Below are 57,671 nucleotides of genomic sequence, written 5' to 3'. Positions count from 1 at the left end.
TGGCCAGGGTGCCGTCGTGGAAGCGTACGGCGTCGCCGGAGTCCTTCCAGCCCTGGTTGGACAGTCCGTGTCCGGTGGTGTCGACGTACTCGACCAGGCCGTCGCCGTCCGGGTCGGCGTGCTCGCCGAGCCAGCCCAGGGCCGCCTCCAGGTGTGGCAGGAGCGGCTCGATCTGCTCGGCCGACAGACCCCAGCGCCAGGCGTCGTGCAGCAGGTTGACCCAGAGCATCGTGGCGTCGACGGTGCCGTAGTACGCGGGTGGGAGGCGCAGGCCGTTGCCGGGCACCGTGAACTCGTGCCGGCGCAGCTCGTGCAGGATCTTGCCGGGGGCCTCGCCGGTTGCCGGGTCGACCCGGGTGCCCTGCCGGCGGGCGAGCACGCGCAGGGTGCCGGCGGCGAGGTCGGTGCCGAGCGGCAGCATCATCCGGGCGGCCCAGAGGCTGTCCCGGCCGAACAGGGTGAGGAACCAGGGCACCCCGGCGGCGAGGAACACGTCGGCCGGCGCGCCGGTCTCGGCCAGCCGTAGGCCGCGCAGGTCGTCAAGGCTGCGGTTCAGCAGGCGGACCAGGCGGCGGTCGTCGGCGGTCACAGTGGGCCGGGACCACTCGGGGCCGCCGGCCGGGCTGACGACGACGGCGCGTGGGTCCTCGACGGTCAGCTTCCAGCTCAGCGTCGTCTCGCCGCCGGGGGCCAGGTCGACCGGCCAGGTCAGCCGGGGCGCGGTGGCGTGTTCGGCGGTGGCCAGCACGTCCGCGCCCGGTGCGCTGACGGTGACGGTGATCCCGGCTGCCGACCAGGTGAGAAGGCCCGGCTGACCGGTCTTGGCCTCCAACGCGGTGGTGGTGCCACCGGACTTGACGGTCTCGATGGGTGCGAGGTCGCAGCCGAGGTCGACGGTGACGGTGGCCCGTACGCCGACGGTGGCGGTGGAGACGATCCGCAGCTCCTCGGTGACACCGTTGCCGGTGGCCCGGCGGAGCCGCTCGACGCGGACGGTCGGGTCGGGCGTGGGGTCGCCGAGCCAGCGGGCCAGGCCGACGAACCGTGCGCCGTGCGGGCCGTCGTCGCCACGGGTCAGCCCTTCGAGTTCCCGCTCGTCGACGCGCACCTCGGCACGCGAGAGCACCCGGGCGTCGGCGTGGAAGACGCCCTGGACGCCGGTCGGGCGGATCTGCCCGGTCGCGTCCCCCAGCGCGCTGGTCGGGGCGTGGACCACCCCGACCAATTCGTGCAGGAGGGGTTGCAGCTGGCGTTCGATCACGGTGTGGCTCCAGATCCTCGGGGTGCGGGGCGGACGTCTTGACATCGCGACCCTGGCCGTGCAAAGTGCGAAACATTCCAGAAACTTGAACGATCTAATCCTGCCTTATCCAAATTGGATCGTTCAAGATGGCGAGAGGGATTAAGTGGCCGAAAAGGTGACCATAGCGACGGTGGCCCGGCACGCCCGAGTCAGCCGGCAGACGGTGTCCAACGTCCTCAACAGCCCGCACATCGTGCGGCAGGAGACGCGTCAGCGGGTCCAGGACGCGATCAACGCGCTCGGCTACCGGGCCAACCAGGCCGCCCGACAGATGCGCACCGGCCGGTCCCGACTCATCGCCGCGCGGATCGAACCGACCCGCGACGGCATCAACGGTTCGGTGCTCGACCGCTTCCTGCACGGTCTCACCGAGACCGCCGACGCTGCCGGCTACCGGGTGCTCCTCTACACCGCCACCGACCACGACCGGGAGATCGCCACCTACGACGACCTGCTCGGCACGTACGAGTTGGACGCATTCGTGCTGGTCGGCACCACGCACGGCGACCCGCGTACCGCCTGGCTCGCCGACCGGAACGTGCCGTTCGTGACCTTCGGCCGCCCGTGGGACGCGCTCGACGCGCACCCCTGGGTGGACGTGGACGGCGCCGCCGGCACCGCCCGGGCCACCCGGCACCTGCTGGACGCCGGCCACCGCCGGATCGCCTTCGTCGGTTGGCCGGTCGGCTCCGGCGTCGGTGACGACCGGCGTGCCGGCTGGCAGGACACACTGCGCGCGGCCGACGTCGACCCGACCGGACTGCACCGGGAGACCGAGGACGGCATCGCCGAGGGCGAACGACTGATGCGCGACCTGCTCGACGCCGTGGCACCGACAGCAGTGGTCTGCGCCAGCGACTCACTCGCCCTCGGCGCGCTCCAGGCGATCCGCGGCATCGACCCGCCGGTGTCGGTGATCGGCTTCGACGACACACCGGTCGCCGCCGCGGTCGGGCTGACCAGCGTCAGCCAACCTCTCGGCGAGGCCGCGGCCCGCTGCGTGGACCTGCTCACCGGGGTCCTCGACGACGACCACCAGACCCCCGCCCCCGTGCTGCTCCAGCCCGCGCTGGCGCTGCGGCACACCGCATAGTCCCACCCCCCACCAGGAGAAACCCATGGCACCTCGAACCATCACCCGGGCGGCGGTGGCCGGCCTCGCCGCCGTCGCGCTCCTCGGCTCCGCCGCCTGCGGCAGCGGTTTCGACGACTCGTCCGGCGACACCGCCCAGTCCAGCGGGCCGGCCAGCCTGCAGATCCTGATCGGCTCGTCCGGCGACGCCGAGACCACTGCGGTGCAGGAGGCCGCGGCGAAGTGGGCCAGCAGTTCGGGCAACACCGCGACGGTCACGCCGGCGCAGGACCTCACCCAGCAGCTCGGTCAGGCTCTGGCCGGCGGCACCCCGCCGGACGTGTTCTACGTGGACGCCGCCCAGTTCGCCGACTACGCCAGCGTCGGCGCCCTGGAACCGTACGGCGACAAGATCAGCAACTCCGGCGACTTCTACGAGAGCCTGCGCACCACCTTCACGTACGACGGCAAGCTCTACTGCGCGCCCAAGGACTTCTCCACGCTGGCCCTGCAGATCAACACCGACCTGTGGGCCAAGGCCGGGCTGACCGACGCCGACGTGCCGACGACCTGGGACCAGCTCACCGCTGTCGCCCAGAAGATCAAGGCGAAGGGGCAGGTCCCGCTGGCCATCGGCGACACCCGGGACCGGATCGGCGCCTTCATGGTGCAGAACGGTGGCTGGCTGACGAGCAAGGACGGCAAGCAGCCCACGGCCGACACCCCGGAGAACCTGGCCGCCCTCCAGTACGTCAAGACCATGCTCACCACCGGCCTGGCGAAGTACCCGAAGCAGCTCGACGCCGGCTGGTCCGGCGAGGCGTTCGGCAAGGGCAAGGCCGTGATGACCATCGAGGGCAACTGGATCAAGGGTGCCCTGCAGAACGACTTCCCGAACGTGAAGTACAAGGTGGTGGCGCTGCCGGCCGGCCCCAAGGGGCAGGGCACCCTGTCCTTCACCCAGTGCTGGGGTGTCGCCGCCAAGAGCAAGTACAAGGACCAGGCGATCACGTTCGTCGAGGCGATGACCAGCGGCGAGCAGCAGATGGCCTTCGCCAAGGCGTTCGGCGTCATGCCGTCCCGGCAGTCCGCGGGCGAGCAGTACACCAGCGCCTTCCCGGCCGACAAGCCGTTCATCGACGGCGCCGCGTACGCCCAGGGCCCGGTGAACGCCCCGAAGATGGACAGCGTCCTCAAGGACCTCGACACCGGTCTGCAGGGGTTGGCCAACGGCGACCCGAAGACCGTCCTGCAGAACTTCGACAAGAACGCCAAGGCGGCGCTCGGCGGCAGCTGAGGTGTCGGCGGGGCCCCGGCCGAACGCCGGGGCCCCGCCGCACGTCGGCCCGAGAGAGGGAGGGAGGAACGATGGCAACCGAGACACTGACCGCCGCGGCGACCACGCCCGAAGCGGGGCCGCGCCGACGCCGAGGCGGCATCCGGAGCAACGAGACAGTCGCCGGCTGGCTCTTCGTCGCGCCGGTGATCGTCATCCTGGGGCTGTTCCTGCTGCTGCCGATCCTGATGGCGCTCTGGGTCAGCCTGACCGACTGGAACGGTCAGGGCAGCCCCTTCACCGGCGACGTCCCGTTCGTCGGCACTGACAACTACACCCGTCTGTTCACCGAGGACGGCCTGGCCCGCCGCGACTTCATGACGAGCATCCGCAACAACATCTACTACGTGGCGATCGTGGTTCCGGCGCAGACCGTGCTCGCGCTCGGGCTGGCCCTGGTCGTCAACAACCGCATGCTCAAGGGCAAGAGCTTCTTCCGCAGCGCCTTCTACTTCCCCTCGGTCACCAGCTCGGTGGCGATCAGCGTGGTGTTCCTGTTCCTCTTCGCCAACTCCGGCGCGGTGAACGCGCTGCTCGGCTTCTTCGGAATCGACGGGCCGGAATGGTTCGCCGACTCCCGGGGTGTGCTGCACCTGCTGTTCGGCGCAGTCGGCGTCGACTCGCCGCCGGCGGCACTCACCGGCGGCGGCCCGTTCGGGCTGACCTGGTGGGACTGGTTGTCCGGCCCCAGCGTGGCGATGATCTCGATCATCACGCTTGTCGTCTGGACCACGTCCGGCACGTTCATGCTGATGTTCCTGGCCGGGTTGCAGAACGTTCCCGTCGCGTTGGACGAGGCCAGCACGCTCGACGGGGCGTCCCGGTGGCAGCGGTTCCGGCACGTCACACTGCCGCTGATCCGGCCCACCACCTTCCTGGTGCTCACCCTCGGCATGATCGGCTCCTGGCAGGTCTTCGACCAGGTGTACGTCATGAGCCAGGGCGACCCGGCCAAGACCACGCTCACCCCGGCCTACCTGTCGTACCGGACCGCCTTCCGGGAATTCGAGTACGGCTCCGGGGCAGCGATCTCGTTCGTCCTGTTCCTGATCATCATCGTGCTCACGCTGATCCAGCGCCGGGTGCTGGCCGAGCGGGACACCGACCGGCCGCGACGGGGCTGGCGGCGTCGGCGCGTACCGGAGAGGTCCTGAGATGGCCGTGCTCACCGACCGCCCGGCGGCGCCCGCGCGGCCCGACCACCGCGCGGCCCGCACCCTGGCCACCCGCTTCCTGGGGTACGCGACGCTGGTCTTCTTCGGGCTGGTGTTCCTCTACCCGTTCGTCATCCAGATCGGCAACGCCCTCAAGACCGAGCCCGACGCGGCGGCGAACCCCCTGTCGCCGTTCCCGGACCCGCTCACCCTCGCCGGCTTCGAACGGATCTTCGGCGGCACCAACTTCCCGCTGTGGCTGGGCAACTCGCTGCTGGTGACGGTGCTGGTCACCGTCGGGCGGGTGTTCTTCGACTCGCTCGCCGGGTACGCGCTCGCCCGGCTGCGGTTCGCCGGTCGCGGCGGGCTGTTCGCCGCCGTCATCGCGGTCATGGCGGTGCCCGGGGTGGTGCTGCTGATCCCGAAGTTCCTGGTGCTCAACCAACTCGGCATCTACAACAGCTACGCCGGTCTGGTGGTGCCGTTGCTGGCCGACGCGGCGGGTGTGTTCATCATGAAGCAGTTCTTCGAGTCGATCCCGGTCAGTGTTGAGGAGGCCGCCCGCATCGACGGGGCGAGCATCTTCCGCACCTTCTGGTCGGTGGTGCTGCCGATGGCGAAACCGGCGCTGATCACCCTGACCATCCTGTCGTTCCAGGGCTCCTGGAACGAGTTCCCGCACAGCCTCGTGTCGGTGCAGGACCCGGACCTGTTCACCCTGCCGCGCGGGTTGGCCGACCTGGTCAGCGGCTCGCTCGGCAAGGGCACCCAGTACCCGCTGAAACTGGGCGCGGCGTTGCTCGCCACCATCCCGGTGGCGATCATCTTCGTGGTGTTCCAGCGGTACTTCGTCCGCGACGCCAACGACGGCTCGGACAAGGGCTGACCCGGCCGGGTCACTCGCCGGGGCGGTCCTCGGCGAGTGGCTCGGTCGGCACCGCCACGTGCAGGCGCACCTGCGGCACCAGCATGTCGTCGACGTCCAGCGCGCGCGCCGCCCCGTCGGGCTCCCAGCCGGTGCTGGTGAGGAACTTCCGGGTCGCCTCGTCACCGTCGAACGCCCAGGCCACCGCCCGGCTCATCCCGTCCTCGCGCCACAGGTCGACGGCGGCGGCGAGCAGTCGGCTGCCGTGCCCCCGGCGACCCCAGCGCGGCTCGACGAGCAGGTCGGTCACGGCGGCCACGTCCGGACCGAACGCGTCGGCCGGCTCACCCGGGGCCAGGGCCTCGCCGTCGGCCGGGCCGGAGGCGGCGAACCCCACCAGATACGATTGCTCGGCCTGTTCGACGGCGACCAGCACCCGGTGCCTGCCGGAGGGCGGCTCCAGCACCGCAGCGCTCCACCGCCGGGCGAGGAACGCCTCGTCCAGGTTGTCGAGCACGTGCCGAGGCAGGATCCGGCGGTACGCGACCCGCCAGGTCGCGAGCTGGATGCGTGCGATCTCGCCGGCGTCCTCGGGACGCGCCGGGCGGACGTACCCGAGAGCCATGGGACGGAAGCCTACGCAGGGCGAGGGAGGCGACGGTGGCGCAGGGTGCCAAACGGACGACCGCGCAGGTCGTCGGGGTGGTGGTGCTCGCCGCGGCGGTCGCCGCGTTCCTCGCCGTCGCCGCCGTACGACACGGCTTCTTCGACCTGAAGGTCTACTACGGCGCGTTGACGTGGTGGGTGCACGACGGCGGGGAGATCTACGACTACCTCAAGCCCAACACCCAGTACGGCTTCACCTATCCGCCGTTCGCCGCCCTGGTCATGCTGCCGATGGCGTACCTGCCGTGGACGGCCGCGATCGTGGTGAGCGTGCTCGCCAGCGTGGTCACCACGACGGTGCTGATCTGGTGGCTGGTCGACCCGATTGCCCGCCGCGCCGGCTGGACCCGGTGGTTCGCGCTCGCCGTGGCGCTCTGCCTGGCCGCCGCGTTCGAACCGATGCGCGAGACGGTCAACTTCGGCCAGGTCAACACCCTGCTGCTCTTCCTGGTGGCGGTGGACCTGCTGCGGCTGTTGCTGACCGGCAACAGGTGGGCCGGGGTGGGTGTCGGGCTCGCCACCGCGATCAAACTGACCCCCGGTGTCTTCATCGTCTACCTGCTGGTGACCGGCCGCTGGCGGGCGGCTCTCACCGCTTCCGGTACCGCCGCCGGGGTGACGCTGCTGGCCGGTGCGCTCTTCCCGGACGCGTCCCGGGAGTTCTGGACCGAGGCGCTGTGGAACACCGGTCGGGTGGGTGAGCTGGCCTTCGTCTCCAACCAGTCGCTGCGCGGGGTCGTCGCCCGACTCGACCCGCAGCACCCGAGCACGGTGCTCTGGCTGCTGCTGGTGCTCGGCACCCTGGCGCTCTGGGCCTGGCGGTCCCGGGCCGCCGTCGCGGTCGGTGACGAGGCGACCGGTCTGGCGCTGACCGGTGCGGTGATGTGCCTGGTCAGCCCGGTCACCTGGGTGCACCACCTGGTTTGGCTGCTGCCCGCGCTGATCCTGCTGGTCGACAACGCGATGGCCGCGCCGGCCGGCCGCCGACGGCGGATCCTGCTGGTCGCGGTGATCATCGCGTACGCGCTGCTGATCAGCCGGACCGTCTGGTTCTGGGAGAAGGACTTCACCGGCGTCGACGGCTTCCTGGGCAGTAACGCCTACGTGTGGGTCAGTCTGGCGCTGCTGGCCTTCCTGCCGATCCGCCGTTGGTCGACAGCGGACGGGTCAGCAGTCGAGGCGTCCGGCGTACCGCAGCTCGACCAGCCCGACCGGCGGGATCCCGCCGGCCAGCGGCACCTGGTAGGTCGAGCGCTCACCGTCCGGTGACAGCCCGGCGCGCTCACAGAAGCGGCGCGCCCGCCGGTTGTCTGCCAGCACCCACGCCCGGTAGCCGGACCAACCCCGGTCGGTGAGCCCGTCCCGGGCGGCGGCCAGCAGCGCGGCGGCCGTCCCGTCACCCCAGCGCTCCGGCTCCACGTAGATCGCCACCACCTCGCCGACCGTCGGGTCCAGGTCGTCCCGGTCCTGGTTGCGGCGGTAAGGGCCGAAGGTGGTGAAGCCGACGACCAGCCCGTCCACCTCGCACAGGAGGGTGGTGAACGGGTGCTCGGGGTCGGCGGTGCCGACGTCGCGACGGCGTTGCGCCCAGGCCGCCACGTTCAGCCGCCGAAGCACCTCGTCGGGCATGAAGCCGGCGTAGCCCGCCTGCCAGCCGTGTACGTGCACCCGGGCGACCGCCTCGGCGTCGTCCGGCTCCTCCCGGCGGATGGTCAGCATTGCACCGTTCTATGCCCCGTTGGCCGTCGCGTCCAGCTTCCCGCACCGACGTCGTACCGATGAATTAGGGTCGCCGACGATGACCGCACCGGAATCGCTCTCGCTCGCCCAGGCCCGGCGGGTGGCGCTCGCCGCCCAGGGCTTCGCCGACCCGGCGCCGACCGGCGTGCCCACCCGCCGCCACCTGCGCCGGGTGCTGGGCCGGGTCGGGTTGATCCAGATGGACTCGGTGAACGTGCTGCAACGCGCGCACTACCTGCCGCTCTATAGCCGACTCGGGCCCTACCCGACGACGCTCCTCGACCAGGCCGCCTACCGCCGCCCCCGCGAGTTGTTCGAATACTGGGGCCACGAGGCGTCGCTGGTCCCGGTCGAGCTGCACCCGGCGCTGCGGTGGCGGATGGCCCGGGCGCGCAGCGAAGCGTGGGGCGGCATGCGGCGGATCGCCCAGGAGCAGCCGGAGCTGGTCGCCTGGGTGCGCGACGAGGTCGCCGCCCGGGGCCCGTTGACGGCTGCCGAGATCGAGCACGACGCCCCCCGGGAGACCGGCAACTGGGGGTGGAACTGGTCGGCGGTGAAGCAGGCCCTGGAGTTCCTCTTCTGGGCCGGCGAGGTGGCCGCCGCCGAGCGCACCACCTCCTTCGCCCGCCGCTACGACCTCCCCGAGCGGGTGCTGCCCGCGGCGGTGCTGGACGCACCCACCCCGACCGACGCCGAGGCGTACCGCACGCTGGTGGCCCTCGCCGCGCGGTCGCTCGGGGTGGCCGCCGAGCCGGAGCTGCGCGACTACTTCCGACTGCCGGTGGCCGGTGCCCGGCAGGCCGTCGCGGAGCTGGCCGAGGCCGGTGAGTTGGTGCCGGTCACCGTGGCGGGCTGGCGTCAGCCGGCCTGGCTGCACGCCTCCGCCCGCCTGCCCCGGTGGATCCGGGGCAACACCCTGGTCAGCCCGTTCGACCCGCTGATCTGGGAACGCGCCCGCACCGAGCGGCTGTTCGACTTCACCTACCGGATCGAGATCTACGTCCCGGCGCCGCAGCGGGTCTACGGCTACTACGTGCTGCCGTTCCTGCAGGGTGACCGGTTCACCGCGAGGGTCGACCTGAAGGCCGACCGCAAGGCGGGGGTGTTGCTGGTGCCGGCCGCCTGGGTCGAGCCCGGCGTCGACCCGGGGGAGACCGCTGTGGCGCTCGCCGCCGAGCTGTACCGGCTCGCCGGCTGGCTCGGCCTGGACGCGGTGGCCCCGCCGGTGGCCGGCGACCTCGCCGGCCCGCTGACCGCCGCACTGGCCGGCGTGGCCGGTGTACCGTGAGCGCGTGACGAGCCCTTCCGGACCGGTCCACGAGCCGCAGCCCGCCCCCGGGGCCGTGCACACGGTGCCGGCCGACCCGACCGACGCGGGCCCGGTCGGTTGGCCGCCGCCCCCGCCGGGTGGTTATCCGGCTCCCGAGCCGGATCGGATCACCCGGTTCGTGCTGCGGCTCTACGAACGCTCGCCGCGCTGGGTCGTGCCACTGGCCGCGGTCGGTTGTGTCGGCATCGGGATGGGCTACGCGTTGCTCAGCAACCCGACCCACGCCGCCCCCGACGCCGCGCCCACCTGCCTGCTGAAGTTGACCACCGGGCTGGACTGCCCGGGCTGCGGCGGCACCCGCGCGCTCTGGTACGTGCTGCACGCCGACCTGCCGGCCGCCGCCCGGCACCACTTCCTGTTCGTCTTCGCGCTGCCGTTCCTGGCGTACCTCTTCGTGGCCTGGGCGGGAAACCAGGCGTTCGGTTGGCGGCTGCCCGAGCTGCGGATCAGCTCGAAGGTCATCGGTGGGTTCCTGGGCGTGTGGCTGGCGTTCTCGGTGCTGCGCAACCTGCCCTGGGCGCCGTTCACCTCGCTCTACGTCTGAGCGAGCCGCCGCGCGACATCCGCCGGCACCCGGGACGGGTTCTCCACGGCGAGGTAGGACCTTGCCATGCCCCTGTAGAGCTGCCCCAGATGTGGGGCGGGGGTTGGACGCCTGCCCCACATCTGGGGCAGCTCTACAGGCAGGCGGGGAGGTCCAAGAGGCCGACGCGGGCCCGCGGGAACGGTCGAGATCTTGAACACCTACGGCCCCCGGTGATTCGAAACGAGGCCGCCGGCCACTACAGTCCCAGGAATGCCGGAGATGGTGCAGCCCCAGGTCAAGTTGATCGCGTGGACCCAGTTCGCGGCCCCGGACGATGTGCCGTGGTCGACCGACGCCGAGGGTGGTCAGGCGCTCGCCGAGTTCGCCGGTCGGGCCTGCTACCAGTCCTGGAAGAAGCCGAACCCGGCCACCGCCACGAACGCCGGCTACCTGGCGCACATCCTCGAGGTCGGGCACCTGTCGGTGCTGGAGCACGGGTCGGTCACCTTCTACTTCACCGGGGTGTCGCGTTCCTTCACCCACGAGCTGATCCGGCACCGGCACTTCTCGTACTCGCAGCTGTCGCAGCGGTACGTTCCCGAGCGCGACGCGGCCATGGTCGAGCCGGCGGTCATCGCCGACGACCCGGAGCTGCACAAGAAGTTCACCGAGGCCGCCGAGGCGAGCGTCCGGGCGTACACCGAGTTGTTGGAAGGCCTGGAACAGCGCTTCTCCGACGAGCCGAACCCGACGCTGCGCCGCAAGCAGGCCCGGCAGGCGGCTCGGGCGGTGCTACCCAACGCCACCGAGACGCGGATCGTGGTCACCGGCAACTACCGGGCGTGGCGGCACTTCGTCGCGATGCGGGCCACCGAGCACGCCGACGTGGAGATCCGTGAGCTGGCCGTCGAGTGCCTGCGCCAGCTGCAGGGTGTCGCGCCCAACGTGTTCGCCGACTTCGTGATCTCCACGCTGCCGGACGGCACCGAGGTGGCGGCCAGCCCGCACGAGGCGTCCTGAGCCCTTCCCCGGCGGGCTCCGGCTGGTCGTCCGCTAGGTTGGAGGGTATGACGCACGACCACCTCGATGCCGCGGCCCGACCGGCGTCCCGCCCCTTCGGCCGGCTGATCACAGCCATGGTGACCCCGTTCACCCCCGACGGTTCCCTCGACCTCGACGGCGTCGCCCGGGTGGCGAGCTACCTGGTCGACGAGCAGGGCAACGACGCGCTGGTGGTCAACGGCACCACCGGCGAGTCGCCGACCACCACCGACGCGGAGAAGGAGCAGCTGGTCCGGGCCGTGGTGGAGGCCGTCGGTGACCGCGCCAAGGTGATCGCGGGCGTCGGCACCAACGACACCCGGCACACCATCGAGCTGGCCGCAGCCGCCGAGAAGGCGGGTGCGCACGGCCTGCTGGTGGTCACCCCGTACTACAACAAGCCGCCGCAGGCGGGGTTGGTCCGGCACTTCACGGCCGTCGCCGACGCCACCGGCCTGCCGGTGATGCTGTACGACATCCCGCACCGCTCCGGTGTGCCGATCGAGACCGAGACGCTGGTCCGGCTCGCCGAGCACGGCCGGATCGTCGCGGTCAAGGACGCCAAGGGCGACCTGACCGCCACCAGCTGGGTGACCAGCCGGAGCGCCCTCGCCTTCTACAGTGGCGAGGACGCCCTCACCCTGCCGGCGCTGGCCGTCGGTTCGGTGGGCGTGGTCGGCACCTCCACGCACTTCACCGGGGCGCTGACCGCACAACTGATCGATGCGTACGACGCGGGGGACATGCCGACCGCGCTGGCGCTGCACCGGCGGCTGCTGCCGCTGTTCACCGGCATCTTCCGCACCCAGGGCACGATCCTGGTGAAGGCGGGCCTGGCAGCGCTGGACCTGCCGGCCGGCCCGGTGCGACCCCCGCTGGTGGACGCCACCGACGACGAGATCGCCCAGCTGCGCGCGGACTTCGCGGCAGCGGGCCTGGAGCTGCCCGAATGACCAAACGACACGACGGACGCCGAGTGACGGCGTCGCAGATTGAGGTGGACGCGTGACCGAGGCGCACATCGAGGCGGAGCTACCCCCGCCACTGCCGGAAGGCGGCCTGCGGATCATTCCGCTCGGCGGGCTCGGCGCCATCGGTCGGAACATGACCGTCTTCGAGTACGACGGCAAGTTGCTGATCGTCGACTGCGGGGTCCTGTTCCCCGACGTCGAGCAGCCGGGTGTGGACCTGATCCTGCCGGACTTCGGCCCGATCCTGGACCGGCTGGCCGACGTCCAGGCGATCGTGCTGACGCACGGCCACGAGGACCATATCGGCGCGGTGCCCTACCTGCTCGCCCACAAGCCCGACATCCCGCTGGTCGGCTCCCAGTTCACCCTCGCCCTGGTCGAGGCGAAGCTGGCCGAGCGGCGGATCCAGCCGTACACGTTGACCGTGCGGGAGGGGGGCCGCGAGCGGCTCGGCCCGTTCGAGTGCGAGTTCTTCGCCGTCAACCACTCGATCCCGGACGCCCTCGCCGTGGCGATCCGCACCCCCGCCGGCCTGGTGCTGCACACCGGCGACTTCAAGATGGACCAGCTTCCGTTGGACGGCCGGATCACCGACCTGGCCGGCTTCGCCCGGCTCGGTGCGGAGGGCGTGGACCTGCTGCTGTCCGACTCCACCAACGCGGAGATCCCCGGCTTCGTCACCCCGGAGCGGGAGATCGGGCCGGTGCTCGACTCGATCTTCGCGAAGGCGAAGGGCCGGATCATCGTGGCCTCGTTCGCCTCACACGTGCACCGGGTGCAGCAGGTCTTCGACTCCGCCGTCGAGCACGGCCGCAAGGTGGCGCTGATCGGCCGGTCCATGGTCCGCAACATGGGCATCGCCCGGGACCTCGGCCTGCTCAACATCCCGGCCGGCCTGGTCATCGGGATCGAGGAGGCAACCACCCTGCCTCCGGACCAGATCGTGCTGATGTCCACCGGTTCGCAGGGTGAGCCGATGAGTGCCCTGGGCCGGATGGCCAGCGGCGACCACCGGCACATCACCATCGCACCCGGCGACACCGTCGTGCTGGCGTCCTCGCTGGTACCCGGCAACGAGACCTCGGTCTACCGGGTGATCAACCGACTGGCTCGGGCCGGTGCGGTGGTCGTGCACAAGGACGTGGCGAAGGTGCACGTCTCCGGGCACGCCCCCGCCGGGGAGCTGCTCTACCTGCTCAACGTCGTCCGACCGAGCAACCTGATGCCCGTCCACGGCGAATGGCGTCACCTGCGGGCCCACGCCCGGCTCGGCATCGAGTCCGGGGTCGCCGCCGACCGCGTGGTGATCTGCGAAGACGGCGACGTGGTCGACCTCGTCGAGGGCCGCGCCAGCCTGGTCGGGCACGTGAAGAGCCGGTACGTCTACGTCGACGGCCTCGCCGTCGGCGACGTCAGCGAGTCACTGCTCACCGAACGGCGGATCCTCGGTGATGGCGGCTTCATCGCCACCACCGTCGTCGTCGACTCCGTCACCGGCAAGGTCGTCGCCGGTCCGACGCTCTCCGCGAAGGGCTTCTCCGAGGACCCGGAGGCGTTCAACCCGGTGATCCCGCTGGTCACCGAAGCCCTCAACCGGGCCGCGGCGGACGGCATCACCGACCCGCACCAGCTTCAGCAGATCGTCCGGCGGACGGTGGGCCGGTGGGTCAACGACGCGTACCGTCGTCGCCCCATGATCGTGCCGACAGTGGTCGAGGTCTGACAGATGTGAGCGGGCCGGTCACCGACATCCCCCGTGGATGTCGGTGACCGGCCTGCGGTCTGTTGCGGGTGCTTCGACTCAGCCCCGCGACAACCGGCGGCGCAGCACCAGCAGCCCGGCCCCGAGGGCCAGCATCACCGCGCCGACGAGGGCGTACGCGCCACCCGACGGCCCGGTTCGGGGCAGCTGCGCCGCGTCCGGGGTGGACGTGCTCGGGGTGGGGGTGGCAGCCGTGGCGCTCGGCTGGGCCGACGGGGTCGAGGTGTTGCCGGCACCGGACCCACCCGCGCCGCCCAGGCGGAGCGTCAACGTCGTGTCCCTGTTCGTGTAGCGCGTGGCGGGCGTGAGCGACAGCCGCACCGTCTTCTCGCCTCCGGTGACCGCCAGCCGTACGTCGAAGCTGTCGGTGGCGCCGTCGGCGAGGACGGCAGTACGCGGGATCTCGCAGCCCGCCCCGTTCGTCCGGCCACTGTCGGAACAGGCGGGCGCGGTCACCCGCACCCCGGTCGGGGTGGTGACGGCTAGCGAGTAACCGCCGATGTCGAAGCTGCCGGTGTTGGTCACCCGTACCCGTACCGTCGTCGTCCCGTCGACGACCGGGGCGGCGGTGGCTTGTAGCCGCAACGACGTGCGGTCCGGCCAGTTGATCCGGAACTCGGTGAACCCGTCGGTGACCCCGGCGGCGTTGCGGCCGGCGACCGAGCCCCACGCCTGCGCCCCGAAGACCGGCTCCGCAGCCGACGAGGCCACCGTCAGCCGGTACACCCGCTCACCTCCGGCGGGCAGCTCCGCGCCGCCGCAGAGCCAGTTGCGCGGGGTGCCGGTGACGGCCCGGCAGTCCCCGCCCGAGGTCAGGTCGACGTTGTCCGGGAGGCGGAGCACGAAGAAGCCCTTCGCCGCCGTGGTGCCCGAGTTCCGGACCGACACCTCCAACAGACCGGAGGGCGACCAGGGGTCCCCGCCGAGGAAGACGAGGTCGCCTCGCGCGGTGATCGTGGACACCGCTGTCTCGCTCGGCGACGCGGTCGGGCTCGCGGTCGGCGCGGCGGCGGCCGGCCCGGCGAGGACGGGCCCGAGGAGCACGGCAGCGGCGAGGAGAGCGGAGCTGAGCAGGCGGTTCATGACGACTCCCGGGGGTTCGCGGTCGGTGATGGCCGTAGCACACCTACGCCGCGCGTCCGGTTGCGTGCTGTCGGATGTCGCACAGTCGAGCCCCGGCCTGCAACCAACTGCCCCGTCCGCGACTCAGGGGAGAGCGGCGACCGCCTCGGCATAGGCGACGCCGGTGGCGACGGCGGCGTCCACCAGCACCGTGAGCTGCGCCGGAGCGACCCCGTGGGTGAGGTCGGTGGCCACGTCACCGGCCAGCACCAACTCCTCACCGAGGTCGTGCGCGTACGCCTTGGGGAGCAGCCGGTCGTGGTTCCACGCGTTGCAGAAGGCATACGCCTCGGCGCGGCGGGTCGCCGGCAGCCGCCGGGCGGCCATGGACCGGGCGTGCAGCACCTCGCCACGTTCGCCGGCCCGCCGGAACTGGATCACCACGGAACCCCAGCGGCCGACCACGGTGTCGCCCGACTCCACCAGGTACTGGTCGCCGCGCTCGTCCAGCACCCCAATGATCATGTCGAGGGTCAGCGCCATCAGCTCGTCGGGCCGGGTCTCCTCGGCGGACCCGCCGGTGTCCGGCTCGTCGTACCCGTCCGGCTCGTCGTCGGGGGGCAGCGGGACCGGTGCCGCGAGCGGACGCTCGGCGAGCCAGGCGGCCATCCGACCGGAGTGGTGGCCGGTGCCGTTGCGGGCGTCGAAGCTGCCGGCCAGGTCACTGGCCACCCCGACCAGCAGGGCGCCGAGTGTGGACACGTCCGGCGCGGTGGCGGGTCGTTCGCCGTACGCCGGGCGGGGCACGGTCCGTTCGCCCAGACCGGCCTCCTCGGCCAGCGCACAGACAAGTGCGCCGGCGGCGGCGAACTCCATCGCGGCGAGGTCGTCGGTGGGCCGGTCCAATCGGGGCAGCTGCTCGGTCAGGATGGTCAGCCCGCGTTCCAGGTGCCCGCCGAGCGCACAGAACCGCAGGTGCGCGGCGAGGTGGGGGAACGCGGCACGTTCGCGCCGGTGCCGGCGGTACGCCCGTACGTGTGCCGCCGCGGCCCGCTCCGGCTCGCCTCCGCGCAGCGCGGGTAGCAGGACGGCGACCAGGTCCCGTTCGGGTTGGTCGGTGCAGGCCGCCGGGTCACCGTCGGAATCGCGTAGCTCGTCGAGCGCGGTTCGCCACTCGCCCCAGCCGGTCAGCAGCTCCGCGCGTCGGGCGCAGGCGCAGCCCGGGCAGCCGCCGGACGGACCGGGCCGTTTGCCGGACCACCGCTCGTACCAGTGGCGGGCGGTGGGCTCGTCGCCCAGGTGGTCGGCGATCCGGCAGTGCAGCTCCGCGACGGTGGGCGTGTCCGGACCGTCCACACCGACCCGGTGGGCCAGGTCGTGCAGCAGGGACCGGGTCTGGTCCAACCCGACCCGGGGGGTGCCGAGCAGCGCCTCGACCGCGTACCGCTGGTAGCGCAGCAACAGCCCGGTCTCGACGTCGGTGAGCAGCCCGGGTCGGTGGTCGGCGGCGGCCCGACACCGTCGGACCGGCTCGACCAGGCGCCACCGTTCCCCGTCGAGCAGGTACGCCTCGATCAGCGCGAACCGGGCGTCCACACCGGAGCGGACGTCCCCGGCGGCGTCGGCCCGCTCGGCGAGCCGTTCCAGGGCCACCTGCCGGGGTGGACCGTCGGGCAGGTCCCGGGCGTCGGCGAGCGCGGCCTCCAACGCCGGTAGGCGACCCGGCGCGGGGCTGTCGTCCGCACCGGTGGGCGGTGTGCCGGGGCAATGGCCGGTGAACTCGTCCCTGCCGGTCACGACGGCACCGCACCGGGCAGTCGGCGGACCGCCACGGCGAGCTGGCAGCCGGTGGTGATGCCACAGTCGAGCAGTCGGTCGAGCTGGTGCGGGGTCACCCCGCGTTCCAGGTCGGTGATCACCTCGCCGTAGACGCGGGCCCGACCGTCGTCGTCGACGTGGGTGAACGCCTTGGGCCAGAGCCGGTCGTGGTTCCACGAGTTGCAGAAGGCGTACAGGGCGGGCACCTGCTCGATCCCGAACGTGGTGGTGACCATGGTGCGGACCTGGAGCAGCTCCCCGTCGTCGCCGAGCAGGAGGAACCAGATCAGGTTGTCGTCGAAGCGGCCCACCAGTTCGCCGTCCACGCTCAGGCCGACGGACCGGCCCCGGGCGGCGAGCACCGCGGCGACCAGTTCGCCGCTCAGTGGACGCAGCGCACCGGGGTGCCCGGCCAGCGGATCGTCCGGATCGCTCGCGATTTCCGGCGACGCCATGAGGGCATCCCTTCTGAGTCGGATATCACGACCGGCGGTGGGGCCCGTGTTGCGACGCGCGGACACGACCCGGAAAAGCGGGGATCTGCCCGGCCCCACCGTTACCGTGACTCTATGGCGGGCCGTACCTCTCAGGCGAGCCGGCGACGCGGCGCGTCGCCGCGCGGTGGCACCAACAGTCGTGCCCGTCAACCGGCCAAGAAGACCCGGGCGCCGGTCCGGCGTCGCACCACGCCGGCCCGGCCCGGGCCGGCCGTCTACGTGGGCCGCGCGGTCGGCGCACTGTGGATGGGTCTCGCGCACGGCATGGGTTGGGCGGTGCGGGCCGCCGGTCGACAGGCCGCCTCGGCCCGTGACCTCGACCCGGAGCACCGTCGCGACGGCGCCGGGCTGCTGCTGTTCGGTCTCGCCCTGCTCTCCGCCGTGGCGCTCTGGTTCTCCGGTGCCGGCCCGGTGGGCGCACGACTGGCCGACACGATCCGGCTGTTCCTGGGCGCGATCTCGGTGGTCGTGCCGGTGCTGCTGATGATCGGCGCGTGGCGGCTGATGCGTCAGCCGGCCGACCCGGAGCACCGGGGTCGCGGGCTGATCGGGTGGGGTTCGCTGCTGGTGTCGACCGCCGCGCTGCTCCAGATCGGTCAGGACCCGGTGGACACCGTGCAGCGGGACTACGCCGGAGGCCTGATCGGCGCCGGTGTGGGCGGGGTGCTGGAACGGGCGGTCACCGCCTGGGTCGCCGTACCCCTGCTGGTCCTGCTGTTGCTCTTCGGCCTGCTCGTGGTCACCGCGACGCCGATCAACAAGATCCCGGAGCGGCTGGGTCTGCTCGCCGGAGGGCTGGTCGCCGCCCCGGAGGAGGCCGAGGAGGCCGACGAGGAGGCGACGCGGCCCGCGCGCAGGCGGCCGGCGAAGCGGATGCCCCCGCCGATCGACCCGGACGACTTCGAGGACCTGGACGGCGCGGACCTCCAGGAGACCATGGTGCTGCCGCGCAAGTCGCCGGCGAAGGTGCCGGCGAGCCGCAAGCCGACGGTCGAGCCGCCGGAGCACTCGCCCGCGCCGACCCGCGCCGAGCAGCTCGCGTTGACGGGGCTGGCCGGGGACTACACCCTGCCGCCGGCCAACATGCTCAGCAGTGGCGCGGCGCCCAAGACCCGCAGCAAGGCCAACGACGAGGTGATCGCCGCACTGACCGGTGTGTTCGACCAGTTCGACGTGGACGCCGCCGTCACCGGCTTCACCCGGGGCCCGACCGTCACCCGCTACGAGGTGGAGTTGGGTCACGGCGTCAAGGTCGAACGCATCACCCAGCTGTCCCGCAACATCGCGTACGCGGTGAAGTCGCCGGACGTGCGGATCCTCAGCCCGATCCCGGGCAAGAGCGCGGTCGGCGTGGAGATCCCGAACACCGACCCGGAGAACGTCGCCCTCGGTGACGTGCTGCGCTCCCGGGCGGCGACCAGCGACCACCACCCGATGGTGGTGGCGCTCGGCAAGGACATCGAGGGCGGCTACGTGGTGGCCAACCTCGCCAAGATGCCGCACATCCTCATTGCCGGCGCCACCGGCGCGGGCAAGTCGAGCTGCCTCAACACCCTGCTGGTGTCGATCCTCACCCGGGCCACCCCGGACGAGGTGCGGCTGCTGCTGATCGACCCGAAGCGGGTCGAGATGACCGGCTACGAGGGGATCCCGCACCTGGTCACCCCGATCGTGACCAACGCGAAGAAGGCGGCCGACTCGCTGGACTGGGTGGTCCGCGAGATGGACATGCGCTACGACGACCTCGCCGCCAACGGGGTCCGGCACATCGACGACTTCAACCGGAAGGTCCGCAACGGCGAGATCAAGGCCCCGCCGGGCAGCGAACGGGAGATGCGCCCGTACCCGTACCTGCTGGTGATCGTGGACGAGTTGGCCGACCTGATGATGGTGGCCCCCCGCGACGTGGAGGACTCGGTCGTCCGGATCACCCAGCTGGCCCGGGCCGCCGGCATCCACCTGGTCCTGGCCACCCAGCGCCCCTCGGTCGACGTGGTGACCGGTCTGATCAAGGCGAACGTGCCGTCCCGGTTGGCGTTCGCCACCTCCTCGCTCGCGGACTCGCGGGTCATCCTCGACCAGCCGGGCGCGGAGAAGCTGCTCGGCCGTGGTGACGGGCTCTTCCTGCCGATGGGGGCCTCGAAGCCGGTCCGCATCCAGGGCGCCTGGGTCACCGAGCGCGAGATCACCGACGTGGTGAAGTTCTGCAAGGACCAGCGCGAGCCGGAGTTCCGCAAGGACGTGTTGGCACCGGCACAGGACAACAAGAAGAAGATCGACGAGGACATCGGCGACGACCTCGACCTGCTGGTGCAGGCGGTGGAGCTGGTGGTCACCTCGCAGTTCGGCTCGACCTCGATGCTCCAACGCAAGCTGCGGGTCGGTTTCGCGAAGGCCGGCCGCCTGATGGACCTGATGGAGACCCGCGGCGTGGTCGGGCCGTCCGAGGGGTCGAAGGCACGCGACGTGTTGGTCAAGCCGGACGAGCTGGACGAGGTCCTGGTCGGTCTCCGCGGCGACGGGGACTGACACCGGTCGACCCGGACACGCGACGGGCCCGCCGGTATCCGGCGGGCCCGTGTCGGAGCGTGTCAGTTGCTGATCAGGGCACCGATGATCACCAGGCTGATGATCGCGGCGACGACGCTGGCCGCGGCGGCGTACCAGCCCAGGGGCTTGTCGCCGAGCACCGCGCCGACGACGCCCGCGATGACGCCGAGCACGCCGAAGATGATCGGGTTGAGCAGCAGCGCGAGGACGGCGAAGACGAAGCCCACGATGGTGAGGATGCGGGCGGCGTTGCTGCGGGGGCGGGCGGTGCTCGGCATGTCGGTCATGTCGTCCTCCAAATGAGAGCCTGTCGTGACGGATCGATCACTACCCACTGTGGGTGGCCGCCACGCATGCCGACGGAATGCCTCAGTGGAAGATTTTCAACCCGATCACGCCCGCTACCACCAGCACGAGACAGAGGATCCGGGGCAGGTTCGCCGACTCACCGAGCGCCAGCATCCCGATCACTGCGGTGCCGACCGCACCGATGCCGACCCAGACCGCGTAGCCGGTGCCGACCGGGATCTCCCGGAGCGCGTACGCCAGCCCGGCCATGCTCAGGACCAGGGTCACCACGAAGATCACGGACGGGACCAACCGGCTGAGGCCGGCGCTGCGGTCCAGGGCGATCGCCCAGGCCGTCTCCAACATTCCCGAGATCACGAGTACGAGCCAGGCCATCGTTCACCTCACGGTAGGCGCCCGGGGCTGCCGGGCCGGGACGAGTCTTCATCTCACGCGGGGCGTCTTGGCCTGACCGGGTACGCCCACCACTCGTCCGGAGCGGCCCCGAGCTTCCGGGGCCACCGCTGCCGACGCTAGCACCGGCGTCCCGGGGGCGGGGTGGTGACGACCACCACCACGTGTTGACCTGTACCTGACTTCAACTTGCAGGATGGCAATCATGACCCTGCTCTACGCCGATCCTGAGGTCGCCGCCGCGCTGGACGCCGCCACCACGGTCGACGCCATGCGCGCCGCACTCCTGGCCGCGTACGAGGGACGTCTGATCGCCCCGCCCCGGACCGCCGCCCCGCTGGCCGGTGGGCGGATGGTGCTCACCGCCGGGCACCTGGTCGGCGAGTGGTACGGCTTCCGCTCGTACGACACCTTCGGCCACCCGGAGGGGGAGCAGTTGGTGGTGCTGCACGACGGCCGAAGCGGGGCGGTCCGGGCGGTGGCGGTGGGCGAGGAGCTGGGTTCTCGTCGTACCGGGGGTCTGGGAGGTGTCGCGATCGACGCGCTGGCCCGCCCGGACGCGGCGAGCCTCGGGGTGATCGGCTCCGGCCGGCAGGCCTGGACGCAGGTGTGGGCCGCCGCCGCGGTCCGCCCGTTGCGGGAGGTCGTCGTGTACAGCCGCTCCGCCGCCCGGAGGGACGCCTTCGCCGCCCGGGTCCGCGCCGAGCTGGGTGTGCCGGCCCGCGCGGTGACCACCCCGGGATCGGCAGTGGCCGGACGGGACGTCGTGGTGCTCGCGACCACCAGCCCGACCCCGGTGCTCCGCGCCGCCGACCTCAGCCCCGGCACGCACGTCAACGCGGTCGGCTTCAAGCAGCTCGACCGCAGCGAGTTCGGCACCGACCTGCTGGACGTCGCGGACGTGCTGGTCACCGACTCGCCGACCCAGGCGGCGGACTACCAGCCGCCGATGCTCGCGGCCACACCCCCGTACGCCGGGCGGTTGGGTGACCTGGGCGGCGTCCTGGCCGGCGTGTCCCCCGGCCGGACCACCGCGGACCAGGTCTCCGTCTTCTGCTCCACCGGCCTGGCCGGGACCGAGGTCTTCCTGCTCGACGCGCTGACCAGGGTGGGCGCCGCAGCCCGCTGACCGTCGACCGGCACCGCTGGCGGCGACGGCGGACCTGCCCAGTGACCGAGCACACCGACGTGGGTCGCGGCCCCGGCCGCCCGCGTGCGTGGGCCGCCCCGACTGGCCCGGTACCCTCGGATGGTGTCTGCCACCGCTCCTTCTCCTTCCGACAACGCCGAGGGCCGCCGCGTCGCCCTGCTGACCCTCGGCTGTGCCCGTAACGAGGTCGACTCGGAGGAGTTGGCCGCCCGCCTGCACGCCGACGGCTGGCAGGTGAGCACCGACGGTGAGGGCGCCGACGTGGTGGTCGTCAACACCTGCGGTTTCGTGGAGAAGGCCAAGCAGGATTCCATCCAGACCCTGCTCGCCGCCGCCGGCACCGGTGCCAAGGTCGTCGCGGCCGGCTGCATGGCCGAGCGGTACGGCCGGGAGCTCGCGGACAGCCTGCCCGAAGCCCAGGCGGTGTTGAGCTTCGACGACTACCCGGACATCGCCGCCCGGCTGAACGCCGTCGTCGCCGGTGAGCAGGTCACCGCGCACACCCCCCGGGACCGGCGTGAGCTGCTGCCGTTGACCCCGGTGAAGCGGCGCGACAGCGCGGTGTCCCTGCCCGGGCACGGCACCGTCACCCGCACCGCTGTCGACACCGACGAGCACACCCCGGCGCACCTGCGGCAGGTGCTGCGCCGCCGGCTGGACACCGGCCCGGTGGCCTCGCTGAAGCTCGCCAGCGGCTGCGACCGGCGGTGCGCCTTCTGTGCCATCCCGGCCTTCCGTGGGGCGTTCGTGTCGCGTACGCCGGACGAGCTGCTCGCCGAGGCGGAGTGGCTGGCCAAGACCGGCGTACGCGAGCTGGTGCTGGTCAGCGAGAACTCCACCTCGTACGGCAAGGACCTGGGTGACCCCCGCGCGCTGGAGAAGCTGCTGCCGCAGCTCGCCGCGGTGAGTGGCATCGTCCGGGTGCGGGCGAGTTACCTCCAGCCGGCCGAGACCCGCCCCGGGCTGGTCGAGGCGATCGCCAACACCCCGGGTGTGGCCGCGTACTTCGACCTGTCGTTCCAGCACTCCAGTGAGCCGGTGCTGCGCCGGATGCGGCGTTTCGGCTCCACCGACCGGTTCCTGGAGCTGTTGGCGGGTGCACGTGCGCTGGCCCCGGACGCGGGTGCCCGGAGCAACTTCATCGTCGGCTTCCCCGGCGAGACCCGCGCCGACGTCGACGAGCTGGTGCGGTTCCTGACCGAGGCCCGGCTCGACGCGATCGGCATGTTCGACTACAGCGACGAGGACGGCACCGAGGCCGCCGGGCTGCCCGGCAAGGTCTCCGCCGCGACGATCAAGCGCCGTTACGACCGGCTCAGCGCGCTCGCCGACGAGCTGTGCTCGCAGCGGGCCGAGGACCGGCTCGGCTCGACCGTCGAGGTGCTCGTCGACTCGATCACGGACGGCGTGGTGGAGGGGCGGGCGGCGCACCAGGCGCCGGAGGTCGACGGCTCGACCACCCTGGTCGCGCCGGCCGACGGCGGGGTCGACCTGGCCGCGCTGCGTCCCGGTGACCTGGTGCGCGCGACGGTGACCGGCACCGAAGGGGTGGACCTGCTCGCCGTGCCGGATGAGATGATCTCGGCGGCGCCCGGCGCGGCACGGTGACGGCGGGCCCGAGCGGAGCGGGGGAGCCACGTGGTGCGGTGCCGGGAACGCCGCGGCAGCCCGAGCGGAGCGCCGCGGTGACCGGGGCGACGGAGTCGACGCCCGGCCCGGCGGTGGCGGCCGTGGTGCCCGTCCTCAACGCGGCCAACGCGCTGACCGCCCTGCGGCTGGTCCTGGTGCCGGTCTTCGCCGCGTCGGTGATCGTGTCCGGGATGACCCACGCGGGCTGGCGGATGGCGGCCTGCCTGATCTTCGCGGTGGCCTCGGCGACGGACCTGGTGGACGGCTGGATCGCCCGGCGCTTCGGGTTGGTCACCTCGGTCGGCAAGGTGGCCGACCCGATCGCCGACAAGGCGCTCACCGGAGCGGCCCTGGTGCTGCTCTCCTGGTACGACCAACTGCCCTGGTGGGTGACCGCGGTGATCCTGGTCCGTGAGCTGGGCATCACCGGGCTGCGGTTCTGGGTGATCCGGCACGGCGTGATCGCCGCCAGCCGAGGCGGCAAGGTCAAGACGGCGCTCCAGATCCTCGCCATCGCGTGGTACCTCTGGCCGATGCCGGCCGCCCTCGCCGCCGTCGGCCCGTGGATCATGGGTGCCGCCGTGCTGGTCACGGTCGCCACCGGCTTCGACTACATCGCCCAGGCACTTCGCCTCCGTCGCCCTCGCTGACCCCCACCCCGTTCGCTCTGCGAGCCGGCGTTGCGTGTCGGCAGGTCAACCTCATGATCTACGCGTTCGGGCCGGCAGGGTTGGGGATCGGTCGGTGGGGAAGGATTGGTGCGTGGGAACGGACGGGTCGACGCAGCGAGACGCTGGTTTCGGACGCCACGAGGTCGGTGTCTCGGACGACGCGGTGGCGGGCACTGCGGCGGCGGCGGTGGTGCACCGGCTGGCGCAGCGACACGAGACCCTGGCCACCGTCGAGTCGCTCACCGGCGGTCTGCTGGCGGCCTCGATCGTGGACGTCGCCGGGGTGAGCGCGATCTACCGGGGTGGGCTCGTGGTCTACGCCACCGACCTGAAGGACAGCCTGGCCGGCGTACCCGCCGACCTGCTGTCCGAGCGGGGACCGGTGGACCCCGACGTGGCGGCGGCGCTGGCCGAGGGTGGGCGCGAGCGCTGCGGCGCGGACTGGGGGGTCGCCACCACCGGCGTCGCCGGCCCGGAACCCCAGGACGGCAAGCCCGTCGGTCTGGTCTACGTGGCGGTCGCCGGGACGAACGGCGCGGAGGTCCGCCAACTCGACCTCGACGGCGGCCGGGAGCACGTCCGCGTGACAGCGGTGATCGAGGCCCTCCGGCTGCTCGCCGAGCGGATCTACGACGCCGACGCCCGGGAAGCGCTCCCCGGCGCCCCGACCGCCGACCCCGACACCCCAGAAGTCGTACCCCCGACGGAAACCTCGCGGACCCCGACCGGGACCACCCCGGGCAGGGCGGGAACGGCCGGCGCCGGCCACCGCTGAGCCCCGCGCCGACGAACCGACGGGCGGGGCGGGATGTCGCCCGGGCTCGCAACGGGTACGGTTGCGGGAAGGCTCCGACGTTCGGGGTCGGCGCGGTCCCACCGCGACCGGCTGCCAGCGGCGAGCGCGAGGTATCCCTCAGGGGGAGGTGCGATGATCCTGCTACGCCGGGTGATCGGTGACGCACTGCGAGCGCGCCGTCAGGGGCAGCAGCGCACGCTGCGTGAGGTCTCCACCGCCGCCAACGTCAGCCTCGGCTACCTCTCCGAGATCGAGCGGGGGCACAAGGAGCCGTCCAGCGAGCTGCTCGCCGCGATCTGCGACGCCCTCGGCGCCCGCCTGTCCGAGCTGCTGCGCGAGGTGAGCGACACAGTGGCGCTCGCCGAGCAGATGCCGGGTGTGCTCGTCTCGATGCAGGAGGAGCCGGCCGACGCCGCAGCGGCCGCCAAGAGCACCAGCCGGGGCGTCCGTCAGGTCACCTCCGACGGCAAGGTCGCCGTGTCGGTCCGCCAGGACTCGCCGCTCAAGGCCACGCTGCGCAGCGCGCGCGTACGACCGACCGAGCGCGACCGGGACGTGGTCTGCGCGGCCTGACCCCATCCTTCCGGTTTGACCGTGGGCGGGTTGGCCCCGGCCGCGTAGGGTGGCCGGCAGGAGCTGCCGGTGCAGTCGACCAACGGTAAGGGTGCCTTCGTTGGCGTTCGACTGGGACGATGGAGACCGGCCGGTCGTGGTCGGCCTGTCCGACCCGACCGTGGTGGAGCGACGCGACTGAGGGGATACCGCGGAGATGGCGAACCCGTTCGTCAAGGGTTGGAACTATCTGATGGCGCTCTTCGGTGCCAAGATCGACGAGCACGCCGACCCCAAGGTGCAGATCCAGCAGGCCATCGAGGATGCCCAGCGGCAGCACCAGGCGCTGGTCCAGCAGGCCGCCGCCGTGATCGGCAACCAGCGTCAGCTGGAGATGAAGCTCTCCCGGCAGATGTCCGAGGTCGAGCGGTTGCAGGGCAACGCCCGGCAGGCCCTGGTGCTGTCCGACCAGGCCCGGGCCAAGGGTGACGAGGCCGAGGCGACGCGGTTCGAGCAGTCGGCGCAGACCCTGGCCACCCAGCTGGTCTCCGCCGAGCAGGCCACCGAGGACCTGAAGACCCTGCACGACCAGGCGCTGGGCGCCGCAGCCCAGGCCCGCCGGGCGGTCGAGAACAACTCGATGATCCTCCAGCAGAAGCTCGCCGAGCGCACCAAGCTGCTCAGCCAGCTGGAGCAGGCCAAGATGCAGGAGTCGGTGGCCCGTTCGCTGGAGTCGATGTCGTCGCTGACCGCGCCCACCAACACCCCGTCGCTGGACGAGGTGCGCGACCGCATCGAGCGGCGCTACGCCAACGCGATGGGTCGCGCCGAGCTGGCCGGCAACTCCGTCGAAGGCCGGATGTTGGAGATTCAGAAGGCCACCATCGACTCGGCGGGTTCCGCGAGACTGGAGCAGATCCGGTCCAGCATGGCGGGGGAGCAGCTCGGCGGCGCGTCGCAGCGACAGGCCGTGCCGCAGGCCGAGAAGGCCGGTCCGGCCAACGATCCGGCGGCCGCCGCCCGGCTGGACGAGCTGCGCGCCAGCATGGCTCGTGAGCGGGGCACCGGCGACCCGACCGCCGCCGGCTGAACGAGCGGACCGAGGGGGTCAGGGTGGCAGACGAGCGGGCGCGATACTTCCGGAGGCTGGGTCGGCTGCGCCGGTCCGCCCGACGATGGAGTGTGCTGGCCGGCGGGCTCGGCGGTGCCGCGGCGGTGCTGACCCCGTACGCCGGCCTCGGTCTACCCGACGCGGCCTGGGCCGGCGCCGCGGGCAGTGCGGTGGCGCTCGCCGCCTGGCGTTGGATCGACGTGCGTGCCCTGGCCGCCCAGCCGGCACCCCCCGCGCTCGACCCGGCCGAGGCCGCGGCCCGGTCGCGGGCCCGCTTGGTCGCCGCCGTCGAGCGGCTGCCGGTCGGCCCTGGTGTGCTGGCCGAGGTTCGCCGGGTCCGCTCCCGGATCGCCCTACGCGGCACCAGCGCGGGCGAGCAGTGGGCCCGCCTGGACCGGGCGGCCCTCACCCTGGCCGGGATGGCTCCCCGGCTCACCGGGCTGGCCGAGCCCGCGGTGCAGGAGGCTGCCGCCGCCGACGGTTCGTTGCGCGACCTGGCGTCGCGGGTGGCCAGCGTCGAACGAGCGCTGCGGCTGGCCCCGGCCGACGCGCGGGCACCGCTGGCCGAGGCGCACGCCGTGCTGACCGCCCAACTGGAGGGCGGTGTCGCCGCCTACGAACGGTTGGTGGTCGCCGCCGCCGGTTACCTGGCCGAGGATGCCCGCCCGGAGACCGCCCACCCGGCCGCCGACCGGCTCACCGAGGCGACCGACCTGCTGCACGGCGTTGCCGGGGCGCTCGCCGAGCTGCGCGCCGTCGGCACACCTCTGCGCGCGCCCACCCGCTGAGCCGGGCCGCGTCGGCCGGTCACGGTGGGGTCGTGACCACTACCGGGCCGGTGTACGGCGAGCTGCCCACGACGTTGAACGACCGGATCCGGTAGTGGTAGGTCACGCCCCGGGCCAGCCCGGTGTTGGTGAAACCTCTACCGGTCACCGTGAAGGTGGCGACCTCCCGGTCGAACGCCGGGTCAAGGGCCCGCTGCACGATGAACCCGGACCCCTGCCCGGTGGGTGTGCTCGCCGCCCAGGCCAGGATCACCGTCGCGGTGTCCGGGCCGGGCGCGTTGGCGGTGGCGCTCACCTCGGTGGGGGTGCCCGGCGCGGGCGGTGAGGTCACCGTGGCGACCGTCGACCAGGCCGAGGCGGCACCCAGGTAGGTGGTCCGCACCCGGTAGTAGTACGTGGTGTCCGGCGCGACGGTGACGTCCAGGTGGTTGTCGGCGACCCCGATGGCTGTGGTGCCGGGGCCGCTGGTGAACGTGGGGTTGGTCGCCCGCTGCACGTCGATGCCGGTGGCGAACGAGCGGTTCGACCAGCGCAGTGCCACCCGCAGCGGTGCGGCCGGCGGGAGCGCCGCGACCAGGCCGCTCGGCGCGGCCAGGTGCACCGAGGCCGGTACCCCGTTCGACCAGGACGAGTAGCCGACGGCGTTCTCCGCCCGGATCCGATAGTGGTATGTGACACCGGGGGTGACCGTCGCGTCGGTGTACCGGGTGGCGGTGGCCGCGACGGTGATCGTGGTGACCTCGCCGCCGAACGTCGCGTCGGTGGCCCGTTGCAGCAGGTGGCTGGTCGCCGGTGGGCGTCCGCCGTTGCCGGTCCAGGCCAGGGCGATAGCGGGTAGCGCGGTGGCCGAGCCGGACACCGGCGTGGCGGTCAGCCCGGTCGGTGCCTTCGGGGCCACCCGCAGCACCAGTGGCCGGGTCATCCCCGCGTCGCGGTGGCCGGCGAGCTGGCTGTGCCAGCGGTACTCCCAGCCCAGGTTGACCAGTTGGTTGACCACCATGGCGGGGCGCCCGTCCGCCGGGCTGACCGGGGCCGACCCGGTACGGGCCCCGGCCGGGCGACAGTGGTCGAGCAGTCGGACGCTGTCACCCAGCTTGAACGGCAGCGCCGGGGCGACCGGGCGCAACGCCACCACGACGTCCTCCCGGGGGTTGACCCGGACGGTGTCCTTCCAGCCCAGCTCGTTGCCGTGCGGTGGTCGCACGGTGCCGTCCCAGCCGACCCGGTTGACCACCTGCACGTCGCAGCCACCGAAGTGCAGCGGCTCGGTCTGCCGGACGTTGCCACTGATCCGCCAGAGCTGGGTGCCGTCGCCCGGCGCGCCCACCGGCACGGCGGGGTCGGTGGCGAAGAGCACCTCGGTGACCGGGTCGGTGGGGCCCAGCGGCAGCGTCGTCGGGTTGAGTGGCCCGGCGTGCGGGTGCCCGACGCCGAGCCGGCCGGCCAGCCGGCCGTGGTCCGGCTCGAACACCTGCTGGGCGGCCTTGACCGTGATCGGCAGTGTGACCGGGCCGGCGCTGCCCGTCGGGGTGAACGTCACGGTGCTGGCGTGCACCGGCACCGTCGTCGGCGACCCGGTACGCGTGCCGAACGCCGCGTCGTAGGCCGGCTGCGGCACGATCGGCGGGCGCTGGCTGGCCGCGTACGCCACTGGCAGCCGCTCGCGCAGCCGTTCCAGGTCGTACGGCTGCACCGGCTCCCCGCTCACCCGGAACTGGAGCAGGGTGCGGGTGTTCGGGCCGTACCCTGGCTCGGTGGGTGGCGGACCACCCTCGGCGGTGCGGTCCGGCGCGTCGGCGTGCTGGTCGTAGCGGGGGTCGTAGCCGGGCAGCGGCGCCGGCGCGTCGTTGTACAGGATCACTGTGCTGCCCGGCGGTACGGCGGAGAAGTCGACGAGCACGTCGGCCCGCTCGCCCGGGGCGAGCAGCAGGGTGTGCCCGTCGACGTTCAGCACTGTCGGGTCGAGCCGGTCGTAGCGGTAACCGATCGGTCGGTTCGGCAGCACCACCGGCGCGGGCAGCAGCCCGGCCTCGTTTCCGATCTGGACGAACGCGGGTCCGGCCGCGCGGGGGTCGGGCACCCCGCCGTCGCGTCCGTCGGTCGGCCAGCCCGGCGGACGGTCCGCCGCCTGCACGGCGGGCACCATCGGGACCTCACCGGCGTCCGCGTCGGCGAGCGCGCCGTCGGCGGTCCACATCGCCCCGTCGGAGCGGGCGCGGTAGAGCTGGAGGTTCAGGTTGCGGTCCAGGCAGGCGTTGAGGATCCGGAACCGGTACGCGCGCGGCTGCACCTCCAGGTACGGGTAGGCGACGCCGTTGACGAGCGGGGTGTCGCCGTACGCCTCGGGGACCGCGGACGGGTGCGGCAGGTCAGGGCTCAGCGGTGGTTCGTCCGGCGCGTCGACCGGGTCGTGGTGGGGGTTCGGGGCCCAGCCGTCGGTGTGGACGCCGTCCGGTGTGGGGTGGTGCGACCAGGGGCCGTAGTCCCACCGGCCGGTCGGGTTGCGCCCGCCGGACCGGTACGGGTTCTGTCTGGGCTGGTACACGTGTGGGTGCCAGAGGCTGCCCCGGGCACCCCAGCGTTCCCGGTCCCAGGTCGGGTCCTCGGCGGCGAGTTGGGTGTCGTCCGGCACGAACGTCTTGTCCTCGATCACCAGGGGGAGCTGGTCGGCCGGGAGCACCCCGTCGGCGACGAGCTGGTCCTCGGCCGGGTCGGTGAGCAGGTAGAGGGCGAGCTGCCCACCGTAGACGGTGAGCCGGGCCAGACCGGCGGTGTTGTCGTGCCACCACAGCAGCCGCCCGCTCTGGTCGTTCGGGTAGTAGAGCGTGGTGGCACCCGCGCCCGGCACCGGCATGTCCGGCACGGGGGTCACGCCCACCCCGGTCGGGTACGGAGTGATCTCCCCGGCCGGGGTGATCCACTGCCCGGGGTTGCCGGCGCTGGTCCAGCCGGTCTGCGCCCCGGCCAGGTGCAGCACCGCCCGGTTCTGCGGGTACGGCGCCGGTCCGTCCAGCGGGCCGAGACCGGCGCCGGCGATCGTGTCGTCCACCGGCAGGAACAGCTCGCCGGCCCGGCCGGTGGGGAGCTGGTTGATGAACTTCACCCGGACCGGTCGGCCCCGGCGGGCGAGGATCATCGGGCCGAGGTGCCACGGCCGGTCGGGGGGCGCCACCGTGTTGTGGCCCGTCGGATCGGTGCCCAGGTTGAGCTGCCGGTAGCCGCGCAGCCGGGTGGCCGGCAGGTCCCGGTGCAGCCGCTGCGCGTACTCCTGTAGGCCGATCTCGTAGTAGTCGCAGCCCGGGTAGCTGATCGTGTCCGGCGCTGCCACCGGCAGGTGGCTGCCGAGGTCGGTGCGGCAGTGCCGGCCCGGAGCGGGCAACGGGTCCACGAACTTGCGCAGCCCGGTGCCGGGCACCAGCCGCCCGTCGGGACCACGCCTCGGGCGAGGGCTGTGGGCGAAGTTGGGCACCGGGCCGAAGCATCGCGGCACCACGGCCGGGTCCAGGCTCGGGGCCGGAGCGGTCTCCTCGGCGGTACGCGCGGCGGGCACGGACGCCGTCCGTCCGCTGGCGGTGTCGCCCGTGTCGCGGGTCGTCCGCTCGAAGAAGGTGGAGCGGAGTCTGCGGAACATCGCCATGACTCTCCCCGGGGTCGGGGCACGACGTCCGCCACCCCGACGTGGCGGACCTCGGCACTCTGCTGACGGTCGGTGAGGGTTCAACCGCAGCATGCGACTCCGGCGGCCGGATAGGAATTACCCAATCGTCCGTTTCTGGGAGAACGTCGCGCTGGTCAGCCCGGTGCGGGTGGGCCGGGGCGTTCGGGCTGGCACACCGGGCACCAGTAGGTGACCCGGTCACCCAGCTCCTCCTTGCGGATCGCGGTGCCGCAGCGACGGCAGGGCTGGGCGCGGCGACCGTACACGTAGCTGGTCTGCCCCCGGTGCAGCGAGCCGGTGCTGCTCTGCGTCCACCGGCCACGGTTGGCGGCGAGCAGCCGCTGCGCCAGGGCCACCATGCCGGGCAGGTCCGGCACCGCGTCGACCGGCGTCCACGGCGACACGCCCCGCAGGAACAGCACCTCGCACTTGTAGAGGTTGCCCACCCCGGCCAGGTTGCGTTGGTCGAGCAGCGCCTCGCCGATGGTCTGCTCCGGGTGGTCGGCGAGCCGGCGGACGGCCTCGGCCGCATCCCAGTCCGGGCCGAGCAGATCGGGCCCGAGGTGACCGACCAGCCGGTCCTCCTCGGCGGTCGGCACCAGGGCCATCTCGTGCAGGTGGTAGCCGACCGCGACGGCACCGGGGCTGCGCAGCACCACCCGGATCAGGTGGGCGGGCCGTCCGTTCCAGCGTTCCCCCGGCGCGTACGCCCGCCAGGCGCCGTCCATCCTCAGGTGCGAGTGCAGGGTCCAGGGAGCCTCGTCGGGGGCGCCGAGGCGCAGCAGCAGGTGCTTGCCCCGGCTGGCCGACTCGCGCACGGTCCAGCCGCTGAGGTCGGTGGTCGCGAGCTGCGGCACGCGGAAGTCACTGCTGGTGATCCGCGCACCGGCGAGCGCGCGGTGCAGCACGCGCGCGGTGTTCCAGACGGTGTCTCCTTCGGGCACCCTGCCATCCTCCCTCTTTCGAGCAGAATTCGCATGTGTCGCTATTTGTACTCAGGTTCCTCATGATCTCCCGACATGCGAGGGTCAAGAGGTTCTGAGGAGAATGCCCATGACGCGACCTCGTTGTCGTATCCCGTCCGCCGCCCTCGTCGCCACGTCCTCCCTCCTGCTCACCGCAGCGCTCCTACCCACCGTCGGCGGCGTCGCCGACGCCGCACCCGACAGTTCGCTCGTCCTCTCCGCTGCCGCCCCGAGCGGCGAACGGTGGAATGCCGACCTCTCCGTCGTGGACCGCGACGACGTCAACGTCCGACGGACCGCAGCCGGGCTACGGCTGCGCGAGACCCGGGCCACCGGGCACCGCGCGCGAAGCCCGCACAGCGCCGTCGCCGAAGGGATGCTGCTGACCACCTCCCGCACCCTCGCCCGGCCGGCCACCCGGGTCCGCGCCGAGATAGACGCGTCGGTCCCCAGCGGCGCGACAGTGGAGGCGCAGGTCCGCGGCTGGCGGACCCTCGGCTGGACGGAGTGGCAGACCGCCACCGCCGGGGCGGTCTTCGACAGGTCGGTCAGCCAGGTGCAGACCCGAGTGGTGCTCACCGCGACCAACGGCGGTGCCACCGCGACGGTACGCGGGGTGCGGCTCACCGCCGACGCCACAGCCGCCGCGTCCGCCGCCACACCCGGCCGCACCTACCGGGTGTACGCCACCCGCGTCGGCCTGGTCGGCGAGGTGACCGCCAACGGCCGTACCGTGCAACCCCGGGACCACTTCGTGGCGCTGCCGTCGCGGCGCGGCCTGTCCCCGCTCAACACCGGCGACTACACGGTGCGGGTCTGCACGACCAACAGCGCCCGCTGCGAGTACGCGCCGGTCTGGGACGTCGGGCCGTGGAACACCCGCGACGACTACTGGAACCCGTCATCGGTACGGGAGAACTGGAAGGACCTGCCGCAGGGTCGGCCCGAGGCGCAGGCCGCGTACCAGTCCGGTTACAACGGTGGGCGGGACCAGTTCGGGCGTACCGTGCTCAACCCGGCCGGCATCGACCTCGCCGACGGCACCTTCTGGGACGGCCTCCAGCTGACCACGAACGCCTGGGTGGACGTCGCCTACCTGTGGACCGGTGGCGGACCACGGGGCGTGGTCGGTGACGGCCCGCTCAACATCCGTTCCGGGGCCGGCACCTCGTACGCCGTGCGGGGCCTCGCCGCCCGGCTGGCCCACGTGCCGATCCAGTGCTACGTCACCGGACAACGGGTGGTCGGGCCCTACCGCACCACCACCCGCTGGAACCGCCTGGCGACCGGTCAGTACGTCAGCCACGCCTACATCTCCAGCGTGTACGGCGGCAGCGTGCCGGTCTGCTGAACCGCACACCGCCCCGTCGGGCGCTGAGTCAGGGGCGCTCGTCGGGGCGGGCCTGCCGCACCATGTCCTGGTAGCGCGGGTGGCTGGCACCGTAGACGGCGTAGTTGAGTCGGGCGTGCGAAAGGCTCAGGTCGCCGTTGGGGCCACCCCGAACCGCGTCGGCGTCGGCGTCGGTCTGGCCGTCGTCGGTCCAGAAGCAGACCGGGCAGGTCCCCCCGCCGGTCCGTGAGGCGCAGCAGGGACAACCCACGGGAACCACTTGTTCACCCACCGGGGCAGCATTCCACAGTCGAATATCAGCGGGAAACCCGCAGGACGTCACCCGGGGCCACCCGGAGGAGGTCCACCGCCCGCCCGCCGTTGACCGCGACCGCCACCAGATCGGCCGAGTCGACGTAGACCACCAGACCATCGGCCGGTGCGTCGGCGAACGTCCGTCCCCGTACGGCCGGTCGGGTCGGCTCCGCACGGGGCGGCCCGACCCGCAGCGCCGCCGGAAGCGGATCGAGCAGCCGCGCCGGTGCGGCCAACTGGACGTTGCCGAAATGGTCCACTGTCGACACCTCGGCGGTGAAGCCCTCGTCGTCCACCGTCAGCGTCGGCGTCGGCAGCCGGACCAGGTCCGCCGGATCGACCGGCGGCCCCGCCTCGGCCAGCGGCACGCCGAGGGCCAGCCGGGCCGCCGCCGGTGCGAACACGTCCCGCCCGTGGAACGTGCTGGACACCTGATCGGCCAGCCAGCGCCGCTCGGTCAGCTCCACCGCGGCGGTCACCCCGCCGAGAGCGGCGGCGGCGTCCGGCAGCAGCCCGTTGTCCGGGCCGACCAGCAACCCACCGGGGGTGGCCAGCGCGACTCCCCGTCGGGCGGTACCCACCCCCGGGTCGACCACCGCCACGTGTACGCCAACGGGCAGGTGCGGCACCGTCTGCGCCAGCACCGCCGCGCCCCGACGGACGTCCGCCGGTGGCACCAGGTGGGTCACGTCGATGACCCGGACGGCCGGCGCGAGCCGGGCGATCACCCCGTGGCAGGCGGCCACGAAGCCGTCGGTGAGACCGTAGTCGGTGGTCAGGGAGATCCAGGGCGTGACGGACATGCCCGCAGGTTAACCACGTCCCACGCCCCATGCCCCACGTCCCACGCCCCACGCACCGCGCCAAGATCCGCGCAACATCCCTGATGGTGCTGTCTGGGTCGCGGTTGAGGCAGCAGCATCCCGGATCTCGTGCGGATCATCCGGCGGAGGGCGGTTGGCGGAAACGGGACAGCGCGGTGACCGACCGGCCCCTCGCGCCGTCCCGCGCGGTTGGGCAGACTGCGGTGGTGACACTTCGGAGCCTGCCCGCCGTCGGAGCCCTGCTGGTCGTCGCCGCCGTCGCCGCCGGTTGCGGCGGCGGTGACGACGACACGGACCCGTCGAGCGCGGCCCCCAGCGTCTCGTCCTTGTCGGCCCCGGCGGCCACCGGTCTCCCCGGTGCGCCGACTCCCTCGGCCGCCCCGTCCAGCACCGACGGGGTCGCGCCCCCGCCCCCGCCGGCGACAGCCGCGCCGCAGGGGCCCACGCAGCGCCGGCCGGCCAGCCCGCCGCCGGTGGTGCTGCCGCAGCGGCCGGCCGGGGCTCCGGGTGCCACGCAGGTGGTCACCGCGTTCAAGGCCGCGGGTCTGAAGGTGCCGCACCCGAAGGACCGCTCGGTCGACTGCGGACCGGACGGGCTGGGCCTGGGCTGCTCCGAGATCGTCGCCACCGACGCCGTCACCGTGTACGTGTTTCCCGACGAGAGCAGTGCCAGCGACATCGCGGAGACCTGGGGCGGCCAGTCCTACCGACGGGGCGCGGTGGTGCTCAACTACCTGGCGGCGAAGACCCCGGCCGCCGACCGCCCCCGCTACGAGAAGGTCCTCGACAGCCTCGGCTGAGCTCCAGCCGGAGCATGTGGTGCTCGTGAGCGTTATACCTGGGAGTCATATGTATGACTCCCAGGTATAACGGCTGACAAGGTGATGCCGACCGGCTGCGGATCGGATGACGCAGCGGAACCCACGCTCCCTCGACTCGGGCGGCGTCGGTCGCGCGACGACCGGGTGCGGTGGCGGGGCGGTCAGCCGCGCAGGCGCAGGCCACGCGGGGTGGCCCGGAAACCGGCGGCGGTCAGCGCGTCGCGCAGCGGTGAGGAGTGCACCGCCTCGCCGTCGGCCCGCTCCACCGACATCGCACCCAACGCGCCCGAGTGGACGGCATCGGCGAGCGCCTTGCCGGCCGCGGCGAGGGCGTCGGCGTCGTCGCTGAAGGAGAGCAGCGTCCGGCCGCCACGTTCCACGTAGAGGACGAGGTCACCGCCGACCTGCACCACCAGCGCACCGGCCTTGCGGCCGGCCCGGTGCCCGGTCGCCGGGGCGGCCCCGTCACCGGAGTCGAGCACCCGGTCCGGCCAGGGCAGCGCCGCGCCGTACGGGTTGGCGGGGTCGGTGGCGGCGAGCACGCTGGCCGGTGTGCCCCGGCCCCGCGCGCCGTCGGTGGGGTCGGCCAACGCGCGGAGCCGGTCCACCGCGCCCGGCACCGCGAACTGCGCCGCGCCCAGCCCCTCGACGAAGTAACCCCGGCGGGCCGCGCCGCGTTCCTCAAGGGCCGACAGCACCGGGTAGACCGCCGAGAAACCGCCGACCACCTGCTCGGCCATCACCGCGCCGCGGGTGACCACCCCGTGCCGTTCCAGCAGGACGTCGGCGAGCGCCGCGGCCCGTCGGGTCGGGTCGACGTCGCGCTCCGGCAGGCGCGACCACCGACCGGCGACGGTCGGCGGACCACTCCGGCTGGGCAGTGCCACCCGACCCGGACGCCGGTAACGGGTGCGCGGCGCGGACGGCCGTGAGCGGTGGGCACCGCCGGCGCCGAGCACCGCGCGCAGCGGAGCGAGGGTGTCGTTGGTGAGGTGCCCGGCCCAGACCAGGTCCCAGATCACCGTGGTCAGTGCGGCGTCGTCGGTCGACCCGACCCGGTCGGCCAACGCCCGGAAGAACAGCGCCTGCCCGTCGCCGAGCGCGTCGAGCACCGCGTCGTGCAACGGGGTACGGGTCAACGCCTCGTCCGGCGGCGGGAGTAGCAGCGGTGCGGCATCCGCGTACGCGAGGGTCACCCAGCCGTCGCCCCCGGAGATCGCGCCGGAACCCGCCCACAGCACCTCCCCGCTGGCGCACAGCTCGTCGAGCTGGGCGGGGGAGTAGTCGGCGACCCGACCGGGCAGCACCAGCCGCTCCAGGGCGGACGCCGGCACCGCCGCGCCCTGCAACTGCTCCACCGTCGCGGCGAGCGCCTCCACACCTCGGGCGGAGGAGCCGACCTGCTGCCAGCGGGGCAGGAACGTGGCGAGCGCCCGGGGCGGCACCGGCTCGATCTCCCGGCGCAGCGCCGCGAGCGAGCGGCGGCGCAGCATCCGCAGCACCTCGGCGTCGCACCACTCGGCGCCGGCCGAGTCCGGGGTGAACTCCCCGGAGACCACCCGTCCGGTCGCGCCGAGCCGGCGCAACGCCTGCTCGACGACGAACACGCCGAGCCCGAAGCGTGCCGCGCAGCTGGCTGCCGCGAAGGGCCCGCGGGTGCGGGCGTAGCGGGCCACCAGGTCACCGAGCGGATCGGCCACCGGGGCGAGGTACGCCTCGGCCACCCCGACCGGCAACGCCACGCCGAGAGCGTCGCGCAGCCGGGCGGCGTCCTCGACACCCACCCAGCGCTGCTCACCGGCGATCCGGACCCGTAGCACCCGGCGGGTGGCCTCCAGCTCGGTCAGCCAGGCTTCCGGCACCCCCCGCTCGGTCAACTCGGCGTCGCTCAGGTCACCGAGAACCCGCAGCAACTCGACGACGTCCTCGGCGTCGCGGGGGCGGCGTTGCTCGGTCAGCCACCGCAGCTGCCGATCGGTCTCGGTGAGCACCGCCGGGTCGAGCAGCTCGCGCAGGTCGACCCGGCCGAGCAGCTCACCGAGGAGCGTGGAGTCCAGGGCGAGCGCGGCGGCGCGACGCTCGGCGAGCGGCGCGTCGCCCTCGTAGAGGAACGCGCCGACGTAACCGAAGAGCAGCGACCTGGCGAACGGGGACGGCGCGCTGGTCTCGACCTCGACCAGCCGCACCTTGCGGTTGGCCAGGTCACGCATCAACCCGGCCAGCGCGGGCTGGTCGAAGACGTCCTGGAGGCACTCCCGAGCGGCCTCCAGGGTGACCGGGAAGTCGGCGTACTCGCGGGCGACGTCGAGCAACTGGGCGGCGCGTTGTCGCTGCTGCCAGAGCGGTTGGCGGCGGCGCGGGTCGCGGCGGGGCAGCAGCAACGACCGGGCGGCGCACTCCCGGAAACGGGCGGCGAAGAGCGCCGAGGTGCCGACCGACTCCTCGACGAGCTGAGCGATCTCGTCCGGCTCGAAGACCACCACGTCGGCGCCGGGTGGCTCGTCGGCGGTGTCGGGCAGGCGCACCACGATGCCGTCGTCGGAGGGCATCACCTGGGCGTCCACGCCGTACCGCTCGGCCAGCCGACGGCCGACGGCGAGCGCCCAGGGCCCGTTGACCCGGGCGCCGAGGACACTGTGCACGGCGAGCCGCCAGTCGCCCAGCTCGTCGCGGAACCGTTCGACCACGATCGTCCGGTCGTCGGGCAGCGAGCGGGTGGCCTCGCGCTGGTCGCGCAGGTAGGCCATCAGGTTGCCGGCGGCCCAGTCGTCCAGGCCGCCGTCGCGCAGCGCGGCCAGCGCCGCCTCGTCGCTCTGCCGCAGCAGGGTGCGCACCCGGGCGCCGATGGCCCGGCCCAGCTCCACCGGCCGGCCCAGCTGGTCGCCCTTCCAGAACGGCATCCGCGCCGCCTGACCGGGGGCGGGCGACACCAGCACCCGGTCCGGGGTGATCTCCTCGATGCGCCACGAGGAGGAGCCGAGCAGGAAGACGTCGCCGACCCGCGACTCGTAGACCATCTCCTCGTCCAGCTCACCGACGCGGGCGGCCCGCTCCGCGCCCGCCAGGAAGACCCCGAACAGGCCCCGGTCCGGGATGGTGCCGCCGCTGGTCACCGCGAGTCGCTGCGCGCCGGGACGGCCGGTGAGCAGGTCGGTGGCCCGGTCCCACACCAGTCGGGGACGGAGCTCGGCGAACGCGGTGGACGGGTAGCGGCCGGAGAGCATGTCCAGAACGGCGTGCAACGCGGAGTCGGGCAGCTCGGCGAAGGGCGCGGCCCGGCGGACCAGCACGGCCAGGTCGCCGAGCGGCCACGGCTCCAGCGCCACCATCGCGACGATCTGCTGGGCCAGCACGTCCAGGGGATTGCGCGGGTAGTGCAGCTCCTCGATCGCGCCGTCGGTCATCCGCTCGGCGACCACCGCGCAGGACAGCAGGTCGCCGCGGTGCTTCGGGAAGACCACCCCGCGGGAGACCGCCCCCACCTGGTGCCCGGCCCGGCCGACCCGTTGCAGACCGGCGGCCACGCTCGGTGGCGCCTCGATCTGCACCACCAGGTCGACCGCGCCCATGTCGATGCCCAGCTCCAGGCTGGAGGTGGCCACCACCGCCGGCAACTGGCCGGACTTGAGCGCCTCCTCGATGTGCTTGCGCTCCTCGCGGGAGACGCTGCCGTGGTGGGCGCGGGCGATCACCGGCGCCGCGCCGGTGGCCTCGCCGGACTGGGCCATCACCTCGGCCGGTGGCCGGTTGCGCAGCGGACCCGCGGGGCCACCCCACCGCTGCGCCCCGGACGCCGGGTCGCGGTCGCCCGCCAGGTCGTCGTCGGCCGACAACCCTTCCGGTACGCCGTTCGCGCCCTCGGCCGCCTCTTCGGCGGCCAGCTCGTTGAGCCGGGCGCAGAGGCGCTCGGCGCTGCGGCGGGAGTTGGTGAACACGATCGTCGAGCGGTGCTGCCCGATGAGGGTGAAGACCCGTTCCTCGACGGCCGGCCAGATCGAGGCGCGTCGTGGTCCGGGGCCGCCGAGGTCGTCCTCCGGTGGCTGCTCCTGCTCGTCGAGGCGGGTCATGTCCTCCACCGGGACCTGGACGCTCACCTCGATGGTCTTCGGGGTGGCCGGCTGCACCACGTCGACCGGGCGGGCACCGCCGAGGAACTGCGCGCAGGCGTCGATCGGCCGGACGGTGGCGGAGAGGCCGATGCGTTGCGCCGGGGCGGGCAGCAGCTCGTCGAGGCGTTCGAGGGAGAGGGCGAGGTGGGCGCCACGCTTGCTGCCGGCCACCGCGTGCACCTCGTCGACGATCACCGTCTGGACGCCGCGCAGCGAGTCGCGGGCCGCGGACGTGAGCAGCAGGAACAGCGACTCGGGTGTGGTGATGAGGATGTCCGGTGGGGTGCGGGCGAAGGCCCGTCGCTCGTCGGCCGGTGTGTCGCCGGTGCGCATGCCGACGGTGATGTCGGGCGGTGCGACACCCAGACGGGTGGCTGCCTGGCGGATGCCGGCCAGGGGGGCGCGCAGGTTGCGTTCCACGTCGACGGCGAGGGCCTTGAGCGGGCTGACGTAGAGCACGCGGCACCGCTGGCGGGCCTCGGCCGGCGCCGGCTCGCGGGCCAGCCGGTCCAGTGACCAGAGGAAGGCCGCGAGCGTCTTGCCCGAGCCGGTGGGCGCCACCACGAGGGCGTTACGGCCGGCCGCGACGGACCGCCAGGCGCCGGTCTGGGCGGCGGTGGGCGCGGCGAAGGCGGCGTCGAACCAGGCGCGGGTTGCCGCGCCGAACCCGGCGAGCACCGCGCCGGCGTCTGCGTCTGCCCCGGTCACCGGTCCATCGTGCCCCGCCGGTACGACATCCACGAGCGAGCCGACGCGGAATGTGCCCGACTAAAAGCAAAAAGCGTGGAACGTGCGCTTAATACGTTAAGTCTCACTTAACTGCTTGCTTCTAAGGAGCAACATAAAGTAACTTCACTCGCAACGCGAACCGGGGTGAGGGGATTTGATGGCCGGCGAGCAGCGCACCGTCGAACCGGGCACCGACGTGCTGATTCGCAAGGTTGACAGCCATCTTGCCGCCCTCCGTGGCGGTCTGCACGGCCCCGAGCTCGAGCTCGCCGAACGCCTCGCCCGCTGCCTGCGGGAGCTGGTCCGCTGCACCGCCCAGGCGAGCGCTGCCGATCGCGGCCAGGTTCGCGTCGCCGTCCACTACTTCGTGCTGCGTCGCGAGAGCCGTGGCCGCTTGCTCTCGGTGCGGTCGTTGGCAGCCGCCGAGAGGGTCGTCGACCGGGTCGCCCGCCAACTCGGCCGGCTGGATCTCCTGGCCGAGCTCCACCGCGACCGCCCCGCCCCGGACGACACCAACCCGCTCAACAACGCCCTCCTGCGCTAACCCCACCCAGCCCCCGCTCCTCCCTCGGTCCCACCCCCTCCGTTGGGTCGATCATGGAGTTGTGGTGGGTGACAAAGGCGCTCTTTCGTGATCGAAACGGTCACCACAACTCCATGATCGACGCGGCCGGACCGCGCCGCAGGACGCCTTCCAGCGTGGCCTCGGACGCGGAGCCGGGCGGGTGGACTGCGGACGAATTCCGGCAAAACCGCCCGGAGGGCGATGAACTGTCGTCTGATCGCTGCTAGGCGCCACCGCTGCACGGGCGTCGGCCACCTCGATCGGGAGCGCAGGTGCTGGTACTGCTCGTCCTCCACCTCGCGGCGGCTCTCGCCGCACCGCTGCTCGTCCGGTGGTGGGGTTCCAGCGCGTGCTACCCGCTGGCGCTGGCGCCGGCCGCCGCGTTCTGCTGGGCGGTTGCCCGCACCCCGGACGTCGCCGACGGCGGGGCGGTGGTCGAGACGTACCCGTGGATCCAGCAGTTGGGTCTGGACATCGCGCTACGGCTCACCACGCTGTCCTGGCTGATGACACTGCTGATCGGCGGCGTCGGCGCGCTGGTTTTGGTCTACAGCGCTCGCTACTTCAGCACCGGCTCCACCGGGATGGCGCAGTTCGCCGGGGTCCTGGTGGCCTTCGCCGGCGCGATGCTCGTCCTGGTCTTCGCCGACGACCTGCTGCTGCTCTACGTCGGTTGGGAGCTGACCACGATCTTCTCGTACCTGCTGATCGGGCACAGCACCGAACGGCGGTCCAGCCGGTGGGCGGCGGCGCAGGCGTTGACGGTCACCACGCTGGGCGGGCTCGCCATGCTGGTCGGGTTCATCATGCTGGGCGAGCACGCCGGCACCTACCGGTGGTCGGAGATCACCTCTCACGCACTGCCCGGCGGCGGATACCTGGTCGGGGCCGTGCTGCTGATCCTGGCCGGCGCGCTGTCCAAGTCGGCGGTGCTCCCGTTCAACTCCTGGCTACCGGTCGCGATGGCGGCCCCCACGCCGGTCAGCGCGTACCTGCACGCCGCCGCGATGGTCAAGGGCGGCGTCTATCTGGTAGGGCTGCTCGCACCGGTGCTCGCCACGGTCGGCCCGTGGCGGCCGGTGGTGCAGGTCGCCGGCGTGGCGACGATGCTCGTCGGCGGTTGGGCGGCGCTGCGGCAGACCGATCTGAAGCTGCTGCTGGCGTACGGGACGGTCAGCCAGCTCGGTCTGCTGATCGCGGTCACCGGGTCGGGTACCCCGGACGCGGCCCTGGCCGGCGTGGCGATGCTGCTGGCGCACGCGTTGTTCAAGGCGGCGCTGTTCCTGGTCGTCGGGATCATCGACCACGGTGCGGGCACCCGTGACCTGCGCGAGCTGACCGGGCTGCGGCACTGGTCCCGGCCGCTGTTCGTGGTGGCGGTGCTGGCTGCGGCGTCGATGGCCGGTGTGCCGCCGCTGGTCGGCTTCGTGTCCAAGGAGGCGGTGTTCGCCGCGTTCACCGATCAGCCGGTGCTCCTCACCGGCCTGGTCGCCGGGACGGTGCTCACCGTCGCGTACAGCGCACGCTTCCTCTGGGGCGCGTTCGCCGACCGGCCAGGTGTGGAGCCGGTCCGACCGGGACCGGTCGCCGCGTCGATGCTGGTCCCGCCGGCGGTGCTCGCCGGGGTGGGTCTGCTCGCCGGTCCGGCCGCGAGCGTGCTGGACCACCTGCTGCGTCCGTACGCCGATCTGCTCGGTCGGGTGGACGCGCACCTGGCGCTCTGGTCCGGGCCGACGCCGGCGCTCGGTCTGTCGGTGGTGGCGCTCGTCGGTGGTGGCCTGCTCTTCGCCCTGCGCGGGCCGTTCGCCCCCGTGCTGGCCCGGCTACGCGCGCCGGTGGGCGGCAACCAGGGGTACGAGTGGATCGTGGGCCGGTTCGACCGGCTGGCCATCGAGGTCACCGGCGCGACCCAACGTGGTTCCCTGCCGCAGTATCTGGGCGTCATCCTGGTCTCCCTGGTGCTGGTGCCCGGCACGGCGATGCTCTCCGCCGGCCCGTGGCGGGCGCGGCTCCCGCTCTGGGACAGCGCGCTGCAACCGGTGGTCGTCGTGGTGATCGCGGTCGCCGCGGTGCTGGCGGTCGGCGCCCGTCGCCGCCTGACCGCGATGCTGCTGGTGGGGATGACCGGCTACGGCACGGCGATGCTGTTCGTCCTGCACGGGGCACCCGACCTGGCGCTCACCCAGTTCCTGGTGGAGACCGCGACGATAGCGGTCTTCGTGCTGGTGCTGCGTCGGCTGCCGGAGCGGTTCTCGGCCCGCCCGCTGCGCCGTACCCGTTGGGTTCGTCGGGTCATCGGGGTGGCGGTGGGTGTGGTGGCCGCCGGGCTGGCCCTCACGGCCGCCGGTGCCCGCCGGGCACCAGACATCTCCGCCGCCTTCCCGGACCTGGCGGTGGTCCAGGGGTACGGCCGCAACGTGGTCAACGTGACCCTCGTCGACATCCGGGCCTGGGACACCATGGGGGAGTTGGCGGTGCTGGTGGTGGCCGCGACCGGGGTGGCCAGCCTGATCTTCGAGCGGTCCCGCACCGGGCCGCGTCCGCGACGGCCGGAGTCGGACCAGCGGCTGAGCGAGTCCGGCCGGTCGGTGTGGCTGCGCGGTGGCCCCACTCTCTACACGGAGCGCCGCTCGATCGTGTTGGAGGTGGTCACCCGGCTGATCTTCCACACCGTTGTGCTGTTCTCCCTCTTCCTGCTCTTCTCCGGACACAACGCTCCGGGCGGTGGTTTCGCGGGCGGCCTGGTGGCGGGTCTCGCCCTGGTGGTGCGTTATCTGGCGGGTGGCCGGTACGAGTTGACCGAGGCTGCTCCGATCGGCGCCGGCCCGATCCTCGGTGCCGGGCTGGCCGTGTCGGCGGGCACTGGGGTGGTGGCGTTGCTGGCCGGTGGCGCGGTGCTGGAGAGCGCCAAGCTCGACCAGACCCTGCCGCTGGTCGGCGACCTCCACCTGGTGACGTCTCTCTTCTTCGACATCGGCGTGTACCTGGTCGTGATCGGGTTGGTGCTGGACATCCTGCGCAGCCTCGGCGCGGAGGTGGACCGGCACATCGAGGCCACCGGTGAGGCAACCGGTGGCCTGGCCGTCGACAAGGGGGAACGGCCGTGAGCGCGAGGAGTGAGCCGGTTTTGCGAGCCCCGCAGTCGCGAACAGGAGTGGCACCGTGAGCGCGAGGAGTGAGCCGGTTTTGCGAGCCCCGCAGTCGCGAACAGGAGTGGCACCGTGAGCGCGAGGAGTGAGCCGGTTTTGCGAGCCCCGCAGTCGCGAACAGGAGTGGCACCGTGAGCGCGAGGAGTGAGCCGGTTTTGCGAGCCCCGCAGTCGCGAACAGGAGTGGCACCGTGAGCGCGAGGAGTGAGCCGGTTTTGCGAGCCCCGCAGTCGCGAACAGGAGTGGCACCGTGAGCGCGAGGAGTGAGCCGGTTTTGCGAGCCCCGCAGTCGCGAACAGGAGTGGCACCGTGAGCGCGAGGAGTGAGCCGGTTTTGCGAGCCCCGCAGTCGCGAACAGGAGTGGCACCGTGAGCGCGAGGAGTGAGCCGGTTTTGCGAGCCCCGCAGTCGCGAACAGGAGTGGCACCGTGAGCGCGAGGAGTGAGCCGGTTTTGCGAGCCCCGCAGTCGCGAACAGGAGTGGCACCGTGAGCGCGAGGAGTGAGCCGGTTTTGCGAGCCCCGCAGTCGCGAACAGGAGTGGCACCGTGAGCGCGAGGAGTGAGCCGGTTTTGCGAGCCCCGCAGTCGCGAACAGGAGTGGCACCGTGAGCGCGAGGAGTGAGCCGGTTTTGCGAGCCCCGCAGTCGCGAACAGGAGTGGCACCGTGACCGCGAGCGACGCTGGGCCGACGTTGGTGCTGGTGCTGGCCGTCGCGGTGCTGTTCGGGTGCGGGGTGATCCTGCTGTTGGAGCGCAGCCTGACCCGGATCCTGCTGGGTGTGATCCTGCTCGGCAACGGGGTGAACCTGTTGATCCTGCTGGGTGGGCGGTCGGGCGGGGCGCCGATCGTCGGCACCGGTCCGGTGGATCGGATGAGCGACCCGCTGCCGCAGGCGATGGTGTTGACCTCCATCGTGATCACCTTCGGGTTCACCGCTTTCCTGCTCGCCGTGGCGTACCGCAGCTGGTATCTCTCCGGTGACGACGAGGTGCCCGACGACCTGGAGGACCGGCAGATCATCCGCCGGGCCGGGCGCAACGAGGTGGGTGCCGTCGACCACGGTGGTGAGGGGCCGAACGGTGACCCGGAGCAGGTCGATCCGGAGCCTGCCCGTCGTCGGCTGCGGCGCGGGGACGAGGCGTGATGGGCGCGCTGGTGCCGCTGCCGGTGGTGGTGCCGCTGTTCGGTGCGGCGTTGACCCTCCTGTTGGCCGGGTGGCCCCGACTTCAGCGGGCGATCAGTGTGCTCTGCCTGGGCGGCACGCTCGTGGTGGCGTTGGTGCTGCTGGTGCAGGCGTACCGGCACGGGCCGGTGGTGGTGGCGGTCGGCGGTTGGCCGGCGCCGGTCGGCATCGTGTTGGTCGCCGACCAGTTGGCCGCGTTGATGGTGGTGGTGTCGTCGGCGGTGACCCTCTGCGTGCTGCTGTACTCGATCGGTCAGGGTCGCAGTGAGACGAGCGAGTCCACGCCGGTGTCGATCTTCCACCCGACGTATCTGGTGCTCACCGCGGGCGTGACCAACGCGTTCCTGGCCGGTGACCTGTTCAACCTCTTCGTCGGTTTCGAGATCCTGCTGGCCGCGAGCTTCGTGTTGATCACGTTGGGCGGCACCGAGACCCGGATCCGGACCGGGTCGACGTACGTGGTGGTCAGCATCCTCTCCTCGATGATGTTCCTGACGGCAGTGGGCCTGGTGTACGCGGCCACCGGCACACTCAACCTCGCCCAGCTCGCCCAACGCCTCGACGACCTGCCGGACGGGGTCCGGCTGGCCCTGGAGTTGACGTTGCTGCTGGCCTTCGCGATCAAGGCAGCGGTCTTCCCGTTGTCGGCGTGGCTACCGGACAGCTACCCCACCGCACCGGCCCCGGTCACCGCCGTCTTCGCGGGTCTGCTCACCAAGGTGGGCGTGTACGCGATCATCCGCACCGAGACGTTGCTGTTCCCCGGTGGGCAGGCGGACACGCTGCTGATGGTGGTCGCCGGGCTGACCATGGTGGTCGGCATCCTCGGTGCGGTGGCCCAGTCCGACCTGAAGCGGCTCTTCTCGTTCACCCTGGTCAGCCACATCGGTTACATGATCTTCGGGGTGGCGTTGAGCACCGCCGCCGGGCTCTCCGGCGCGATCTTCTACGTGGTGCACCACATCACCATCCAGACCACGCTGTTCCTGGTCGCCGGTCTGGTCGAGGAGCGCGCCGGCAGCACCGACCTGCGTCGGATCGGCGGGTTGGCCCGGGTGGCTCCGCTGCTCGGTGTGCTGTTCTTCGTCCCGGCCATGAACCTGGCCGGGGTGCCGCCGTTCTCCGGGTTCCTCGGCAAGCTCGGTCTGCTCCAGGCCGGGGTGGAGGCCGGCGGGCCGCTGCCCGGGGTGCTGGTGGCCGCCGGCACGGTGACCAGCCTGCTCACCCTCTACGTGGCGTCCCGGGTGTGGAACATCGCCTTCTGGCGCGCGCCCCGGCTGGCCACCGGTGAGCCCGTCGTCCAGTTGCCGAAGCTCATGGTCGGGGCCACCGTGGCCCTGGTCGCCCTCGGGCTGGCGTTGACGGTGCTGGCCGGTCCGCTCTTCGACGTCACCGCCGACGCGGCGGCCGACCTGCGCCTGCGTACCCCGTACGTGCGTGCCGTGTTTCCGGGCGGTGAGCCGTGACCGGCGCGTCCGGTGCCGGCCCGGACGCCTCCGGTCCCGCGGTGTCCGGACGCGGCCGGCTCGGGCGCTGGCGGGACCAGGTGGTGGCGCTCGGGTGGCTGGTGCTGGTCTGGAACCTGCTCTGGGGGGACGTCAACTGGGCGAACCTGGCTGGCGGCCTGCTGGTGGGCGGCGCGGTGCTGGTCTTCTACCCGCTGCCGGCGGTGAGTTTCGGCGGACGGCTGCGGCCGGCGGCGTTGCTGGTGTTCGCCGCCCGGTTCGTCGTCGAGCTGGTCACCGCGAGCCTGCACGTCGCCCGGATCGCCGTGCAGCCCGGCTACCGGCCGCGTGGTGCGATCATCGGAGTCCGGTTGCGGGTGTCCAGCGACCTGAACCTGGCGCTCACCGCGGAGGCGGTCTCACTGGTGCCGGGCACGTTGATCCTCGAAGTGGACCGGGACGCCGGCACGCTCTACCTGCACGTGCTGGACACCCACCGGCCGGCGGATCTGGACGTGGCCCGGGAACGCACCCTCACCGTCGAACGACGGATCATCCGCGCGGTGGGTTCCGCCGCCGAACTGCGCCTCGTCGAGACCGGCTCGTCCGAGAAGGGAACCCGCCCGTGACCACGTTCCTGGCCGTCGTCCTCACCGCTCTGTTGTCGGTGACAGCGGTGCTCGCGCTGCTTCGCCTCTACCGCGGCCCGTCCCTGGTGGACCGGGTGATCGCCGCGGACATGCTGCTGGCCACGATGGTCGCCGCGGTGGGCGCCGAGGCGGCGGTCAACCGGCACGCCACCACACTGCCGGTGCTCGTCGTGCTCTCCCTGCTCGGCTTCGTGGGCTCGGTGTCGCTGGTCCGCTTCGCGGTCCGGGAGCAGCGGTGATCGCGACGATCGCTGACTGGCTCGGTGCGTTCTGCCTGGTGGCCGGCGCGTTGCTCGGCCTGGCCGCAGCGATCGGTGTGCTGCGCTTCCCGGACGCGCTGTCCCGGATGCACGCGGCCACCAAGCCGCAGGTGCTCGGGGTGCTCCTGTTGCTGCTGGGCATCGGGTTGCGGCTGCGGTCCCCGGCGGATCTGGGCATGATCCTGCTGGTGGCGGTCTTCCAGTTGGCGACCGCGCCGGTGGCGGCCCAGATGATCGGGCGGGCCGCGTACCGGTCGGGGCGGCTCGACCGGAGCCTGCTCGACGCCGATGAGCTGGCCGACCGGTGACCCGACCCGGCTGCCCGGACCCAGCCCGGGGGTGCGGTCACCGCGCCGAACTAGCACACACACCTGTTTGATCTCTAGATGTAAACGTATCTATGGCAACGCCTGAACGCCTCTTGCTGCCTCGAATCGACCGCTGTGACGATGTGCGCCTCACAACGGGAGACACAAATGAAGAGACATGCGCGGGCCCGGGCCCGTGTCGCTGGCGCACTCGTCGGTGCGGTGACCCTCGGCCTGTTGGTCGGCGTGCCCCCCGGGCCTGCCGCCGCCGCCCTGCCCGAGGGCGGGATGACGGCCGCCGCACTCAACACCGAGTTCAACTCGTACGGCGACACCGCCGGCAAGTGGACGAGTGGAGACAGCACCGTCTCGATCCCGCTGCCGGACGGCCGTAACGCCTGGCTCTTCTCGGACAGCCTGATCGGCACCGTCAACGCGGACCACACTCTGCCGAGGAACACACCGATGGTGAACAACTCCATCGTGGTGCAGGACGGCTCCGACCTGGTCCAGACACTGCACGGCGGCTCGGCCGCCGCACCCACCTCGCTCGTGCGTCCGACCGACGGCAGCGCCGACAAGTACTGGGTCGGCGACGGCACGGTCGAGAGTGGCGTGCTACGGGTGGTCTACCAGCGGATGAAGACGACGGGCACCGGGCCGCTGGACTTCGCCCAACTGGACAGCGCCGTGGTCACCTTCGACCTGCCGGCGCTCACCGTGCGAAGCATCGTGGACCGGGGCTACGGCAACAGGGTCGCCTGGGGTTCAGCAGTGCTCGAGGACGGCGCGTTCACCTACATCTACGGGGCCGAGTCCGTCGGCCAGATGCGCTTCGCCCACGTCGCCCGGGTACCGGCCGGCGGACTCTCCGGTGCCTGGCAGTTCTGGACCGGCAGCGGCTGGTCCACGGCCCAGGGCGATTCCGCGCGGGTGCTGTCCGGCGTCGGCGCCGGTTTCGGCATGCAGAAGGTCGGCGGCACCTACGTCCTGGTCACCCAGGAGAACAACCTGACCTTCTCGGCCGACTTCGTGGCCTACACCGCCAGCTCGCCCACCGGGCCCTTCGCCGGTCCGTTGCCGCTGTTCACCGCCCCGGAACCGGCCACCGTCCCGGGCAGCATCGTGTACGACTCCCGTGTGCACCCGGAGTTGGCACGTGCCGGGAAGCTGTTGGTGTCGTACAACGTCAACAGTCTCGTCGCGGACGCCGTCTACGGCGACGTGAGCACCTACCGGCCCCGGTTCGTCGAGGTCGACTGGCCCCGGCCCACTCCCGATCCGACCGCGGTGCCCGCCGCGCCCACCGCCCTGACGGCGCAGGCGGACAGTAGCGGCGCCGTCAGCCTGCGCTGGCAGGCGCCCGCCGGCACCGCTCTGACGTACGAGGTCCACCAGCGGGACGTGACGGCGGGGCAGACCCACTTCGCGCGGGTCTCCACCGGGATCACCGGGAACTCCACAGCGCTGAGTGTGTTCTACGAGACCGGCCACGCCTACGAGTTCCGGGTCGCTGCCCGCAACACCGCCGGTGCCGGACCGCTCTCCGCCCCCGCCACGGTGACCGTCACCATCGGAGTGCCCGCGACGCCGACCGGTCTGGTGGCCGCCGCCGCCGACGGCGGTGCCATCACGCTCAACTGGAACACCGTTCCGAACGTCTGGCGGTACGAGGTGTACCGGCGTGACGTCACCGCCGGCGAGACCGAGGCCAGCCGGCAGTGGGACTCCTCCCCGCAGGACACCACTCTCACGATGAACGGCCTGGAGAACGGCCATCAGTACGCGTTCCAGGTGGTGGCCGTGCACGGCGGCGGCGAGTCGCCACGGTCGGTCGAGGTGACCGCGACGGCGTTCTACAGCAGACCGCCGACGCCGACCGGGCTGACCGCCACCACCCAGACCACCGGCGACATCAAACTCCAGTGGACGCACGCCAACAGCACCGACTGGTTCTACGTCTACCAACGCGACGTGACCGCCGGCGAGACGGACTTCACCAGGTTGGAGTGGCCGGTCGACACCTGCTGCACGATGACCGCTGGCGGCCTGGCGAACGGGCACACCTACGAATACAAGGTCACCGCCCTCGGCAAGGGCGGCGAGTCGGCGCAGTCCGGCGCGGCCACGGCGACCGCGCAGCGACCCCTTCCGGCCACCCCCACCGCCCTGGCCGCGACCGCGCAGCCGGACGGCAGCATCAAGCTCACCTGGCAGCAGTCGCAGCCCGAGGTCTGGTTCCAGGTGTACCAGCGCGACGTCACGGCCGGTGAGACGGACTTCACCAGGCTGGAGTGGCCGGTGGACACCTGCTGCACGATGACCGCCGGCGGTCTGGTCGACGGGCACACCTACGAGTACAAGGTCAGCGCGCTCGGTGCCGCCGGTGAGTCACCGACGTCCGCCGTCGCCTCCGCGACCGCGGACGTCGCGGCACCCGCCGCCCCGACCAACCTGCGGGCCACGGCCGGGAACGGCCAGGCGGTCCTGACCTGGGACGGTGTCGCCGACAACTGGCACCTGGTGTACGTGCGGGACGTGACCGCCGGCGAGACGGTGTTCACCCAGCTCGAATTCCCGGTCACCACCTGCTGCACGATGACTGCCGGTTATCTCACCAACGGCCATCGCTACGAGTTCAAGGTGACCGCCAGCGGGTCGGGCGGGGAGAGCACGGCGAGCAACGTCGTCGCGGTGACGCCGACGGCCCCGCTGCCCGCGGCCCCCAGCGCACTGACCGCGACGGCCCAGGCCGACGGCACCATCAAGCTGGCCTGGACGGCTCCCGGCCCGGATCTCTGGTACCAGGTCTACCAGCGGGACGTCACCGCCGGGGACGCCGCCTTCACCAAGCTCGCCACCCCGGTCACCAGCTGCTGCACGATGACCGCTGGCTACCTCACCAACGGCCACTCGTACGAGTTCAAGATCGCCGCGATCAACTCCGGTGGTGAGGGCCCCACCGGAAACGTGGTGTCCGCGACGAGTAGCCAGCCCCGCCCGGCCGCACCGACCAACCTGCGCGGTCAACCGGCCGGGTCCGGCACCATCGAACTGAACTGGGACGCGCCGGCGCCCGGCCTTCTCTACTGGGTCTACCAGCGCGATGTCACAGCGGGGCAGGCGACGTTCACCAAGTCCTCGCTGCCCAGCAGCACGAACTCGGCGACCCGGGGCTATCTGGCCGACGGCCATGTCTACGAGTTCAAGGTGACCGGTGAGAGCCAGGGCGGGGAGGGTGTCGCCTCGGCGACCGTCCGGGTCACCGCCGTGGGCGGGGCGCCTCAGGCGCCGAGCGGGCTGACGGCCACCGCCGGCGACGGCAAGGTGATCCTCGACTGGACGGCCAGCCCGACCGGCGGTTCCTGGTACCAGGTCTATCTGCGCAACGCGAGCGCCGGCCAGTCGTGGCAGAAGGTGGGCACCCCGGTCACCACCTGCTGCACCATGACCGCCGGTTACCTCACCAACGGCGATGTCTACGAGTTCAAGGTCACCACCATCAACGGCGCCGGGGAGTCCACGCCGACGTCGGTGGCCAGCGCCAGGCCCTTGCCACCGGTGCCGGCCGCACCGTCCGGCCTGACCGCCACGTCGGGGGACGGGAAGGTCGTCCTGAACTGGACGGCGAGCCCGAGCGGCGGCGTCTACTACGACGTCTACCTCCGCGACACGACAGCGGGACAGTCCTGGCAGAAGGTCGCGCTGCCGGCGACCTGCTGCACGATGACCGCGGGCTACCTCGCCAACGGCCACCGCTACGAGTTCCGGGTGGCGGCCAGCAACATGGCCGGTCAGTCGGCGACCAGCAACGTCGCGGCGGCGACCCCTCTCCCGCCGTTTCCCCAGGCGCCGTCCGGCCTGACCGCCAGTGCCGGCGACGGCAAGGTGACGCTGCGGTGGACGGCCAGCTCCACCGCGAAGGTGTACTACCTCGTGGAGTACCGGGCCTCCGGCGCGGCGAACTGGACCCGGCTCAAGTTGCCGGTCACCCAGTGCTGCACCTTCGTGGCCGGCTACCTGGGCAACGGCACGACCTACGACTTCCGGGTACGTGCCACCAACCAGGCGGGGGACAGTTCTCCGAGCAACACCGCGTCGGCCCGGCCGATGCCGCCGGTCCCGCAGGCGCCGTCCGGGCTGAGTGCGGCGGCCGGGAACGGCAAGGTGACGTTGACGTGGAGCAGGAGTTCGACGCCGAACGTCTACTACCTGGTCGAATACAAGACGAGCACCGCGTCGACCTGGACCAGGGTCAAGATGCCGATCACGTCGTGCTGCACCTTCGTGGCCGGCTACCTGGGCAACGGCACCACGTACAACTTCCGGGTGCGGGCGACGAACATGTCCGGTGACAGCACGCCGAGCAACGTCGCCTCGGCCAAGCCCATGCCGCCCGTGCCCACGCGCGTGTCGTCGCTCTCCGCCAGCTCCAACGGGGTCAGCCAGGTGAACCTGAGCTGGACCAGGAGCAGCACCGCCGGGGTGTACTACTGGATGGAGTACCGGACTGCCGGGGATTGGCACTGGATTCGTCTGCCACTGCCTGCCACGGGCACCTCCGCCTCCCTGAAGTACGGATTCTCGGACGGCGAGTTGCACGAGTTCCGGGTGGTCGCCTTCAACATGTCCGGGGAGAGCGCCGACTCCCCGATCGCCGAGACGGTCGTCCAACGGTCCGAGTACGCGAGGACCCGCGGCGGAAACGACCTCAACGGCAGTAATCTCGTCGCCACCCGGGTGCTGGGGGGCGGAAGCTGGTGTGACCCGGGCTTCGGCTCGCGGGTGTGCTACGGCACCTCCCCGGCAGGAGATCAACCGGCAACCGTCGGAGACTACTTCTTCTACGGTGGGAGCGAGAGTTCGTACCGGTCCCGCCTGCGGTGTGAGGCGTACAAGCGGGCGAACATCCGCTTCGGCTACGGACGGGTCTCCGCCGACATCAGGGGCCCGGATCTCCCCCGGCACGAGGTGATCCACTCCGACGCGTACGCGCGATACCCGTCCGCGGCGAACTTCCTGGCGGACTACGGAATCCAGTCGGCCTACTCGAGAGTGACGACTGGGAACGCCTACGAGGGGAACAGGTTCGAGAAGGAGGCCAATCTCTACTGGGGCGGATACTTCGTCTTCGATTCGGGGCGTCGCTACGGCGGTACCTCCGAGTGCAACTGGTTGTACTGACGCCGCACCGACCAGGCAGCCGGCCCCGGACTGGAGTCCGGGGCCGGCTGCCGGCATCGCGACCATCTCTCAGCGGCCCTTCAGTGGGGACGGATAAAATGGCGGCATGATCGACTCTTCTGCCCAGGAGGGCAGCAGTAGCCAGCCGGGTCGTGCCCGGCATATTCCCGTACCGACGACCCCGGGAGCCCTGAGCGACCCGTGTTGATCGTCGTTGGTCTCCTCTTGATCGTTGTTCTCACTGCCGCCACGGGTTACTTCGTGGCGCAGGAGTTCGGCTACGTCGCCGTGGACCGGGGCAAGCTGCGTCAGCTCGCCGACGACGGCGACCAGGCCGCTGCCCGGGCCCTGACCGTCACCAGCCGGCTCTCCTTCATGCTCTCCGGCGCCCAACTCGGCATCACCGTCACCGCCCTGCTGGTCGGTTACGTCGCCGAGCCGTACCTGGGTGGTGGCCTCGCCGACCTGCTCGGCGTGGCCGGCGTCAGCGAGGCGGTCAGCCTGCCGCTCTCGGTGGCGTTGGCCCTGGTCATCGCCACCATCGTGCAGATGGTCCTCGGTGAGTTGGCGCCAAAGAACCTGGCCATCGCGCGTGCCGAGCAGTTGGCCCGCGCGCTGAGCCGGTCCACCCTCATCTACCTGGCCATCGCCGGGCCGCTGATCCGGCTCTTCGACCGGGCGTCGATCCGGCTGCTCCGCCGGGTCGGTATCGAACCCATCGAGGAGCTGCCCAGCGGCGCCACCCCTGCCGACCTGGAGCAGATCATCGCCGAGTCCCGCGAGGAGGGCAGCCTGGACGCGGAGATGTCCACGCTGCTCGACCGAGGTCTGGACTTCCGCGAGCTGAGCGCCGGGGAGGCCATGGTGCCCCGGGTCGACGTGCACACCGTACGGGCGCACGAGCCGGTCAGCCGGGTGGTCGAACTGCTGGACACCGGCCACTCCCGCTTCCCGGTGCGCGGTGCGGAGGGTGTCGACGACCTGATCGGCGTCGTCGGCATCGCCGACGTGCTCGGCGTACCCCCGGGGGAGCGGGCGACCACCCCGGTGAGCGCGGTGGCGGGGCCGCCGTTGCTCGTACCCGAGACGTTGCCCCTGCCCACGGTGCTGGACCGCCTGCGGTCCGGTCACCGGCAGATGGCCTGCGTGGTCGACGAGTACGGCGGCTTCGCCGGCGTCATCACACTGGAGGACATCGCCGAGGAGCTGGTCGGCCCGATCCGGGACGAGGACGACCCACCGGAGCGGGCACCCGCCCGACAGGACGACGGGTCCTGGGTGGTGCCGGCGCGCTGGCGGATCGACGAGGTCGCCGACAGCACTGGCATCGCCCTGCCCGAGGCGCCGGAGTACGACACCCTGTCCGGTTTGGTGATGCGGGAGCTGGGCCGGGTGCCGGAGGTCGGTGACCGGCTGGAGATCAGCCTGCTGCCGGAGGGCGCGGACGGCGAGGTCAACGACGCGGAACCCCGCGCGCTGGTCGAGGTGCTGGCCGTGGACCGGCACGTGGCCGACTCGGTGCGGTTGCAGCTGACCAAACCCGAGGTGACCGCATGAGCCCCGGAATCGCGTTGTTCAGTTCGGTGATCCTGCTGGCACTGAACGGGTTCTTCGTGGCCGCCGAGTTCGCCCTGGTGGCCAGCAAGCGGTACCGCCTGGAGCAGGCGGCGGCGAACGGCGGCCGGGCGGCACGCGCCGCGCTGGACGGCGTCCGCGAGCTCTCGCTGATGCTGGCCGGCGCGCAGCTCGGCATCACGCTGTGCACCCTGGGTCTCGGCGCGCTGGCCGAGCCGGCGATCGAGCACCTGCTCAGCCCACTGCTGCACGCTGTGGGCCTGCCGGACGCGGCCAGCCACCTGGTCGCCCTGGTCTTCGCCCTCGGAGTGGTGACCTTCCTGCACCTGGTGGTGGGGGAGATGGCCCCGAAGTCGTGGGCGATCACCGACGCGGAGCGCTCGGCGACGCTGCTCGCGTTGCCGTTCCGGGCCTTCGCCCGGGTGTCGCGGCCGGTGCTGTCCGCGCTCAACGCCCTGGCCAACGCGATCCTGCGGCTGTTCGGGGTCAACCAGCAGGATCAGCTCGCCCAGGTGCACGGCCCGGACGAGTTGCGGATCCTGCTGGAGCAGTCCCGCGAGCACGGGCTGCTCGGCGCGGAGCAGCACCAGTTGCTGACCAGCATGCTGGAGTTGCAGGGCACGTCGGTGGCGCAGGTGATGGAACCGTTCGCCACCATGGTCACCGTCCGCCGGAACGATCCGGCCGGCCGGATCGAGGAGGTCAGCCGGGACAGCGGCCGATCCCGCCTGGCGGTGCTGGACGAGCAGGGCGACGTCTGTGGCCTGGTGCACGTCCGGGAGGCGGTACGGGTGGTCACCACCGGTCGTGCCGCGACCGCCGGGGAGTTGATGACTCCCGCGTTCACCCTGCCCGCGACGTCCTCGGTCACCGAGGCGGTGGCGGCGATGCGGGCCCGGCAGTCGCAGCTCGCGTTGGTGCGCAACGGCGGCGGCCCGGCTCGACCGATCGGGTTCGTCGCCCTGGAGGACCTCCTGGAGGAGGTCATCGGGGAGTTCGACGACGAGACCGACACGGTCCCGCGCGGACGCCGCCTGCGCTGACCCGCCGACCCGGCCGCGCCGATGTGCGCGGCCGGGTCGGCGCTGCCGCGCTTGACGTCCCGCCGACCGGGTAGGCGCGCCGGGTGGGGCCGACGGGGCCCTGCCGGGAGGGGGCGCGCGGTGCGGCTGACGGGAGTGTCCCGGGAGTCCGGTTGGACCGGCCTGTCCGTGCAGACCACGCTCCCCAACCCGAGCACCCGGCCGGGCCTGCGCCTGCCGGGGCGGGTGACAGTCGCCGCCGGGCCGGAGGACGTGCTGGTGCGGCACATCCGGCTCGGTCTGGTCACCACTGTCGAACCGGACGACCCGTCCGCCGCCCGACGACTCGTGCAGTTCCACCAGGTGCCCATCGCCGGTCGGTTCGTCGTACCGGCCGGGCGGCGCAGGGCCGTCGACTTCGCCATGCCGTTGCCCTGGGAGACCCCGGTGACGACCTTCGGTGGGGTGCCGTTGCTGAGCCTGCGGATGGGTCTGCGGACCGAGGTGTCCGTCGACCCCGACCTCGACCAGGGGGCGATGGTGCCCGTCTTCGTGCACCCGCTCCCCACCCAGCAGCACGTGTTCGCGGCGTTGGACACGCTCGGGTTCGCGATCCGCCAGGCGGGCTTGCAGCAGGGTGAGCTGCCCGGGGTGGAGCAGACACTGCCGCTGCACCAACGCTGGGGTTTCTGGGTGGGGCCGCTCTACGCCGGCCCGATCACCGAGCTTGAGGTGATCTTCGTGACCAACTCGGCGGGCCTGGAGGCGATCCTCTGGATGGATCGCCGGCTGGCGCTGGCCGGCATCACCCACCAGAGCATCAGCAGGTTCCGGATCTGGCACGAGGACGCCGACCGGCGGGACTGGGTCGCCACCGTGGACGGCTGGCTCCGCCAGGCGATCAACCGGCACGCCGCCGCTGCCGCCCACGCCGACTGGTCCGCGCAGATCGGCGGGTCCGCCCACGTCAGCCGCCACCCCGACGAGCCGATCCGCCCGGGCTTCGGGCTGGGCGGCACCGCTGGCGGCGCAGGCGTCGGCGGCGGAGGATCCGGAGGTGGCGACGGCACCTGACCGGGTCAGCCGGCGGTCGCGGTGGCCAGCTTGAGGCTGAAGGCCAGGAACAGGGCGGCCACGGCGGTGGTGCCGCCGGCGGCCAGGCGGCGACGTTGCCGGAACTGGGCGGCCAGGAAGGTGCCCGCGAAGATCAACGCGGTCAGGTAGAGCGCGCTGGTCACCTGGGCGATCAGGCCGAGGAGCAGGAACGAGAGCGCCGGCCAGGCATAGTCGGGGTCGACGAACTGGATGAAGAACGAGATGAAGAACAGGATCGCCTTCGGGTTCAGCAGGCTGATCACCAGCGCCTTGCGGAACGGGCTGCGCATCGCCGCTGGCTCCGCGGCGTCGATGAGCCGCGGCGTGCTCGGGTCGTTGCGGTCGCGCCAGCGCCGCACCGCGCCGAGCAGCATGGTCACCCCGACATAACCGAGGTACGCGGCGCCGGCGTACTTGATCACCAGGAACAGCGGCGGGTACGCCTTGAGCAACGACGCCACCCCGGCGGCGGAGAGGAACATCAGCACCCCGTCGCCGACGAACACGCCCCCGGCGGCCCGGTAGCCGACCGCCACGCCTCGTTTGGCCGCGGTGGAGAGCACGAAGAGTGAGTTCGGCCCGGGCAGCAGGATGATGGCCACGGTGCCCAGCACGTACGTCCATATGTCGGTGATCCCCAGCACGCCCGCCATCATCACGCCACCGGTGCCGTACGGCGAAGTCTTTCTTGCAGCCTGGCCTGTGCGTTCGGCCACTCGTCGACGGTCATCGCGTACTGGACGGTGTCCCGCCAGGAGCCGTCCGGGCGTTGCCGGTGCATCCGCAGGACCCCTTCCCGGGTCGCGCCGAGCCGTTCGATGGCCGCCTGGGAGCGGACGTTGCGGATGTCGGTGTGCCAGGCCACCCGCACCGCGCCCAGGTCGTCGAAGGCGCGGCCGAGCAGCAGCAGCTTCGCCTCGGTGTTGATGCCGGTACGCCACCAGGGCCGGCCGAGGAAGGTGTGCCCGATCGCCACCGCCCTCCGTTCCGGGTCGATGTCGTAGTAGGACGTGCCGCCGACCACCGCCCCGGTGGCCGCGCACCGCTGCACCCAGGCCACCCGCTCACCACGGTGCTGGGCGGCCAGGGCGGTGCCGATCACCGCGGCGGTCCCGTCGGGGGCGGTGGGCGGCGCCACGCTGAGGTGCCGCCACACCTCCGCGTCGTCGGTGGCGGCGTGCAGTTCCTCGGTGTGGGCCAGGTCCAGCGGCTCCAGCCGGACGTGTTCGCCGCGCAGTGACACCGGGTCGTGCCACCGCGTGCGGGCCGTACGCAGGAACGCCGGCAGCGGTGCGGTGACCCCGGCGTCCGGCTCGGGTTGTCCGGGGGTCAACCGCAGCGGCAGCACACCGGCCCAGTGCGGCAGGTGCAGGTCGGCCTCGTCCTCGCGGACC

Annotated in this window: 45 protein-coding genes, 1 pseudogene and 1 riboswitch (2 of these 47 cut by a window edge); of the genes and pseudogenes, 31 read left to right on the top strand and 15 right to left on the bottom strand. The window is 72.3% G+C overall.

Features of this window, described 5'->3' with window-relative positions; all coding sequences use genetic code 11:
- Positions 1 to 1,261, bottom strand: partial view of an amylo-alpha-1,6-glucosidase gene (locus O3438_RS15080; protein WP_269680565.1) — the 5' portion only. Its footprint begins 851 nt before the window's first position; only the first 1,261 of its 2,112 coding nucleotides appear in the window; it begins with the start codon at positions 1,259 to 1,261; its stop codon lies beyond the left edge, outside the window.
- 157 nt (positions 1,262 to 1,418) lie between these two features.
- On the opposite strand from O3438_RS15080, the gene O3438_RS15075 reads away from it, so the two are divergent.
- The 4 genes from O3438_RS15075 to O3438_RS15060 all read left to right on the top strand — a co-directional run bounded on the left by O3438_RS15075 (position 1,419) and on the right by O3438_RS15060 (position 5,751).
- A complete protein-coding gene (locus tag O3438_RS15075; RefSeq protein ID WP_269680564.1) occupies positions 1,419 to 2,396 on the top strand; it encodes a LacI family DNA-binding transcriptional regulator in 978 nt (325 codons plus the stop codon).
- A 25-nt stretch (positions 2,397 to 2,421) separates the two neighbouring features.
- Entirely contained in the window at positions 2,422 to 3,672 is a 1,251-nt protein-coding gene (locus O3438_RS15070) for a sugar ABC transporter substrate-binding protein (protein WP_269680563.1), read from the top strand.
- A 71-nt stretch (positions 3,673 to 3,743) separates the two neighbouring features.
- Positions 3,744 to 4,865, top strand: coding sequence for a carbohydrate ABC transporter permease (locus O3438_RS15065; RefSeq protein WP_269680562.1), 1,122 nt, complete (start codon positions 3,744 to 3,746; stop codon positions 4,863 to 4,865).
- Between the two features lies 1 nt (position 4,866).
- On the top strand, positions 4,867 to 5,751 hold the full coding sequence (locus tag O3438_RS15060) for a carbohydrate ABC transporter permease (protein WP_269680561.1): 885 nt from the start codon (positions 4,867 to 4,869) through the stop codon (positions 5,749 to 5,751).
- Between the two features lie 10 nt (positions 5,752 to 5,761).
- On the opposite strand, the gene O3438_RS15055 is transcribed toward O3438_RS15060, so the two are convergent.
- Complete coding sequence (locus O3438_RS15055) at positions 5,762 to 6,355, bottom strand: GNAT family N-acetyltransferase (protein WP_269680560.1); 594 nt, start codon at positions 6,353 to 6,355, stop codon at positions 5,762 to 5,764.
- 35 nt (positions 6,356 to 6,390) lie between these two features.
- Between O3438_RS15055 and O3438_RS15050 the strand changes: the two genes are divergently transcribed.
- Positions 6,391 to 7,665 (top strand): glycosyltransferase 87 family protein, encoded by a 1,275-nt coding sequence (locus O3438_RS15050; RefSeq protein ID WP_269680559.1) that lies wholly within the window; start codon positions 6,391 to 6,393, stop codon positions 7,663 to 7,665.
- On the opposite strand, the gene O3438_RS15045 is transcribed toward O3438_RS15050, so the two are convergent.
- Complete coding sequence (locus O3438_RS15045; RefSeq protein ID WP_269680558.1) at positions 7,564 to 8,115, bottom strand: GNAT family N-acetyltransferase; 552 nt, start codon at positions 8,113 to 8,115, stop codon at positions 7,564 to 7,566. The two genes, O3438_RS15050 and O3438_RS15045, sit on opposite strands and share 102 nt — an antisense overlap.
- 79 nt (positions 8,116 to 8,194) lie before the next feature.
- On the opposite strand from O3438_RS15045, the gene O3438_RS15040 reads away from it, so the two are divergent.
- The 5 genes from O3438_RS15040 to O3438_RS15020 all read left to right on the top strand — a co-directional run bounded on the left by O3438_RS15040 (position 8,195) and on the right by O3438_RS15020 (position 13,727).
- Entirely contained in the window at positions 8,195 to 9,424 is a 1,230-nt protein-coding gene (locus tag O3438_RS15040; RefSeq protein WP_269680557.1) for a winged helix-turn-helix domain-containing protein, read from the top strand.
- Positions 9,414 to 10,010 (top strand): DUF2752 domain-containing protein, encoded by a 597-nt coding sequence (locus O3438_RS15035; protein WP_442929607.1) that lies wholly within the window; start codon positions 9,414 to 9,416, stop codon positions 10,008 to 10,010. Before O3438_RS15040 ends, O3438_RS15035 begins: the two co-directional genes overlap by 11 nt.
- A 261-nt stretch (positions 10,011 to 10,271) precedes the next feature.
- On the top strand, positions 10,272 to 11,012 hold the full coding sequence (gene thyX, locus O3438_RS15030) for an FAD-dependent thymidylate synthase (RefSeq protein ID WP_145785820.1): 741 nt from the start codon (positions 10,272 to 10,274) through the stop codon (positions 11,010 to 11,012).
- Positions 11,013 to 11,059: 47 nt separating this feature from the next.
- Positions 11,060 to 11,986, top strand: coding sequence for a 4-hydroxy-tetrahydrodipicolinate synthase (gene dapA / locus O3438_RS15025; RefSeq protein ID WP_269680556.1), 927 nt, complete (start codon positions 11,060 to 11,062; stop codon positions 11,984 to 11,986).
- A 52-nt stretch (positions 11,987 to 12,038) separates the two neighbouring features.
- Positions 12,039 to 13,727 (top strand): ribonuclease J, encoded by a 1,689-nt coding sequence (locus O3438_RS15020; protein ID WP_269680555.1) that lies wholly within the window; start codon positions 12,039 to 12,041, stop codon positions 13,725 to 13,727.
- A 78-nt stretch (positions 13,728 to 13,805) separates the two neighbouring features.
- Here the strand turns inward: O3438_RS15020 and O3438_RS15015 are convergent, their stop codons facing one another.
- The 3 genes from O3438_RS15015 to O3438_RS15005 all read right to left on the bottom strand — a co-directional run bounded on the left by O3438_RS15015 (position 13,806) and on the right by O3438_RS15005 (position 17,101).
- Positions 13,806 to 14,849: an LPXTG cell wall anchor domain-containing protein gene (locus O3438_RS15015; RefSeq protein ID WP_269680554.1), complete on the bottom strand. Its 1,044-nt coding sequence runs from the start codon at positions 14,847 to 14,849 to the stop codon at positions 13,806 to 13,808.
- Positions 14,850 to 14,972: 123 nt separating this feature from the next.
- On the bottom strand, positions 14,973 to 16,625 hold the full coding sequence (locus O3438_RS15010; protein WP_442929606.1) for a YbjN domain-containing protein: 1,653 nt from the start codon (positions 16,623 to 16,625) through the stop codon (positions 14,973 to 14,975).
- Positions 16,622 to 17,101: a YbjN domain-containing protein gene (locus tag O3438_RS15005; RefSeq protein ID WP_269680553.1), complete on the bottom strand. Its 480-nt coding sequence runs from the start codon at positions 17,099 to 17,101 to the stop codon at positions 16,622 to 16,624. The genes O3438_RS15010 and O3438_RS15005 overlap by 4 nt, the downstream gene beginning before the upstream one ends.
- A gap of 114 nt (positions 17,102 to 17,215) precedes the next feature.
- Here O3438_RS15005 and O3438_RS15000 point away from each other — a divergent pair, with 114 nt between their 5' ends.
- Entirely contained in the window at positions 17,216 to 19,672 is a 2,457-nt protein-coding gene (locus O3438_RS15000) for a DNA translocase FtsK (RefSeq protein WP_269680552.1), read from the top strand.
- 62 nt (positions 19,673 to 19,734) lie between these two features.
- Here O3438_RS15000 and O3438_RS14995 read toward each other — a convergent pair whose 3' ends face one another.
- Entirely contained in the window at positions 19,735 to 19,980 is a 246-nt protein-coding gene (locus O3438_RS14995; RefSeq protein ID WP_269680551.1) for a hypothetical protein, read from the bottom strand.
- Positions 19,981 to 20,062: 82 nt separating this feature from the next.
- A complete protein-coding gene (sugE, locus tag O3438_RS14990) occupies positions 20,063 to 20,377 on the bottom strand; it encodes a quaternary ammonium compound efflux SMR transporter SugE (RefSeq protein ID WP_269680550.1) in 315 nt (104 codons plus the stop codon).
- A 57-nt stretch (positions 20,378 to 20,434) separates the two neighbouring features.
- Positions 20,435 to 20,504, bottom strand: a riboswitch (guanidine-III (ykkC-III) riboswitch).
- Positions 20,505 to 20,600: 96 nt separating this feature from the next.
- Between sugE and O3438_RS14985 the strand changes: the two genes are divergently transcribed.
- From O3438_RS14985 to pspM, 7 genes and pseudogenes are all read left to right on the top strand, one after another.
- Positions 20,601 to 21,524, top strand: coding sequence for an ornithine cyclodeaminase family protein (locus O3438_RS14985; protein ID WP_269683650.1), 924 nt, complete (start codon positions 20,601 to 20,603; stop codon positions 21,522 to 21,524).
- Positions 21,525 to 21,644: 120 nt separating this feature from the next.
- Positions 21,645 to 23,153: a 30S ribosomal protein S12 methylthiotransferase RimO gene (gene rimO / locus O3438_RS14980; RefSeq protein WP_145784980.1), complete on the top strand. Its 1,509-nt coding sequence runs from the start codon at positions 21,645 to 21,647 to the stop codon at positions 23,151 to 23,153.
- Positions 23,154 to 23,230: 77 nt separating this feature from the next.
- Entirely contained in the window at positions 23,231 to 23,824 is a 594-nt protein-coding gene (gene pgsA / locus O3438_RS14975; RefSeq protein WP_269680549.1) for a CDP-diacylglycerol--glycerol-3-phosphate 3-phosphatidyltransferase, read from the top strand.
- 184 nt (positions 23,825 to 24,008) lie between these two features.
- A pseudogene (locus O3438_RS14970) lies at positions 24,009 to 24,506 on the top strand (CinA family protein); the annotation flags it as partial.
- 267 nt (positions 24,507 to 24,773) lie between these two features.
- Positions 24,774 to 25,214 carry a helix-turn-helix domain-containing protein gene (locus O3438_RS14965; protein WP_269680548.1) on the top strand — a complete coding sequence of 147 codons (441 nt, stop codon included), beginning with the start codon at positions 24,774 to 24,776 and terminating at the stop codon, positions 25,212 to 25,214.
- A 196-nt stretch (positions 25,215 to 25,410) separates the two neighbouring features.
- Positions 25,411 to 26,283: a PspA/IM30 family protein gene (locus O3438_RS14960; protein ID WP_145784976.1), complete on the top strand. Its 873-nt coding sequence runs from the start codon at positions 25,411 to 25,413 to the stop codon at positions 26,281 to 26,283.
- Positions 26,284 to 26,306: 23 nt separating this feature from the next.
- Positions 26,307 to 27,092 carry a phage shock envelope stress response protein PspM gene (gene pspM, locus O3438_RS14955; RefSeq protein ID WP_269680547.1) on the top strand — a complete coding sequence of 262 codons (786 nt, stop codon included), beginning with the start codon at positions 26,307 to 26,309 and terminating at the stop codon, positions 27,090 to 27,092.
- Between the two features lie 19 nt (positions 27,093 to 27,111).
- Here the strand turns inward: pspM and O3438_RS14950 are convergent, their stop codons facing one another.
- Positions 27,112 to 30,729, bottom strand: a complete 3,618-nt coding sequence (locus tag O3438_RS14950) for a hypothetical protein (RefSeq protein WP_269680546.1) — start codon at positions 30,727 to 30,729, stop codon at positions 27,112 to 27,114.
- A gap of 155 nt (positions 30,730 to 30,884) precedes the next feature.
- Positions 30,885 to 31,694, bottom strand: a complete 810-nt coding sequence (locus O3438_RS14945) for a DNA-formamidopyrimidine glycosylase family protein (RefSeq protein WP_269680545.1) — start codon at positions 31,692 to 31,694, stop codon at positions 30,885 to 30,887.
- A gap of 109 nt (positions 31,695 to 31,803) precedes the next feature.
- Between O3438_RS14945 and O3438_RS14940 the strand changes: the two genes are divergently transcribed.
- On the top strand, positions 31,804 to 33,066 hold the full coding sequence (locus O3438_RS14940) for a hypothetical protein (RefSeq protein ID WP_269680544.1): 1,263 nt from the start codon (positions 31,804 to 31,806) through the stop codon (positions 33,064 to 33,066).
- A gap of 28 nt (positions 33,067 to 33,094) precedes the next feature.
- On the opposite strand, the gene O3438_RS14935 is transcribed toward O3438_RS14940, so the two are convergent.
- The gene (locus tag O3438_RS14935) at positions 33,095 to 33,337 is read right to left on the bottom strand and encodes a CPCC family cysteine-rich protein (RefSeq protein ID WP_088946738.1); all 243 of its coding nucleotides are present in this window, start codon (positions 33,335 to 33,337) and stop codon (positions 33,095 to 33,097) included.
- 25 nt (positions 33,338 to 33,362) lie between these two features.
- The gene (locus O3438_RS14930; protein ID WP_269680543.1) at positions 33,363 to 34,163 is read right to left on the bottom strand and encodes an SAM hydrolase/SAM-dependent halogenase family protein; all 801 of its coding nucleotides are present in this window, start codon (positions 34,161 to 34,163) and stop codon (positions 33,363 to 33,365) included.
- 227 nt (positions 34,164 to 34,390) lie between these two features.
- On the opposite strand from O3438_RS14930, the gene O3438_RS14925 reads away from it, so the two are divergent.
- Positions 34,391 to 34,984, top strand: coding sequence for a hypothetical protein (locus O3438_RS14925; protein WP_269680542.1), 594 nt, complete (start codon positions 34,391 to 34,393; stop codon positions 34,982 to 34,984).
- Positions 34,985 to 35,166: 182 nt separating this feature from the next.
- Here the strand turns inward: O3438_RS14925 and O3438_RS14920 are convergent, their stop codons facing one another.
- The gene (locus tag O3438_RS14920; RefSeq protein WP_442929605.1) at positions 35,167 to 39,855 is read right to left on the bottom strand and encodes an ATP-dependent helicase; all 4,689 of its coding nucleotides are present in this window, start codon (positions 39,853 to 39,855) and stop codon (positions 35,167 to 35,169) included.
- 145 nt (positions 39,856 to 40,000) lie between these two features.
- Between O3438_RS14920 and O3438_RS14915 the strand changes: the two genes are divergently transcribed.
- The 11 genes from O3438_RS14915 (at position 40,001) to O3438_RS14865 (ending at position 56,256) form a co-directional block, all read left to right on the top strand.
- The gene (locus O3438_RS14915) at positions 40,001 to 40,387 is read left to right on the top strand and encodes a hypothetical protein (protein ID WP_269680540.1); all 387 of its coding nucleotides are present in this window, start codon (positions 40,001 to 40,003) and stop codon (positions 40,385 to 40,387) included.
- A 293-nt stretch (positions 40,388 to 40,680) separates the two neighbouring features.
- Complete coding sequence (locus O3438_RS14910) at positions 40,681 to 43,515, top strand: Na+/H+ antiporter subunit A (protein ID WP_269680539.1); 2,835 nt, start codon at positions 40,681 to 40,683, stop codon at positions 43,513 to 43,515.
- Between the two features lie 704 nt (positions 43,516 to 44,219).
- Positions 44,220 to 44,699 (top strand): Na(+)/H(+) antiporter subunit C, encoded by a 480-nt coding sequence (locus O3438_RS14905; protein WP_145784966.1) that lies wholly within the window; start codon positions 44,220 to 44,222, stop codon positions 44,697 to 44,699.
- The gene (locus tag O3438_RS14900; protein ID WP_269680538.1) at positions 44,699 to 46,204 is read left to right on the top strand and encodes a Na+/H+ antiporter subunit D; all 1,506 of its coding nucleotides are present in this window, start codon (positions 44,699 to 44,701) and stop codon (positions 46,202 to 46,204) included. Before O3438_RS14905 ends, O3438_RS14900 begins: the two co-directional genes overlap by 1 nt.
- A complete protein-coding gene (locus O3438_RS14895; protein ID WP_269680537.1) occupies positions 46,201 to 46,812 on the top strand; it encodes a Na+/H+ antiporter subunit E in 612 nt (203 codons plus the stop codon). The genes O3438_RS14900 and O3438_RS14895 overlap by 4 nt, the downstream gene beginning before the upstream one ends.
- Positions 46,809 to 47,072 (top strand): monovalent cation/H+ antiporter complex subunit F, encoded by a 264-nt coding sequence (locus O3438_RS14890; protein WP_269680536.1) that lies wholly within the window; start codon positions 46,809 to 46,811, stop codon positions 47,070 to 47,072. The genes O3438_RS14895 and O3438_RS14890 overlap by 4 nt, the downstream gene beginning before the upstream one ends.
- Positions 47,072 to 47,401 (top strand): monovalent cation/H(+) antiporter subunit G, encoded by a 330-nt coding sequence (mnhG, locus tag O3438_RS14885; RefSeq protein WP_088991858.1) that lies wholly within the window; start codon positions 47,072 to 47,074, stop codon positions 47,399 to 47,401. Before O3438_RS14890 ends, mnhG begins: the two co-directional genes overlap by 1 nt.
- A gap of 168 nt (positions 47,402 to 47,569) precedes the next feature.
- Complete coding sequence (locus tag O3438_RS14880) at positions 47,570 to 52,585, top strand: fibronectin type III domain-containing protein (RefSeq protein WP_269680535.1); 5,016 nt, start codon at positions 47,570 to 47,572, stop codon at positions 52,583 to 52,585.
- Between the two features lie 201 nt (positions 52,586 to 52,786).
- The gene (locus tag O3438_RS14875) at positions 52,787 to 54,142 is read left to right on the top strand and encodes a hemolysin family protein (RefSeq protein WP_269680534.1); all 1,356 of its coding nucleotides are present in this window, start codon (positions 52,787 to 52,789) and stop codon (positions 54,140 to 54,142) included.
- A complete protein-coding gene (locus O3438_RS14870; RefSeq protein WP_269680533.1) occupies positions 54,139 to 55,203 on the top strand; it encodes a hemolysin family protein in 1,065 nt (354 codons plus the stop codon). The genes O3438_RS14875 and O3438_RS14870 overlap by 4 nt, the downstream gene beginning before the upstream one ends.
- A 120-nt stretch (positions 55,204 to 55,323) precedes the next feature.
- Entirely contained in the window at positions 55,324 to 56,256 is a 933-nt protein-coding gene (locus tag O3438_RS14865) for a sporulation protein (protein WP_269680532.1), read from the top strand.
- Between the two features lie 5 nt (positions 56,257 to 56,261).
- Here O3438_RS14865 and leuE read toward each other — a convergent pair whose 3' ends face one another.
- Positions 56,262 to 56,933: a leucine efflux protein LeuE gene (leuE, locus tag O3438_RS14860; protein WP_269680531.1), complete on the bottom strand. Its 672-nt coding sequence runs from the start codon at positions 56,931 to 56,933 to the stop codon at positions 56,262 to 56,264.
- Positions 56,933 to 57,671, bottom strand: partial view of a bifunctional pyridoxamine 5'-phosphate oxidase family protein/GNAT family N-acetyltransferase gene (locus O3438_RS14855; protein ID WP_269680530.1) — the 3' portion only. It continues 503 nt past the right edge of the window; 739 of the gene's 1,242 nt are visible here — the last part of the coding sequence; the start codon falls outside the window, past its right edge; it ends in the stop codon at positions 56,933 to 56,935. Before O3438_RS14855 ends, leuE begins: the two co-directional genes overlap by 1 nt.

Source organism: Micromonospora sp. WMMC250 (assembly GCF_027460215.1).
Classification (GTDB): Bacteria; Actinomycetota; Actinomycetes; order Mycobacteriales; family Micromonosporaceae; genus Micromonospora; species Micromonospora taraxaci.
Note: the sequence above shows the minus strand (reverse complement) of the source record. Positions and strands in the feature narration are given on the sequence as shown.

Excerpts from the sequence above, each read along its gene's own strand:
- O3438_RS14965 (WP_269680548.1), top strand. The coding sequence starts at position 24,774 with ATGATCCTGCTACGCCGGGTGATCGGTGACGCACTGCGAGCGCGCCGT.
- rimO (WP_145784980.1), top strand. The coding sequence starts at position 21,645 with ATGGTGTCTGCCACCGCTCCTTCTCCTTCCGACAACGCCGAGGGCCGC.
- O3438_RS15060 (WP_269680561.1), top strand. The coding sequence starts at position 4,867 with ATGGCCGTGCTCACCGACCGCCCGGCGGCGCCCGCGCGGCCCGACCAC.
- O3438_RS14900 (WP_269680538.1), top strand. The coding sequence starts at position 44,699 with ATGGGCGCGCTGGTGCCGCTGCCGGTGGTGGTGCCGCTGTTCGGTGCG.
- O3438_RS15015 (WP_269680554.1), bottom strand. The coding sequence starts at position 14,849 with ATGAACCGCCTGCTCAGCTCCGCTCTCCTCGCCGCTGCCGTGCTCCTC.
- O3438_RS15070 (WP_269680563.1), top strand. The coding sequence starts at position 2,422 with ATGGCACCTCGAACCATCACCCGGGCGGCGGTGGCCGGCCTCGCCGCC.
- O3438_RS15040 (WP_269680557.1), top strand. The coding sequence starts at position 8,195 with ATGACCGCACCGGAATCGCTCTCGCTCGCCCAGGCCCGGCGGGTGGCG.
- O3438_RS14930 (WP_269680543.1), bottom strand. The coding sequence starts at position 34,163 with ATGTCCGTCACGCCCTGGATCTCCCTGACCACCGACTACGGTCTCACC.
- thyX (WP_145785820.1), top strand. The coding sequence starts at position 10,272 with ATGGTGCAGCCCCAGGTCAAGTTGATCGCGTGGACCCAGTTCGCGGCC.
- O3438_RS15005 (WP_269680553.1), bottom strand. The coding sequence starts at position 17,101 with ATGGCGTCGCCGGAAATCGCGAGCGATCCGGACGATCCGCTGGCCGGG.
- O3438_RS15000 (WP_269680552.1), top strand. The coding sequence starts at position 17,216 with ATGGCGGGCCGTACCTCTCAGGCGAGCCGGCGACGCGGCGCGTCGCCG.
- O3438_RS14940 (WP_269680544.1), top strand. The coding sequence starts at position 31,804 with ATGACGCGACCTCGTTGTCGTATCCCGTCCGCCGCCCTCGTCGCCACG.
- leuE (WP_269680531.1), bottom strand. The coding sequence starts at position 56,933 with ATGATGGCGGGCGTGCTGGGGATCACCGACATATGGACGTACGTGCTG.
- O3438_RS14915 (WP_269680540.1), top strand. The coding sequence starts at position 40,001 with ATGGCCGGCGAGCAGCGCACCGTCGAACCGGGCACCGACGTGCTGATT.
- O3438_RS14960 (WP_145784976.1), top strand. The coding sequence starts at position 25,411 with ATGGCGAACCCGTTCGTCAAGGGTTGGAACTATCTGATGGCGCTCTTC.
- O3438_RS15065 (WP_269680562.1), top strand. The coding sequence starts at position 3,744 with ATGGCAACCGAGACACTGACCGCCGCGGCGACCACGCCCGAAGCGGGG.
- O3438_RS15045 (WP_269680558.1), bottom strand. The coding sequence starts at position 8,115 with ATGCTGACCATCCGCCGGGAGGAGCCGGACGACGCCGAGGCGGTCGCC.
- sugE (WP_269680550.1), bottom strand. The coding sequence starts at position 20,377 with ATGGCCTGGCTCGTACTCGTGATCTCGGGAATGTTGGAGACGGCCTGG.
- O3438_RS14985 (WP_269683650.1), top strand. The coding sequence starts at position 20,601 with ATGACCCTGCTCTACGCCGATCCTGAGGTCGCCGCCGCGCTGGACGCC.
- O3438_RS14995 (WP_269680551.1), bottom strand. The coding sequence starts at position 19,980 with ATGACCGACATGCCGAGCACCGCCCGCCCCCGCAGCAACGCCGCCCGC.
- O3438_RS14950 (WP_269680546.1), bottom strand. The coding sequence starts at position 30,729 with ATGGCGATGTTCCGCAGACTCCGCTCCACCTTCTTCGAGCGGACGACC.
- O3438_RS14870 (WP_269680533.1), top strand. The coding sequence starts at position 54,139 with ATGAGCCCCGGAATCGCGTTGTTCAGTTCGGTGATCCTGCTGGCACTG.
- O3438_RS14880 (WP_269680535.1), top strand. The coding sequence starts at position 47,570 with ATGAAGAGACATGCGCGGGCCCGGGCCCGTGTCGCTGGCGCACTCGTC.
- dapA (WP_269680556.1), top strand. The coding sequence starts at position 11,060 with ATGACGCACGACCACCTCGATGCCGCGGCCCGACCGGCGTCCCGCCCC.
- O3438_RS15055 (WP_269680560.1), bottom strand. The coding sequence starts at position 6,355 with ATGGCTCTCGGGTACGTCCGCCCGGCGCGTCCCGAGGACGCCGGCGAG.